The sequence below is a fragment of the Thermostichus sp. OS-CIW-33 genome, from assembly GCF_054059615.1.
Genome location: NZ_JBSSCH010000001.1, coordinates 54,506 through 110,562, shown reverse-complemented (window position 1 = coordinate 110,562; position 56,057 = coordinate 54,506). Strand labels below are relative to the sequence as shown.

52 protein-coding genes and 1 pseudogene (2 of these 53 running past the window's edge) are annotated in these 56,057 nt (G+C 58.6%); 29 read left to right on the top strand and 24 right to left on the bottom strand.

The annotated features are described in order from the left end of the window. Together ACVWZG_RS00550 and ispD are read left to right on the top strand one after the other, a co-directional pair. Window positions 1-1,276, top strand: the 3' portion of a protein-coding gene (locus ACVWZG_RS00550) for an ammonium transporter (RefSeq protein WP_240527655.1). Its footprint begins 95 nt before the window's first position; the window shows 1,276 of its 1,371 coding nt (coding positions 96-1,371); its start codon lies beyond the left edge, outside the window; its stop codon occupies window positions 1,274-1,276. A gap of 40 nt (window positions 1,277-1,316) precedes the next feature. Next, entirely contained in the window at window positions 1,317-2,024 is a 708-nt protein-coding gene (gene ispD / locus ACVWZG_RS00545) for a 2-C-methyl-D-erythritol 4-phosphate cytidylyltransferase (protein ID WP_414381026.1), read from the top strand. 40 nt (window positions 2,025-2,064) lie between these two features. Here the strand turns inward: ispD and ACVWZG_RS00540 are convergent, their stop codons facing one another. Further along, window positions 2,065-2,424: a DUF559 domain-containing protein gene (locus ACVWZG_RS00540; RefSeq protein WP_148202775.1), complete on the bottom strand. Its 360-nt coding sequence runs from the start codon at window positions 2,422-2,424 to the stop codon at window positions 2,065-2,067. Between the two features lie 450 nt (window positions 2,425-2,874). On the opposite strand from ACVWZG_RS00540, the gene cobM reads away from it, so the two are divergent. The 5 genes from cobM to sufU all read left to right on the top strand — a co-directional run bounded on the left by cobM (window position 2,875) and on the right by sufU (window position 8,636). Next, the gene (gene cobM / locus ACVWZG_RS00535) at window positions 2,875-3,675 is read left to right on the top strand and encodes a precorrin-4 C(11)-methyltransferase (RefSeq protein WP_011434250.1); all 801 of its coding nucleotides are present in this window, start codon (window positions 2,875-2,877) and stop codon (window positions 3,673-3,675) included. Between the two features lie 188 nt (window positions 3,676-3,863). Next, window positions 3,864-5,945, top strand: coding sequence for a tetratricopeptide repeat protein (locus tag ACVWZG_RS00530; RefSeq protein ID WP_457404827.1), 2,082 nt, complete (start codon window positions 3,864-3,866; stop codon window positions 5,943-5,945). Window positions 5,946-5,983: 38 nt separating this feature from the next. Further along, on the top strand, window positions 5,984-6,811 hold the full coding sequence (locus ACVWZG_RS00525) for a sulfurtransferase (RefSeq protein WP_457404825.1): 828 nt from the start codon (window positions 5,984-5,986) through the stop codon (window positions 6,809-6,811). Further along, window positions 6,808-7,986 (top strand): NAD(P)/FAD-dependent oxidoreductase, encoded by a 1,179-nt coding sequence (locus ACVWZG_RS00520; RefSeq protein WP_457404822.1) that lies wholly within the window; start codon window positions 6,808-6,810, stop codon window positions 7,984-7,986. Before ACVWZG_RS00525 ends, ACVWZG_RS00520 begins: the two co-directional genes overlap by 4 nt. A 167-nt stretch (window positions 7,987-8,153) precedes the next feature. Further along, a complete protein-coding gene (gene sufU / locus ACVWZG_RS00515; RefSeq protein ID WP_011434254.1) occupies window positions 8,154-8,636 on the top strand; it encodes a Fe-S cluster assembly sulfur transfer protein SufU in 483 nt (160 codons plus the stop codon). Between the two features lie 115 nt (window positions 8,637-8,751). Here the strand turns inward: sufU and ACVWZG_RS00510 are convergent, their stop codons facing one another. Next, the gene (locus ACVWZG_RS00510; RefSeq protein WP_457404820.1) at window positions 8,752-9,831 is read right to left on the bottom strand and encodes a VOC family protein; all 1,080 of its coding nucleotides are present in this window, start codon (window positions 9,829-9,831) and stop codon (window positions 8,752-8,754) included. Between the two features lie 413 nt (window positions 9,832-10,244). Between ACVWZG_RS00510 and pflB the strand changes: the two genes are divergently transcribed. From pflB to cysW, 10 genes are all read left to right on the top strand, one after another. Next, the gene (gene pflB, locus ACVWZG_RS00505; protein WP_414350064.1) at window positions 10,245-12,551 is read left to right on the top strand and encodes a formate C-acetyltransferase; all 2,307 of its coding nucleotides are present in this window, start codon (window positions 10,245-10,247) and stop codon (window positions 12,549-12,551) included. Window positions 12,552-12,632: 81 nt separating this feature from the next. After that, entirely contained in the window at window positions 12,633-13,043 is a 411-nt protein-coding gene (locus ACVWZG_RS00500) for a pentapeptide repeat-containing protein (RefSeq protein WP_457404818.1), read from the top strand. Between the two features lie 225 nt (window positions 13,044-13,268). Further along, window positions 13,269-14,018 (top strand): pyruvate formate-lyase-activating protein, encoded by a 750-nt coding sequence (gene pflA, locus ACVWZG_RS00495; RefSeq protein WP_457404816.1) that lies wholly within the window; start codon window positions 13,269-13,271, stop codon window positions 14,016-14,018. 191 nt (window positions 14,019-14,209) lie between these two features. Continuing rightward, on the top strand, window positions 14,210-14,620 hold the full coding sequence (locus ACVWZG_RS00490) for an OsmC family protein (RefSeq protein WP_457404815.1): 411 nt from the start codon (window positions 14,210-14,212) through the stop codon (window positions 14,618-14,620). Between the two features lie 92 nt (window positions 14,621-14,712). Then, complete coding sequence (gene adhE / locus ACVWZG_RS00485; protein WP_457404812.1) at window positions 14,713-17,349, top strand: bifunctional acetaldehyde-CoA/alcohol dehydrogenase; 2,637 nt, start codon at window positions 14,713-14,715, stop codon at window positions 17,347-17,349. A gap of 10 nt (window positions 17,350-17,359) precedes the next feature. Further along, entirely contained in the window at window positions 17,360-20,146 is a 2,787-nt protein-coding gene (locus tag ACVWZG_RS00480; protein ID WP_457404810.1) for a bifunctional acetate--CoA ligase family protein/GNAT family N-acetyltransferase, read from the top strand. A gap of 186 nt (window positions 20,147-20,332) precedes the next feature. After that, entirely contained in the window at window positions 20,333-21,337 is a 1,005-nt protein-coding gene (locus ACVWZG_RS00475) for a sulfate ABC transporter substrate-binding protein (protein ID WP_457385683.1), read from the top strand. 174 nt (window positions 21,338-21,511) lie between these two features. Next, on the top strand, window positions 21,512-22,555 hold the full coding sequence (locus ACVWZG_RS00470; RefSeq protein WP_457398029.1) for a sulfate/molybdate ABC transporter ATP-binding protein: 1,044 nt from the start codon (window positions 21,512-21,514) through the stop codon (window positions 22,553-22,555). A 6-nt stretch (window positions 22,556-22,561) separates the two neighbouring features. Then, complete coding sequence (cysT, locus tag ACVWZG_RS00465; RefSeq protein ID WP_011431904.1) at window positions 22,562-23,374, top strand: sulfate ABC transporter permease subunit CysT; 813 nt, start codon at window positions 22,562-22,564, stop codon at window positions 23,372-23,374. Continuing rightward, window positions 23,364-24,197 carry a sulfate ABC transporter permease subunit CysW gene (gene cysW, locus ACVWZG_RS00460; protein ID WP_414350068.1) on the top strand — a complete coding sequence of 278 codons (834 nt, stop codon included), beginning with the start codon at window positions 23,364-23,366 and terminating at the stop codon, window positions 24,195-24,197. Before cysT ends, cysW begins: the two co-directional genes overlap by 11 nt. Before the next feature lie 16 nt (window positions 24,198-24,213). Here the strand turns inward: cysW and msrA are convergent, their stop codons facing one another. Next, window positions 24,214-24,882: a peptide-methionine (S)-S-oxide reductase MsrA gene (gene msrA, locus ACVWZG_RS00455; RefSeq protein ID WP_414343958.1), complete on the bottom strand. Its 669-nt coding sequence runs from the start codon at window positions 24,880-24,882 to the stop codon at window positions 24,214-24,216. 81 nt (window positions 24,883-24,963) lie between these two features. Then, window positions 24,964-25,896: an ABC transporter permease gene (locus ACVWZG_RS00450; RefSeq protein WP_414419678.1), complete on the bottom strand. Its 933-nt coding sequence runs from the start codon at window positions 25,894-25,896 to the stop codon at window positions 24,964-24,966. Window positions 25,897-26,339: 443 nt separating this feature from the next. On the opposite strand from ACVWZG_RS00450, the gene ACVWZG_RS00445 reads away from it, so the two are divergent. From ACVWZG_RS00445 to ACVWZG_RS00435, 3 genes are all read left to right on the top strand, one after another. Next, window positions 26,340-26,894: a sigma-70 family RNA polymerase sigma factor gene (locus tag ACVWZG_RS00445; protein WP_457404807.1), complete on the top strand. Its 555-nt coding sequence runs from the start codon at window positions 26,340-26,342 to the stop codon at window positions 26,892-26,894. Next, window positions 26,891-27,241 (top strand): hypothetical protein, encoded by a 351-nt coding sequence (locus ACVWZG_RS00440; protein ID WP_414343942.1) that lies wholly within the window; start codon window positions 26,891-26,893, stop codon window positions 27,239-27,241. The genes ACVWZG_RS00445 and ACVWZG_RS00440 overlap by 4 nt, the downstream gene beginning before the upstream one ends. Window positions 27,242-27,350: 109 nt before the next feature. Beyond that, on the top strand, window positions 27,351-27,773 hold the full coding sequence (locus ACVWZG_RS00435; RefSeq protein WP_414343944.1) for a Spy/CpxP family protein refolding chaperone: 423 nt from the start codon (window positions 27,351-27,353) through the stop codon (window positions 27,771-27,773). A 157-nt stretch (window positions 27,774-27,930) separates the two neighbouring features. On the opposite strand, the gene xth is transcribed toward ACVWZG_RS00435, so the two are convergent. The 3 genes from xth to sfsA all read right to left on the bottom strand — a co-directional run bounded on the left by xth (window position 27,931) and on the right by sfsA (window position 30,806). Then, entirely contained in the window at window positions 27,931-28,716 is a 786-nt protein-coding gene (gene xth / locus ACVWZG_RS00430; RefSeq protein ID WP_414408236.1) for an exodeoxyribonuclease III, read from the bottom strand. A gap of 12 nt (window positions 28,717-28,728) precedes the next feature. Continuing rightward, window positions 28,729-29,988 carry a GTP cyclohydrolase II gene (locus tag ACVWZG_RS00425; RefSeq protein WP_414398917.1) on the bottom strand — a complete coding sequence of 420 codons (1,260 nt, stop codon included), beginning with the start codon at window positions 29,986-29,988 and terminating at the stop codon, window positions 28,729-28,731. 98 nt (window positions 29,989-30,086) lie between these two features. Beyond that, window positions 30,087-30,806, bottom strand: coding sequence for a DNA/RNA nuclease SfsA (gene sfsA / locus ACVWZG_RS00420; protein ID WP_457404983.1), 720 nt, complete (start codon window positions 30,804-30,806; stop codon window positions 30,087-30,089). Window positions 30,807-31,110: 304 nt separating this feature from the next. Here sfsA and ACVWZG_RS00415 point away from each other — a divergent pair, with 304 nt between their 5' ends. Then, window positions 31,111-31,713 carry a LabA-like NYN domain-containing protein gene (locus tag ACVWZG_RS00415; RefSeq protein WP_011431895.1) on the top strand — a complete coding sequence of 201 codons (603 nt, stop codon included), beginning with the start codon at window positions 31,111-31,113 and terminating at the stop codon, window positions 31,711-31,713. Window positions 31,714-31,772: 59 nt separating this feature from the next. Here the strand turns inward: ACVWZG_RS00415 and cbiE are convergent, their stop codons facing one another. Genes cbiE through ACVWZG_RS00400 form a run of 3 tightly spaced genes read right to left on the bottom strand, consistent with a single transcriptional unit; the run spans window position 31,773 to window position 34,499 of the window. Then, window positions 31,773-33,032, bottom strand: a complete 1,260-nt coding sequence (gene cbiE / locus ACVWZG_RS00410; protein ID WP_457415148.1) for a precorrin-6y C5,15-methyltransferase (decarboxylating) subunit CbiE — start codon at window positions 33,030-33,032, stop codon at window positions 31,773-31,775. Further along, window positions 33,033-33,812 (bottom strand): hypothetical protein, encoded by a 780-nt coding sequence (locus ACVWZG_RS00405; protein WP_457415145.1) that lies wholly within the window; start codon window positions 33,810-33,812, stop codon window positions 33,033-33,035. A gap of 33 nt (window positions 33,813-33,845) precedes the next feature. Further along, window positions 33,846-34,499: a cobalt-precorrin-8X methylmutase gene (locus tag ACVWZG_RS00400; RefSeq protein WP_414329503.1), complete on the bottom strand. Its 654-nt coding sequence runs from the start codon at window positions 34,497-34,499 to the stop codon at window positions 33,846-33,848. A 101-nt stretch (window positions 34,500-34,600) separates the two neighbouring features. Between ACVWZG_RS00400 and ACVWZG_RS00395 the strand changes: the two genes are divergently transcribed. Next, window positions 34,601-35,719, top strand: coding sequence for an alpha/beta fold hydrolase (locus tag ACVWZG_RS00395; RefSeq protein ID WP_457404804.1), 1,119 nt, complete (start codon window positions 34,601-34,603; stop codon window positions 35,717-35,719). A gap of 125 nt (window positions 35,720-35,844) precedes the next feature. On the opposite strand, the gene ACVWZG_RS00390 is transcribed toward ACVWZG_RS00395, so the two are convergent. Beyond that, entirely contained in the window at window positions 35,845-36,492 is a 648-nt protein-coding gene (locus tag ACVWZG_RS00390; RefSeq protein WP_457393219.1) for a flavin prenyltransferase UbiX, read from the bottom strand. Window positions 36,493-36,658: 166 nt separating this feature from the next. Continuing rightward, a complete protein-coding gene (locus tag ACVWZG_RS00385; RefSeq protein WP_457404801.1) occupies window positions 36,659-37,198 on the bottom strand; it encodes a hypothetical protein in 540 nt (179 codons plus the stop codon). Between the two features lie 524 nt (window positions 37,199-37,722). Between ACVWZG_RS00385 and ACVWZG_RS00380 the strand changes: the two genes are divergently transcribed. From ACVWZG_RS00380 to ACVWZG_RS00370, 3 genes are all read left to right on the top strand, one after another. Next, a complete protein-coding gene (locus ACVWZG_RS00380; RefSeq protein WP_041436092.1) occupies window positions 37,723-37,965 on the top strand; it encodes a DUF751 family protein in 243 nt (80 codons plus the stop codon). A 278-nt stretch (window positions 37,966-38,243) separates the two neighbouring features. Beyond that, window positions 38,244-39,779, top strand: coding sequence for a site-2 protease family protein (locus ACVWZG_RS00375; protein WP_457404800.1), 1,536 nt, complete (start codon window positions 38,244-38,246; stop codon window positions 39,777-39,779). Window positions 39,780-39,823: 44 nt separating this feature from the next. After that, window positions 39,824-41,674 (top strand): aspartate kinase, encoded by a 1,851-nt coding sequence (locus tag ACVWZG_RS00370; protein ID WP_457393222.1) that lies wholly within the window; start codon window positions 39,824-39,826, stop codon window positions 41,672-41,674. Between the two features lie 6 nt (window positions 41,675-41,680). On the opposite strand, the gene psbA is transcribed toward ACVWZG_RS00370, so the two are convergent. Both psbA and carB read right to left on the bottom strand, forming a co-directional pair. After that, window positions 41,681-42,736 carry a photosystem II q(b) protein gene (psbA, locus tag ACVWZG_RS00365; RefSeq protein WP_414341568.1) on the bottom strand — a complete coding sequence of 352 codons (1,056 nt, stop codon included), beginning with the start codon at window positions 42,734-42,736 and terminating at the stop codon, window positions 41,681-41,683. Window positions 42,737-43,077: 341 nt separating this feature from the next. Then, the gene (carB, locus tag ACVWZG_RS00360) at window positions 43,078-46,293 is read right to left on the bottom strand and encodes a carbamoyl-phosphate synthase large subunit (protein WP_457404797.1); all 3,216 of its coding nucleotides are present in this window, start codon (window positions 46,291-46,293) and stop codon (window positions 43,078-43,080) included. Window positions 46,294-46,572: 279 nt separating this feature from the next. On the opposite strand from carB, the gene ACVWZG_RS00355 reads away from it, so the two are divergent. Next, window positions 46,573-46,806, top strand: a complete 234-nt coding sequence (locus ACVWZG_RS00355) for a FitA-like ribbon-helix-helix domain-containing protein (RefSeq protein ID WP_071818136.1) — start codon at window positions 46,573-46,575, stop codon at window positions 46,804-46,806. Then, on the top strand, window positions 46,790-47,215 hold the full coding sequence (locus ACVWZG_RS00350) for a PIN domain-containing protein (RefSeq protein ID WP_457393231.1): 426 nt from the start codon (window positions 46,790-46,792) through the stop codon (window positions 47,213-47,215). Before ACVWZG_RS00355 ends, ACVWZG_RS00350 begins: the two co-directional genes overlap by 17 nt. Here ACVWZG_RS00350 and ACVWZG_RS00345 read toward each other — a convergent pair. From ACVWZG_RS00345 to ACVWZG_RS00315, 7 genes are read right to left on the bottom strand one after another with little or no spacing between them, the layout of a single operon-like run. Continuing rightward, the gene (locus ACVWZG_RS00345) at window positions 47,210-47,890 is read right to left on the bottom strand and encodes a Na(+)/H(+) antiporter subunit B (RefSeq protein ID WP_457404796.1); all 681 of its coding nucleotides are present in this window, start codon (window positions 47,888-47,890) and stop codon (window positions 47,210-47,212) included. The genes ACVWZG_RS00350 and ACVWZG_RS00345 overlap by 6 nt on opposite strands. Next, window positions 47,887-48,408, bottom strand: coding sequence for a DUF4040 domain-containing protein (locus ACVWZG_RS00340; protein WP_457404795.1), 522 nt, complete (start codon window positions 48,406-48,408; stop codon window positions 47,887-47,889). The genes ACVWZG_RS00345 and ACVWZG_RS00340 overlap by 4 nt, the downstream gene beginning before the upstream one ends. 9 nt (window positions 48,409-48,417) lie before the next feature. Next, on the bottom strand, window positions 48,418-48,699 hold the full coding sequence (locus tag ACVWZG_RS00335; RefSeq protein WP_011431879.1) for a monovalent cation/H(+) antiporter subunit G: 282 nt from the start codon (window positions 48,697-48,699) through the stop codon (window positions 48,418-48,420). A gap of 19 nt (window positions 48,700-48,718) precedes the next feature. Next, the gene (locus ACVWZG_RS00330; protein WP_457404793.1) at window positions 48,719-48,970 is read right to left on the bottom strand and encodes a hypothetical protein; all 252 of its coding nucleotides are present in this window, start codon (window positions 48,968-48,970) and stop codon (window positions 48,719-48,721) included. Then, window positions 48,967-49,371 (bottom strand): Na+/H+ antiporter subunit E, encoded by a 405-nt coding sequence (locus ACVWZG_RS00325; RefSeq protein ID WP_041436089.1) that lies wholly within the window; start codon window positions 49,369-49,371, stop codon window positions 48,967-48,969. The genes ACVWZG_RS00330 and ACVWZG_RS00325 overlap by 4 nt, the downstream gene beginning before the upstream one ends. Continuing rightward, complete coding sequence (locus tag ACVWZG_RS00320) at window positions 49,355-50,827, bottom strand: cation:proton antiporter (protein WP_457404791.1); 1,473 nt, start codon at window positions 50,825-50,827, stop codon at window positions 49,355-49,357. Before ACVWZG_RS00320 ends, ACVWZG_RS00325 begins: the two co-directional genes overlap by 17 nt. After that, the gene (locus ACVWZG_RS00315; RefSeq protein WP_457404789.1) at window positions 50,820-51,182 is read right to left on the bottom strand and encodes a cation:proton antiporter subunit C; all 363 of its coding nucleotides are present in this window, start codon (window positions 51,180-51,182) and stop codon (window positions 50,820-50,822) included. The genes ACVWZG_RS00320 and ACVWZG_RS00315 overlap by 8 nt, the downstream gene beginning before the upstream one ends. A 332-nt stretch (window positions 51,183-51,514) precedes the next feature. Between ACVWZG_RS00315 and ACVWZG_RS00310 the strand changes: the two genes are divergently transcribed. After that, a complete protein-coding gene (locus ACVWZG_RS00310; RefSeq protein WP_414412772.1) occupies window positions 51,515-52,774 on the top strand; it encodes a molybdopterin molybdotransferase MoeA in 1,260 nt (419 codons plus the stop codon). Window positions 52,775-52,842: 68 nt separating this feature from the next. On the opposite strand, the pseudogene ACVWZG_RS00305 reads toward ACVWZG_RS00310, so the two are convergent. The 3 genes and pseudogenes from ACVWZG_RS00305 to ACVWZG_RS00295 form a co-directional block, all read right to left on the bottom strand. Continuing rightward, a pseudogene (locus ACVWZG_RS00305) lies at window positions 52,843-53,747 on the bottom strand (IS630 transposase-related protein). Between the two features lie 166 nt (window positions 53,748-53,913). Continuing rightward, entirely contained in the window at window positions 53,914-55,377 is a 1,464-nt protein-coding gene (locus ACVWZG_RS00300; RefSeq protein ID WP_457404787.1) for a cryptochrome/photolyase family protein, read from the bottom strand. Window positions 55,378-55,504: 127 nt separating this feature from the next. Further along, a complete protein-coding gene (locus ACVWZG_RS00295) occupies window positions 55,505-55,720 on the bottom strand; it encodes a hypothetical protein (protein ID WP_414341860.1) in 216 nt (71 codons plus the stop codon). A gap of 191 nt (window positions 55,721-55,911) precedes the next feature. Here ACVWZG_RS00295 and rbfA point away from each other — a divergent pair, with 191 nt between their 5' ends. Continuing rightward, window positions 55,912-56,057 carry the beginning of a 30S ribosome-binding factor RbfA gene (gene rbfA / locus ACVWZG_RS00290; protein WP_414382476.1) on the top strand. 289 nt of this gene lie beyond the right edge of the window, so the window shows 146 of its 435 coding nt (coding positions 1-146); the start codon lies at window positions 55,912-55,914; its stop codon lies beyond the right edge, outside the window.

Here is a 56,057-nt window from a genome sequence, read left to right as displayed (position 1 = left end):
AACTCAGCAATACCATGCCGACATCGTCTGGACAACGGTGGCCGGGGCGCTGGTGTTTTTCATGCAGGCGGGCTTTGCCATGGTGGAGGCGGGCTTCACGCGGGCTAAAAATGCTACCAACATTGTCCTGAAGAACCTGATGGACTTCTGCTTCGGGGCCTGCGCTTTTTGGTTTTTGGGGTTTGGGCTGATGTTCGGATCCCATGTGGCCGGTTTTTTGGGCACCAACTGGTTTTTTTTCAACTGGCAACAGGGAGCTGAAGCCGGCAGTCAAAACGATGCTTGGCCTTTCACGTTCTTCTGTTTCCAACTGGTGTTTGCCGCCACCGCTGCCACCATTGTCTCCGGGGCAATGGCGGAACGCACCCGCTTTTTGGCTTATTTGATTTACTCCATCGTCATCTCTGGGGCGATCTACCCGATTTCCGGGGGCTGGGCCTGGAATGGCCTGTTTGCCGACTACAACGGTGGTACAGCCGGCTGGCTGGAAAACCTGGGCTACATTGACTTTGCCGGGTCGGGGGTGGTGCACTTGGTGGGTGGGGCTGCAGCTTTTGCGGGAACTTTGGTGTTGGGGCCGCGCTTGGGCAAGTATGGTCCCAATGGGGAGCCGCGGGCTATTCCCGGGCATAGCTTACCCTTGGGCATGTTGGGGGCGTTGATCCTGTGGCTGGGCTGGATTGGCTTTAATGCCGGCTCTACAACGGCAGCGATTCCTGATATTGGCTGGATTGCTTTCAATACCTATTTGGCCGGGGCGGCAGGAGCCATCGGCGCTCTCTGTACTTCCTGGGCCATTTTTACCAAGCCGGACATGACGTTTGCAGCCAATGGGACACTGGCGGGGCTGGTGGGCATTACTGCTCCTTGCAACACTGTTCATCCTTTGGGGGCAATCCTTATCGGCTCGGTGGCCGGGGTGTTGGTGGTGTTGTCGGTGCTGTTTATCGAGGGCACCTTGAAGGTGGATGACCCGGTGGGGGCGGTGTCGGTACATGGGGTGTGCGGCGCTTGGGGGGTCATTGCTGCAGGGATCCCGTGGTTTGCCCATGCGGAAGCGGGGGTGACTTGGGCGGTGTTGCCGGTACAGATTCTGGGGGTTATTGCCCTGGGAGGATGGTCTTTTATCTGTTGTCTGGCTTTGTTTTTGATTTTGAAGGGCACCATCGGTCTGCGCGTCTCGGCAGAAGAAGAGTTGGCCGGCTTGGATATTGGCGAGCACGGCAACATTGCCTACCCTGACTTTGTCACTGCTTCGGGAGAGTTGGAAGGTTGAGCAGTACACTGGGATCCGGTTGGATGCACTTTTGGATCCCATGCACCTTCTGATCCCGGCGGCTGGCAGCGGCAAGCGAATGGGAGCTGCGGTCAATAAGCTGTTGCTGCCGCTCTTGGGTCAGCCGATTTTGGCTTGGACGTTGCAGGCTGCGGATCGAGCCAGCTCCATCGAGTGGATCGGCATTCTCTCCCAACCCGGCGATTGGCCAGCCATCGAGCAGATCCTGGCGGCAATGGATCTGTCCACGCCGGTGCAGCTTTTACAAGGGGGGGCGACGCGGCAGGAGTCGGTTTACAGGGGGGTTGAGTATCTCTATAACCTGGGAACAGTAGAGCGGGTGTTGATCCACGATGGGGCCCGCTGCCTAGCTACCCCTAAGTTGTTCGATCGCTGTAGTGCTGCTTTGCAGCAGGTGGATGGTCTCATCGCGGGGATCCCTGTCAAGGACACGATTAAAGTCGCTGAGGCAGGCCCAAAAGGGATCCAAATTCAGTCAACCCCAGAACGCAGCCGGCTGTGGGCAGCGCAAACGCCGCAGGGGTTTCGCCTGTCGATGCTATGGCAAGCCCATCGGGAGGCTCTGGCCCAGGGTTGGCAGGTAACCGATGATGCAGCCCTATTCGAGAAGCTGGGTTGGCCAGTCTACATCGTCGAAGGGGAGGAATCCAATCTGAAGCTAACCACCCCCCTGGATGTGTTGCTGGCCGCACAAATCCTGCAGCAGCGTCTCGGACCAGCGCGTTAGCTCAATTCAATCCCGGTAGGGCCAGTCTCAACCTTGGGAATTAAAAGTAGGAAGGAGGAAATCTAGGTTCACTAAGAGCACTTTGATCACCCCATCTCTTGTGGTCCGTTGGAAATGAAAATGATAAGTCTGGCTGTTTAGAATCTAATGCACCCAAGACACCTGAAACCAAGCAAAAGATGAGATTAATGCACTTTTCACTTTCTTCATAAACTTGCCGTTCTGAGAACCGAACTACAACCCAGCCTCTATCCGCTAGATAAGCATCACGCTTACTTTGCTTAGGATCATTCACAGTATGGGCTGGCCTACACAGATTACCTTCAAGAAACCATGGCTCATCAATTTCAATGTCAATGAGTAAAACGAGTGATCTTTTTCCATCTCTAGATACCTGCATTGCGATATCAGGGGTATAGCACCGGACACTAGACTGCTCTATGCACCAGCACCAGTTGCCCATGCCGATTGCAGCTTGCCCATCAAAGGCTGGGGTAGCTCGGGTAGATTTGGCCTAACAGGGCGTTCCGGCATTCGAGGTAGTTCAGGTTCCGTTGGGCGCTCCGGCATCTGTGGCGGCTCCGGCTCCAGCGGACGGGCAGGCATCTGTGGCGGCTCAGGCTCCGGCGGGCAAGGTGGGAGATCTGGCCCCCTCAGGAGGAGAGCAATCGGCTGGGGTAAAACAACGTAGGGATAATAGTCTTTCCGAACGTACCTTAAGATGGGATGCGAGTGCCTGTCGTGATCTTGCATGCTTGAGCCTCCAGATAAGTTCCCTTGGAATCCAGTTTGAAAAGACTTTGGAAAAGGGATCTTCAAAGAGGCCCTTGAAGGGGTAGGAAGCAAGCAAATGCGCGAACCGACGTCGTGGCCTGTCTACATTGTCGGGGCTGGCCCCGGGGATCCGGAGCTGATTACCCTGCGGGGGCAAAGACTGCTGGCGGAAGCCGATGTAGTGTTCTACACAGGTTCTTTGGTGCCAGAGGGAGTGTTGGCCCATTGTCGCCCTGGGGTTGAGGCCATTGACACCCGCTCCTTCACGCTGGAAACGCTGCTGCCGCAAATTGTGGAACGGGTCAAGGCGGGGCGGCGGGTGGTGCGGCTGCAGGATGGGGATCCCTGCCTTTACGGCGCTCTGCACGAGCTGCTGATCCGGCTGGCGGAGGCAGGGATCCCTTTTGAGATCGTGCCGGGAGTAAGCGCCTTTCAATTGGCAGCCGCCCGTTTGCAGGTGGAGTTGACCATACCCAAGTTGGTACAGACGATTATCCTCACCCGCGCCAGCGGTCGCACCCAGGTACCGGAAGCAGAAGCCCTGGCCAGTCTGGCAGCCCACCGCGCCTCTTTGTGTCTATATCTGAGCGCCCGCCACGTAGAACAAGCGCAGGCAGATCTGCTGGCTCACTACCCCGCCGATACCCCGGTTGCCGTTTGTTATCGCTTGGGTTGGCCGGACGAACAGATCTGGCTGGGATCCCTGGCCGAGATGGCCGCCCTCACCCGGCAAGCCGGCTTAGAACGCACAGTGCTCTATCTCGTCAGCCCTGCCTTGAAAGGCTTGTCAAGCTCCAGATCTGCCCGCTCGCGGCTCTACAGCCCTGACCACACCCACCTCTTCCGTCCCAGAATGGGCCGGCAGCCCCGTTTGTAACAGGCTCTTTCAGTATATTGACGGACTCCGGCAGATTGAGCACAATGAGGCAGCAAGATGAGGTCAGAGGCCTTGACTTCTGGCGAGGGGGTACTCGTTTTTGCCGAGAGAAGTGGATCCCTCTTGGATTGGAGTTGTTACAAGACCATTTTTTCACTCTCTAACTTAACTTTGCGAACTCTAACTTTATGGCTGGCTCATCTGCTGCTCGCAGCGTGGAAACCCTGATCAAGGCTCTGCAGAAGGCCCTGGCCCCCCTGCCAACCCGTTCGGCCCTGAAGCAAGATGTCCTTTACCTCATGGTGGATCTCCCACGGCAGGGGATGTTTAGCCGCTCTATGGTGTTGCATCGAGTTGCCAGCCAATTGGGGGGCTTGCCTGTGCAGGGAGTTAGCCAACTGGTGGTGTACGGTCGGCTTCAGGGGGAAACACAGCCGCAGTGGAAAAAAGTCTTCTACTTGTCCTCTGGGGAAAGCAGTGCCGATGCCACGCAGATTGTATTACCGGGCACCAAGATTTCTGAGATCAAGGTGCTGGAGGCCCAAAAACCTGTTGTGGATCCCGACCACAACTCCGATTTTCGCAAAGTTAAAACTCTGGGGGCACCGGTTCCCAAAATTCAGAAAGAGCGCTGGCCAGAAGCGGCTCCAAGCCAGGCCTCGGTTGGCCATGCCCCTTCCCAAGACGGGATCCCGACCCCTCTGCCTACAACTGCTCGCCCCAGTTCTCCTATCGACGTTCTGGCCAACTTTCCGACACTTGATCAATGGTTGCACAGGCCTGCTCTAAGGCCCTTCTTGGGGGGAGCTCTGGCTTTGTCTCTCCTGCTGGGGGCTGGGTTGGTGGTGCGCTCTTTTGGGCAAGCCGATGTTCCTGCCCGAGCCAGATCGCTGGGGCTGGGGATCCCGCTGTTGATCTTGGCTGCAGGGGGGGGCTGGCTGGGTTGGCAAGGCCGGCGTGCCATCAACACCTTTGAGCGGGAGGGATCCCAGGATCCCTTTACAGAAGGGCTGTCCTTTTTACAGGCCAATCCAATTCCTGAGGCGGTGGAGCGGTTTCGGGAGGCCGTGCGGCAACAGCCGAATCATGTCGAGGCCCACGTTGAGCTGGCCCATCTGTTGGCGAAAACCAACCGACTGCAGGAGGCATTGAGCCACTACCAACAGGCCAAACGCCTGAACCCGAACTTGAGCGGCATCAACACCCACCTGGTGGAAACCCTGAAGGCCCTGGCGCGGCAGTGGTTGGCCCAGCATCAGCCGGATGAAGTCTTGATCCATTTGCCCGAAGCGCTGCCCCTCACCCAGGGATCCGCTCAAGCCGAGATCTTCAGCCTGCTCGGCCAAGCCTGGGCAGAGAAGGGCAACTGGGCAGAAGCGTTGGCCCAGCAACAAAAGGCCCTGGGGCTGGATCCCCACTTCAGCGAGGCTCATCTCTGCATTGCTCAAATTCGCCTCAAGCTGGGGCAATGGGACGAGGCCATCGATTCCTGTTGGGCTGCTTTGGAGTTGAATGATCGCCTGGGCCTGGGCCACGCCGTGATGGGACAAGCGCTGATGCGCAAAGGACAGCTAAAAGCGGCAATCGCAGCCTTCCGAACTGCTCTCAACCTGGATCTCGCTCCTGAGTTGGCAGCCGGTGTGCGGGTGGATCTGGGTTTGGCAATGGTGCATGCAGGTCATCTGGCTCAAGCCAGCCAAGAGTTCAGCCAGGTGGTCTTCAATGGTCAGTTCAAAAGACAGCAGGCTCGCGCCTACTACGGTTTGGGTCTGGTGTTGGCAGGCCAAGAGCAATACAGCGAAGCCATCAAGAACTACCGGCGGGCTTTGGAGCTGGCCCCCGATCTGCACGCAGCGATGGCCGCCACTGGCCTAGCCTACTTGGGGCCCAAACAACGGGATGCCTCTGGGCGCAAGTTCATCCAGCCCCAACAGTTGCAGCAGGCTATGCAGCAGTTTGAACAGGCCCTCGAAGGAGATTCAGAGTTGCCGGAAGCTCACTTTGGCCTGGGCGAAGTGGCGCGCATCAAGGGGGATCTAACCTCGGCGGAGGCCAGCTATCGACGGGCCATTCGCAGCAATGGCAGCTATGGAGCACCTCACTATCGTCTGGGATCCATCCTTGCCCGCCAAGGCAAGCTGGAGCAGGCCATTGAACACTTTCGCTCGGCTTTGGAAATCGCTCCCAACTTCTCCGAAGCCAGAGTGAGCCTGCAACGGCTTCTCTCCAAACAGATGGAAGAGGCCCATACCGGCCTACTCGTCCCGTAAGGTGGGATAGGATCTTCCAGTTAAGGTTCTCTCAACCCATGACACCAACGCCAGGTTGGGTGGTCAGCCCTGCAACCGCCATCCAGCTCATCCAACAAGGGGCAACGCTTCTGGATGCACGCAGTGCGGAATTGCAAGCCGACGGGATCCTGAAGGGTTCAATTCCGGTGAACTGGACGGAGTTTACTCAACCAGAGGCTGCAAACAGCGGCAAGCTGTTGGCAGATGACGCCCTTCTCACCGAAAAGCTGCAAGGCATTGGCGTGTTTCGGGAGCGTCCGGTGGTGGTGGTGGCCGATCCGCTGCGGGGCTGGGGAGAAGATGGACGAATGGTTTGGATGTTGCGCAGCTTGGGTCATCCCCAGGCGGTTATGGTGGATGGGGGCTATCCGGCCCTGGTGAAGGAGGGAGTGCTGACCACAACCCGACAAAGCGCCGACGAACTGCAACGGGGCGACTTTGTAGTGCGGCGAACCGACCGGTGGAACATCGACCGGGACACTCTGCGGGCCAGCCTTGGCTCCAACCGTGTGGCGATCATCGACAGTCGCGAAGCCCAAGAATACGAGGGAGCCACCCCCTATGGTGAGGCGCGCGGTGGGCACATCCCCGGTGCTGTGCATCTCTACTACAAAGAGCTGATGGACATGGCGGGATTCCTGTTGCCGCCCGATGAAATTCACGCCCGCCTGCAAAAAGCCGGGATCTCTCCAGAAGCCGAGATCGTTGCCTACTGCACAGCCGGGGTTCGCGCCGCTTGGGTCACGGTGGTTTTAACCCACTTGGGCCGGCAAGCCAAAAGTTATTCCGGCTCCATCCTGGAATGGGCAGCCGGGGATCCCCAGCGGTTCCCGCTCCAGCCATGAGGGGATCCCTGCCCACTGTGATCTTGGCCGGATGTGGCTATGGAGCCATCGACGCCTTGCGGGCGCTCAAAGGGCAGGCACGGGTGATCGCCATCAACCCCTATCCCTACAGTGTTAATTCAGGCATGTCCACGCGGCTGCTGAGTGGTCGGTTTTCTCTGGAGCTGGTGCGGATCCCTTTGCTGGAGCATATTCAAGCCAACGGCGCCCAGTTTTTGCCGGGGCGAGTCACCCACATCCAACCCGAAGCCCGAACCCTGACCCTGGAGAGTGAAGCCGGGATGCAAACCCTTGCCTACGACTATCTGTTGGTGAATGTGGGCCGGGAGTTGCGCACCATTGATGGGATCCAACATGCCTTCACCATTCGACCGGCAGAACAATTGGTGGCCGCCCAAACCTGGATCCGGCAGTGCTGGCAACGGGCAGCCCAGGGGGATCCGACGCCGGGCCTGCTGACCTTTGTGGTAGCGGGAGGAGGCTGTACCGGCACAGAGCTGATGGGGGAACTCTACGATCTTTGCCGGGAAATGAGCGCAGAAACAGGGATCCCCTTAGCTCAAGCCCGGCTGATCCTGATCCATCGCCAGGCCCATCTGGTCGAGGGTTTCTCAGAACACTTCCGCCGTGCTGTGGAAAGAGAAATCCGCCGTCTGGGGGTGGAAATCTGGGCCGGATGTCAGGTGAAAGCCTTTGGGCCGGAGCAGGTGTGGCTCTCGGATGGCACCGAGTTGATGGCTCAGACTCGCCTGTGGGCAGGTGGCTTCCAGGCGCCGGCCTGGTTGAGCACCTGCGGCTTGCTGACAGGGCCGACGGGATCCCTGCTTGTGGATCAATACCTGCGGGTGCAAGGCTCAGAGCACATCTTGGCGGTGGGGGACTGCGCTGACTTTGTTTGGGGATCCCGCCTCTTGCCCAAGATCGGCGTGTACGCGGTGCGCCAGGGGCCGATTGCAGCCCAAAACCTGCTGCGGCTTATCCGCGGCCAACCTCTGATCCCCTACCGACCGCAGGCCACGGTTTTTGTTTGTGTAACGGTGGGGAACCGCGTTGCCGTTGCCGAGAAAGGCAGGCTGGTCTGGCGCGGCTATGCAGCCACGGTGCTGAAGAACTTTTTTGATTGGCTGTACATGCGCAAACTTAAGCCCCTGCGCTGGCAGGAGTTTTTCTACTGACTCAAGCTCTACCAAGAACGGGGTTAAGATCAAAACCAGATGGGCCAGGTCGGGCTCGCTTCCCAAATCCTGAATATCTGAGAACTATGGCTATTCCCGGCGGCAATGGGCTATGAGCGGATCGACTTTTGCCGACCGGCCAGAGCAGCGACCAACCAGGAGCAACAATGCCTCTAGATAACCTGCGCGGACTCTATCAGCAAGTCATTCTGGAGCGGTACAAAAAGCCCCACAACTTCGGCAGAGTGGATCCCGTCCACCGCCACCAACGTGGCCACAACCCCTCCTGTGGCGACACCATCGACCTCACCTTACAACTGGATCCCAGCCAGGAGCGGATTGTCGATATCAAATTCGAGGGGGCAGGCTGTGCCATTGCCCTGGCTTCTGCCGATCTCATGGCGGATGCGGTGCGGGGGCGCACCATCCCCGAAGCTCTGCAGTTGGTGGAGCGCTTCCAAGCCATGATGCGCGGTGGCGAAGAGTTCCCGCGGGAGCAACGGGCTTTGAACGCCATGAAAGGGGTAGCCCAATTTCCAGTGCGCATCAAATGCGCCAACCTGGCCTGGCATGCGCTCAAATACGCGCTGGAATCGCCCGAACCCCAGGCCAATGGGTCGGCCTTTGTGAGCAACGAAAACACCGACTGACCGCCTTCCGCATACCCGAATATCGGCTGGAAACTCAGGGGCAATCAATCGTGTTGATTAACTGGAGACATTCCCCTGGTGCTCCCACTGGATCCCCAGAGCGTTGACGAGGGTGTTAACAGGCCCGAGCCTTCTGCCGTTGTCGCTGTTGGCGTTCTAGAGCTTCAAACAGGGCTTGAAAATTGGCTTCGCCAAAGCCTGTGGCTCCACCCAACCGTTGGATGACCTCGAAAAAAAACGTGGGCCGACCAAACAGAGGCTGAGTGAAGGTTTGCAACAACAGGGGGGGGTGTGGGGAATTAGAAGCAGGCAAGGTGGCATCCAAAAGGAGCTGCTGCTCCACCAAGTCGTGCCAGGAGATGGCGGGGGGCAACCCACCAGAACGGAGTATTGCTCCAGAAGCCAGCTCCCTTGCCAGGTTTGTGTAGTACTCCGGTGGCACCTGCAGAAAGTTTACGCCTCCCTGTCGCAGCCGGCGCACACTGGCGAAGACATCTGAGCTGTGCAACGCCGCATGTTGCAGGCCAGGGCCATGATGGGCATCCAAAAACTCCTGGATCTGGGAAGCGGCACAGGTGGGCTCGTTGATGGCCAACTGGATCCCGGCTTCAGGATCTCCCACCACCACACTTTCTAGGCCAGAGGTGTTGGTGCGGATGCTGTAGCGATACAAAGGCCGCCAACCCAGCACCTGCCCATACCAATCCGCTGCCGCCTGCAGGGATCCCTGCTCCACGTTCAATACCAGGTGATCCCAGTGGGAAAACAGGTTCTCCTCAGCAGGGGCTGAATCGGGGATCCCTGAGCCGGGGAGCAAAGAATGCCGAAGTCCATAGGGGGTGCGCAGGCGCAGAGTGGGGCCGCCTTCCTCTTCTGCCGGGATCCACTCCACTTGGGCTCCTCGCCTCTGCAAAAGCTCTGCCAAGCCCAACAGCTCTTGCTCCTCCACCGCCAAGGCCACATCCACCACCCCAGGCGAATGTTGCTGCAAATAGCGATCCACCTCATCCCCGGCGTGAGCCGGCTGAGATAGGCGCAAGCGCAGGGATCCCTGACGCAGACAGAGGGTACTGCCGAGCTGTCCTTCCATTCGGAAGCCCCAAACTTGACAAAAGTGTTCCTGCCAACGGGGCAGATCCCAAAGATAGAAGTGCAGGTGATGGATCCCTTGGACGATTCGATTGGACTGGTTCATAGAGCAAGGCACTGCTAAGGTAAAGGCCGAGTATCCTGACGTTCTCACGGCAACAGACGACCTGGGCCGTCCTACCTCAGCATAGGCCCGCCATTTGCCGATGGAAAAGCGTAAAACAACGTTAAGAAGATATTAAAACAGCATTAAAAAATAGGATGAAAATAAGATTAAAAAATCACGCAACCGAAAATATCCTCAGAGCGCAAGGGACTAAAATTAAATCAGGCGAGGTGTATTTAGAACGCCTAAAAAAGAAACAGAAGAGTTGCTAAAAGCCCTTCGTAGGATCCCTATAAGCCTTGCAGAGATCTATTGGTTCTTTAGCTCTCTTTTAGAGCCTGCGTGGGGCAAAGGCCGGGGTGCTGCCTCGCCCTGTCGATAGATTATCAGGCGTAATAGCCGGGAGGATTGTTATGGTTGCCAGTGTGCAGCGTTCTGTAGCATCACCTACAGAATTGAAGGCGGAACCAAGGACGGGATCCAACGCAGACGGTCAAAAAGTTTTGAGCGATTTTGCGCCGGGATCCTGGCAGCGCTCCATCGACGTCAGAGACTTTATTCAGCGCAATTACACCCCCTACACCGGTGATGAAACCTTCTTAGCTGCAGCCACCGAGCGCACCCAGCGGCTGTGGGCCAAGGTCAAGGATTTGATGGCTCTGGAGCGAGAGCGAGGGATCCTAGATGCCGATACCGCTGTTCCCTCTACCATCACCAGCCACGCCCCTGGCTATATCGACCCAGAGCTGGAACAGATTGTGGGGCTGCAGACGGACAAACCTCTGAAGCGGGCCATCATGCCCTTTGGCGGCATCCGCGTGGTGGAGTCTTCCCTCAAAGCCTATGGCTACGAGTTGGATCCCCGCACCAAGGAAATTTTTACCCAGTACCGCAAAACCCACAACGACGGCGTTTTTGATGCTTACACCGAAGAGATGCGCCGCTGCCGCCGCTCCGGGATCATCACCGGCCTGCCCGATGCCTACGGTCGGGGTCGCATCATTGGGGACTACCGGCGGGTGGCCCTCTACGGGGTGGATCGGCTCATCGAAGACAAGCAGGCCCAAAAAGCCAGTCTAGACCTGGACACGATGGACGAAGAGACCATCCGCCTGCGGGAGGAGCTCTCCGAGCAGATTAAGGCCCTACAAGAGCTGAAAGAGATGGGATCCCGCTACGGGTTTGACCTGGGCCGTCCGGCAGCCAACGCCCGCGAAGCCATCCAATGGCTGTACCTGGCCTACCTGGCAGCCGTCAAGGAGCAAAACGGGGCGGCCATGTCCTTGGGGCGGGTGTCCACCTTCCTGGACATCTACATCGAGCGGGATCTGCAGGCCGGGATCCTCACCGAGGAAGAGGCCCAGGAGCTCATTGACCACTTTGTTATGAAGCTGCGCATGGTCAGGTTTTTGCGCACGCCCGAGTACAACGAGCTATTCAGCGGGGATCCCACCTGGGTTACCGAGTGCATCGGCGGCATGGGCCTGGATGGGCGGCCTTTGGTTACCAAAACCAGCTTCCGCATGCTGCATACCCTCTACAACCTTGGCCCAGCGCCCGAGCCCAACTTGACCGTGCTCTGGTCGGAGCGGCTGCCGGAAGCCTTCAAGCGCTACTGCGCCAAGGTCTCCATTGAAACCAGCTCCATCCAGTACGAAAACGACGACTTGATGCGCCCCTACTGGGGGGATGACTACGGCATCGCCTGCTGTGTGTCGGCCATGCGCATCGGCAAGCAGATGCAGTTTTTTGGAGCGCGGGTGAACTTGGCCAAGTGCCTGCTCTATGCCATCAACGGCGGTCGGGATGAGATCTCCGGCGAGCAGGTGGCTCCTGCTTTCGCCCCCATCACCGCCGATGTCCTGGACTACGACGAGGTGTGGCCGCGCATGGCGCAGATGATGGCCTGGCTGGCCAAAACCTACGTCAACACCATGAACATCATCCACTACATGCACGACAAGTACTGCTACGAGCGCCTGGAGATGGCCCTGCACGACCGGGACGTGCTGCGCACCATGGCCTTTGGGTTGGCCGGCCTGTCGGTAACAGCCGACTCCCTATCCGCCATCAAATACGCGCGGGTACGGGCCATCCGGGATGAGCGGGGCCTAGTGGTGGATTACGCGGTGGAGGGCGACTTCCCCAAATACGGCAACAACGACGACCGAGTTGACTCCATTGCGGTGCAACTGGTGCAGACCTTCATGGCCGAGCTGCGCAAGCACAAGACCTACCGCAATGCCATCCCCACCCAGTCCATCCTCACCATCACCTCCAACGTGGTCTACGGCAAGAAAACCGGCAACACCCCCGACGGGCGGCGAGCGGGCGAGCCCTTTGCCCCAGGGGCCAACCCCATGCACGGCCGGGACACCAAGGGGGCGGTGGCGTCGCTGGCTTCGGTGGCCAAGCTGCCCTACGACGACGCTCTGGATGGGATCTCCAACACCTTCTCGATTGTGCCGGCGGCCCTAGGTCGCACAGCGGAGGAGCGGGTTGCCAATCTAGTGGGGCTGCTGGATGGCTACATGCGGGATGGCGGTTTCCACCTCAACGTCAATGTTCTCAACCGCGAGACCCTGCTGCATGCCATGGAGCACCCGGAGCTCTACCCACAGCTCACCATCCGGGTTTCCGGCTATGCGGTGAACTTCATCAAGCTCACCCGCGAGCAGCAACTGGATGTCATTAACCGCACGTTCCATCAACACTGCTAAAAGACCAGCCTGGGGATCCCTGAAGTCCGCCCATACCGGGGTCGATGGAAGGGATCCCCCATCGATAACCGAGGAGGCCCGATGACGATGACTGTTTGTAGCGCTGCGGATCTGGTCAGCCAGTATGCCTCAGGACGGCGCGATTTTCGGGAGATCGATTTGCAGGGGGCTGAGCTGCAGGGGATCCATTTGGCTGGCGCCGATCTCAGCTATGCCGATTTCAGTGGGGCCAACTTGGCGGGGGCCAATTTGCGGGGGTGCGATCTCAGCTATGCCGACTTCAGCGGAGCTAACCTATCGGGAGCCGATCTGCGGGGATGTCTCCTCTTTGGCAGCAATTTCCGAGGGGCGCTCTTAGAAGGAGCCTTGTTGGATCACGCAGATTTCGATGCCTATACCCATTTCCCGAAGGATTTCGATCCCAAGGCCCACCGCCTGCACGGCATCACGGTGGATACCTCCGTGCCTAGCCCACACGACCCATCGGTCTGAGCTGGGTGGGATCCCCAAGCTGCCCTTTCGGCTTTTTATCCCCCTTTCTCCCTTCCAGCCAGGATAGCAGCGGTCTAGCTAAAAGACCCTAGGGATCTAAAAAAATCTAGTCCCAACCTAATCCAAAGAGAAATGGAAACTGTGTTCTATTTAACCTGAGTTAGCAATCTGGAAGAAAACCTCAAGATTGATTGATATTTTGCAAAAGTCATCCAGGATAAAAGTATGGATACCGTTATGAACCCCCTGACACCAATTGCCGGGCGCATTCACTCGGTGGAAACCTGTGGCACCGTCGATGGGCCAGGAATCCGCTTCGTGATTTTCACGCAGGGTTGTCCACTTCGCTGTTTGTATTGCCACAACCCCGACTGTCGGGATCCGCAGGCGGGACAGCTTGTTACAGTTGAGTCTTTAATTGCCGAGATCCAACGTTACAAGAATTACTTGCGAGGGGGGGGAGTTACGGCTACCGGGGGAGAGCCTTTGCTGCAACCTGACTTCGTGGCCGAGATCTTCCGTCGCTGTCATGAGTTGGGCTTGCACACGGCTTTGGATACTTCTGGCTATGGGCAACTGGAAGCAGCCAAGCCTGTGTTGGAGCATACAGATTTGGTGTTGCTGGATATCAAGTCTTATCTGCCGGAGCTGTATCGAAAGGTCACCGGTGTTTCGCTAGAACCCACTCTTAATCTGGCCCGCTATTTAGACCAGATCCACAAGCCCACCTGGATTCGTTTTGTACTTGTTCCGGGGCTGACAGATCCCGAAGAAAACATAAAGGGTTTGGCTCAGTTTGTGGCGACGCTTTCTAACGTTGAGCGGGTAGAAGTTTTGCCCTTTCACAAGATGGGGGAATACAAATGGCAGCAATTGGGATTGCCTTACACCCTTGCCAATGTCGATCCACCCACACCCGAACAGGTGAATCATGCCTTACAGATCTTTCGTGCCCATGGATTGGTGGCTGTTTGACCGTTCTGCAGTTTCAGCTTGGGTCACCATAGCCAGGTCATGCTCAGATCCGAAGGGATCCCCAGTTGATCTCAAAGACCTCTGAACCATCTCCAGACCAGCCCTGAGCTGACTGGAATCCAAGTTGATCCCCAGGCTAACTTTACGGACTCTATGTGAACTGAAGAATACCCCAAGAGGAGGGATCCCCAATGGAAGTTTGCGTCACCTACCGCGATGGTGTTCAGTTTCAAGCGGAAAGCCGAGGGCACCGCATTCTCAGCGACCAGCCTTTGGACAATCACGGTCGAGATCAGGGAATGACGCCGCCGGAATGGTTTCTGGCTTCTCTGGGCGCCTGTGTTGGTTTTTATGCCGTCAAATATCTGGAAGCTCGGCAGTTGGATCCCAGTGGAATAGAGGTGGTGGTCACGGCGGAGAAAGTTGAGCATCCGGCTCGCCTAGACAACATTCACATTCGTGTAAAAACTGGGATCCCTCTGGACGGAAGGCATCAAAAGGGGCTGGAAAAAGCAGTTGATGCCTGCATCATTCACAATACGCTCACCCATCCCCCCACCCTGACCACCGAAATCCAAGTTCCTGCTCCTGTTGGCGCCTAGATTGCCATTCGAGTTATTCGACTATTTCCAACTATCCGATTGTCAATTGTTCCTATCGTCTAAGTCTTGATGAGTTTTGGAGGGATCCACCGATGCCAGTAACCAATCTAGCCGAGCTGGAAACCTTGATCCAGCAGGTGAAGGCTGCCCAAGCTGAATATGCAACTTTCACCCAAGAACAGGTAGACCGGATTTTTCACAGAGCCGCTCTGGCTGCCAACAACGAACGGATCCCGCTGGCCAAGCTGGCGGTACAGGAAACCGGCATGGGTATTGTGGAGGACAAGGTGATCAAAAATCACTTTGCCTCGGAATACATTTACAACAAATACAAACACGAGAAAACCTGCGGGGTTATCGAGCGGGATGAGAGTTTTGGCTACGAGAGAATTGCTGAACCGGTGGGTCTTTTGGCAGGTATTGTGCCGGTAACCAACCCTACCTCGACGACAATTTTCAAGGCTCTGATCACCCTAAAAACCCGCAACGGCATTATCTTTTCTCCCCACCCGCGGGCTAAACAATGCACCATTGCCGCGGCCAAAGTGGTCAGAGAAGCTGCCGAGGCAGCGGGCGCTCCTGTGGGGTTGATCGGCTGGATCGACGAGCCCACCATCGAGCTGTCCCAGGCTTTGATGCAGCATCCTGAGGTGAAGCTGATCTTGGCTACCGGCGGGCCTGGCATGGTCAAAGCGGCCTATTCTTCGGGCCACCCGTCTTTGGGGGTGGGAGCGGGCAATACCCCGGCAGTGATCGATGCCAGTGCCGATATTCCCATGGCTGTCAGCTCGATTTTGTTGAGCAAGACCTTCGACAACGGCATGATCTGTGCCTCAGAACAGGCAGTGGTGGTGGTGGATGCCATCTACGAGCAGGTCAAGGCCGAGTTCGGCCATCGGGGGGCCTACATTTTGGATCCGGAACAAATCGAAGCCGTGCGCCGCATCCTTCTCAAAGACGGTCGCCTCAATCCGGCCATTGTGGGCCAGTCGGTGCAGACCATCGCTGCCCTGGCCGGGATCCAGGTTCCCGAAGGTGCCAAGCTGTTGATCGGGGAAGTGGAGAAGGTGGGGCCGGAGGAGCCCTTCTCCTACGAAAAATTGGCCCCTGTTCTGGCCCTCTACCGAGCCAAGGATTTTCACAGCGCCGTAGATGTTGCTGTCCAACTGGTCAATTTCGGCGGGCGGGGACACACCTCTGTTTTGTATACAGATCCCGCCAATCGGGACGATATTGCCTACTTTGAAAATGCCCTGCAAACCGGTCGAGTCTTGATCAACACTCCCTCTTCACAAGGGGCCATTGGGGATCTCTACAACTTCAAGCTAGATCCCTCTCTGACTTTGGGCTGTGGCACTTGGGGAGGCAATTCGATCTCCGAGAATGTGGGGCCGCGCCACCTGCTCAACATTAAAACGGTAACCCAACGTCGGGAAAACATGCTCTGGTTTCGGATCCCGCCCAAGATTTACTTCAAGCCCGGATGTCTGCCTATTGCTCTGCGGGAATTGGCCGGCAAAAAACGCGCCTTTTTGGTGACCGATAAGCCGCTCTTTGAGTTGGGCATATTGCATCCCATCACCCAGGTTTTGGATGAGATTCGCGTGAGCTGGGATGTGTACCACGATGTAGAGCCGGATCCCACCCTCAGCAACGTCAATCGCGGTCTGGAGCAGTTGCGCCAGTTTCAACCGGATGTGATTATTGCGGTCGGTGGGGGATCCCCGATGGATGCGGCCAAGGTGATGTGGCTGATGTACGAGCAGCCCCAGGTGGAGTTTGAAGGCTTGGCGATGCGCTTTATGGACATCCGCAAGCGGGTTTACGAGCTGCCGCCACTGGGGCAAAAAGCTCAGCTCATCTGCATCCCCACCACTTCCGGCACGGGATCCGAGGTGACGCCCTTTGCCGTAGTGACCGATGACCGGGTGGGGATCAAATACCCCCTGGCGGACTACGCCCTCACCCCCACCATGGCCATTGTGGATCCGGATCTCACCTTAAAGATGCCCAAGAAGCTAACGGCTTACGGCGGCATCGATGCCCTCACCCATGCTCTGGAAGCCTATGTGTCGGTGATGGCCAGCGACTTTACCGATGGGCTGGCATTACAAGCCATCAAGCTGCTCATGACCTACCTGCCGCGGGCCTACGAGAAGGGCGCCGAGGATCCCGAAGCGCGGGAAAAAGTCCACTACGCCGCCACCATTGCCGGCATGGCCTTTGCCAACGCCTTTTTGGGGGTGTGCCACTCCCTGGCCCACAAGCTGGGATCCACCTTCCATCTGCCCCACGGCCTGGCCAATGCCCTGATGATTACCCACGTCATCCGCTACAACGCCACCGACGCCCCCTTTAAGCAGGCCATTTTTCCCCAATACCGCTATCCCAACGCCAAGCACCGCTACGCTGAAATTGCCGATTACCTGCAGTTGGGCGGGGCGGAGTCCTCTGACGATGAAAAGGTCATGCGCCTCATCGAGGCCATCGAAGAACTCAAGCGGAAACTGGGGATCCCGGCCACCATTCGCGAGGCCCTGGGCGAGAAGGAGCGGGAGTTCTACGACCGTCTGGAGGCGATGGCGGAGCAAGCCTTTGACGACCAATGCACCGGCGCCAACCCCCGCTATCCCCTCATTCAAGACATGAAGGAGCTGTACGTTTTGGCCTATCGGGGCTGCCGGGTGGATTCTGCCCTCTACCACCAGCCGGAACCAGTGTTGGCCTAAGGAGTAGGGTATGTGGCAACGACTGGATCCCAGTGTGGATATCTGGAGGGCCCGATCCCATCCCCTGAATCCCATTTTTCTGCCCCGTTCGGTGGCGGTGGTGGGGGCCACGGAGCGGGAGGGCAGCGTGGGGCGGACGGTGTTGTGGAACCTCATTAGCCACCCCTTTGGCGGCACGGTTTACCCGGTCAATCCCAAGCGGCACCAGGTGTTGGGGATCCGGGCCTACGAGCGGCTGTCCGCTCTGCCGGAGCCGGTGGATCTGGCCATTATCGCCATTCCGGCAGCGGGGGTGCCCAAGGTGGTGCAGGAGTGCGTAGAAGCCGGGGTCAAGGGCGCCATTGTTCTTTCAGCAGGCTTCAAGGAAACGGGCCCTGCTGGCTGGGAGCTGGAGAAGCAAATTCAGCAGACTATCCAATCGCGTCAGCGGGACGGAGTCCTTGGGAAGCTGCGCTTGATTGGCCCCAACTGCCTGGGGATCCAAAACCCCCACACGGGCTTAAACGCCACCTTTGCTGCCCAGATGGCCCGGCCCGGCAATGTGGGCTTCATCAGCCAAAGTGGGGCCCTGTGCACCTCGATCCTGGACTGGAGCCTGCAGGAAAATGTGGGCTTCAGCGCCTTTATCTCTCTGGGATCGATGCTGGATGTGGGCTGGGGAGACTTAATCGACTACTTGGGCGAGGATCCCCATACCCACAGCATTGTCTTGTACATGGAATCCATCGGGGATGCCCGCTCTTTTTTGTCCGCGGCCCGAGAGGTGGCCCTGAGCAAGCCCATCATTGTCATCAAGGCGGGGCGCACCCAGGCGGCAGCCCAAGCAGCCGCTTCCCACACGGGCTCCCTCACCGGCAGCGACGCAGTGTTGGATGCGGCCTTCCGCCGTTGCGGCGTGCTGCGGGTGGATCACATTGAAGATCTCTTCGACCTGGCGGAAGTGCTGGCCAAACAGCCCCGTCCTCAGGGCCCTCACCTGACCATCCTCACCAATGCCGGCGGGCCAGGGGTGCTGGCCACCGATGCCCTCATCCGCGCCGGGGGATCCCTGGCCCAGCTCTCCCCCCAAACCCTGGAGCAGCTTAACCAGCTCTTGCCCCCCCACTGGAGCCACGGCAATCCCATTGATATTTTGGGGGACGCAGATCCGGAGCGCTTTGCCCAAGTTTTGGAAGTGGTGTTGCGGGATCCCGGCAGCCAGGGTTGCCTGGTCATCCTCACCCCCCAAGCCATGACGGATCCCACCCGCACGGCTGAGAAAGTGGTGGAGACCTGGCGGCGCAGTGGATCCCGGCAGCCTATCCTGGCCAGTTGGATGGGGGGAGCTGGCGTGGATGTCGGCGAGCAGATCCTCAACCAGGCCGGGATCCCTACCTACCGCTACCCGGATCAAGCGGCGCGGGTGTTTAGCCATCTGTGGCGATTTAGCTACAACCTCAAGGCCCTCTACGAGACCCCCACTCTGCCCCCTTCAACAGCGGTAGAGCGCGACAAGGTGCAGCAAACCTTTAGCCAAGCTCGGCGGGAAGGTCGAACGCTTCTAACCGAGGCGGAGTCCAAAGAGATCCTGGCCGCCTACGGGATCCCGGTGGTGCCGACGCGGGTGGCCGAGAGCCCCGAAGCAGCAGTGGAAGCTGCCGAGGCCATGGGTTACCCAGTGGTGGTGAAGCTCTACTCCCACACCCTCACCCACAAAACCGATGTGGGCGGCGTGCAGCTCAACCTGCCCGATGCTGAGGCGGTGCGCCGGGCTTTCGGGCAAATCCTCCGCAACGTCAGCGAGAAAGCGGGGCCGGAGCACTTCCAGGGGGTCACGGTGCAGCCGATGGTGGACACGGATGGCTATGAGCTGATCCTGGGGAGCAGCCAGGATCCCCAGTTTGGGCCGGTGTTGCTGTTTGGCAGTGGCGGACAACTGGTGGAGGTGTTTCAGGATCGCTCCATTGGCCTTCCCCCCCTCAACACCACCTTGGCGCGGCGCCTGATGGAAAACACCCTCATCTACAAGGCCCTCAGGGGGGTACGCGGACGCCCAGCTGTCGATCTGGAGGCCCTGGAACAGCTCTTGGTGCGCTTTAGCCAACTGGTGGCCGAGCAGCGGGAGATTAAAGAGATCGACATCAATCCGCTGCTGGCTTCCAGCGAGGGCCTGCTGGCTTTGGATGCCCGCGTCATTTTGCGAACCGAGCAGGATCCCCAGGTGCCCTTGGCCATCCGCCCCTATCCCACCCAGTACATCTGGAGCTTCCGGGACGGCATCACCATTCGCCCCATTCGCCCTGAAGACGAGCCTTTGGTGATCGATTTTCACCGCCACGTCTCCGATTACAGCGTCTATCTGCGCTACTTCCACCCGATCAAATACAGCGCCCGCATCGCCCACGAGCGCCTTACCCGCATTTGCTTTAACGATTACGACCGCGAGATTGCCTTAGTAGCAGAAAAACAGGAGCCAGAGGCCAATCGCGTCAGCGGGACGAAGTCCTTAATCCTCGGCATCAGCCGCCTCTCCAGAAAACATGGCTTTCCCCAAGAAGCAGAGTTTGCCATGCTGGTGGCGGATCCCTATCAACGGCAAGGGATTGGCACAGAGCTGTTGACCCGCCTCATCCAGGTGGCCCGCTGCGAAGGGATCCAGCGCCTCACCGGCGAGGTTCTTGGCGAAAACGAGGCCATGCGCCGCCTGTGTCAGCGGCTGGGGTTTCAGTTGCGCCCTTCTCCAGAGGATCCTGGCATTCTCAAGGCCACGCTGGATCTCGCTGTCGATGCGGCGATCCCCACCCCCTGTCCTGCCTAGGGATCCTTAAATAAAAACGGTTTGCCGACCGGCTTACCGTAGAATAGGAACAAGGGCCTGCTCCTTCCGCCTACAGCAAGCGGAGCCCCTCTGTCGGAGAGAGGCTGGGGGCGAGGGCGGCCCGAGGTTTTGAGGACGGCTATGGAGGTTACAAAGACAGGCGGGATCCAGAGGCTGCCGGTGAGCATGGGGCGGTGGCTGGGGATGGGATCCCTAATTTTTGGCCTTCTTCTTGGCCTCAGTGGTTGTGTCAGCGGTATGGGCTCAGGGGGATCCAGAGAGGAAGTAGCGATTCTCCTGGCCTCCTTTGCGGTAACTCGAGACGCTTACCGGAAAATCGTTCCTGCCTTTGAGGCCCACTGGCTGGCTAAAACGGGGCAACGGGTGCGGGTGGAAAGCAGCTACGGCGGCTCGGCAACGCAATCGCGGGCAGTTATTGACGGGCTGGATGCCGATGTGGTGGCCTTGGCCCTGGCTTTGGATGTGGAGCGCCTCGTGGCTGCGGGTCTCATCCAGCCGGGATGGGAAGCCCGTACCCCCAACCAAGGGATCGTTACCCGTTCGGTGGCAGTAATTGTAACGCGGGAGGGCAACCCCCAGGGGATCCGCTCTTGGCAAGATCTGGCTCGGCCCGGCTTGCAGGTGGTTACCGCCAACCCCAAGACCTCAGGGGGCGCCCGCTGGAACTTTTTAGCCCTCTGGAGCGCTGTCCCTGAACCCCAGGCTCTGGCCTTCACCACCCAGGTCTACAAGAATGTCCGCATTTTGCCGCGGGACTCACGAGAGGCCACCGATGTTTTTTTCCAAAAAGGGCAAGGGGATGCCCTGCTCACCTACGAACATGAGGTGATCTTGGCCAGCCTGCGCGGCCAATCCCTGTTCTATGTGGTGCCGGATCCCAACATTTCCATCGACAACCCCGTAGCCGTGGTGGATGCCAATGTGGATCGCAAAGGCACCCGTGCCGTGGCCGAAGCCTTTGTGGACTACCTATTCACCCCAGAAGCGCAGCGGGCTTTTGCCGAGGTGGGCTTTCGCCCGGTGGAGCCGACGGTGGCCCAAGAGTTTGCCTGGCGGTACCCTCCTGTTGAGAAGCGGGTTACCGTCGCCGACCTGGGAGGCTGGGAGGTTGTCCAAAGCCGCTTTTTTGCCGATGGGGCCTTGTTTGACCGCATCCAAGCTCAGTTGTAGGGAGTCTCCCTTGTTTTGGATCCCCATTCAAGTTATCTTGGGAGCTGTATCAACGGTTTGTTGACAGGTTTACCGTAGATTAGCCGCGAGTTTAACTGCCCTCACCCTCTCCAGAAGACTCAGCCGGCAACCATCCAGCAACTTCTCAGGCAAACCACTAGCTAGGCAGAACCTATGGGTATCACCATCGAAGGGGTATCGAAGCGTTTTGGGCAGTTTCAGGCCCTTCACCCCACCGATCTCACCATTCCCACGGGATCCCTGGTTGCCCTCTTGGGGCCGTCGGGTTCTGGCAAATCCACCCTGCTGCGCCTGATTGCCGGCCTAGAAAAGCCGGATACGGGGCGGATTTCCCTCACCGGGCGGGATGCTACCCATGCCAGCGTCCAGGAGCGCAACATTGGTTTTGTTTTTCAGCACTACGCCCTGTTCAAGCACATGACGGTGCGGCAGAACATCGCCTTTGGCTTGGAGATCCGCAAGGCTTCACGGGCCGAGATCCGGGCGCGAGTGGATGAGCTGTTGGAGCTGGTGCAGCTATCGGGGTTCGGGGATCGCTACCCCTCTCAACTCTCTGGGGGGCAGCGGCAGCGGGTGGCCCTGGCCCGCGCTTTGGCGGTGGAGCCGCAGGTGTTGTTGTTGGATGAGCCCTTTGGGGCCCTGGATGCCAAAGTCCGCAAAGAGCTGCGCAAGTGGTTGCGGCGCCTGCACGATGAGGTGCATGTGACAACGGTATTTGTAACCCATGATCAAGAGGAAGCCATGGAGGTGGCGGATCAGATCGTGGTGATGAACCAGGGGCGGATCGAACAGGTGGGATCCCCGGCAGAAATCTATGACCATCCAGCTACACCCTTTGTGATGAGCTTTGTCGGCCCGGTCAACGAGCTTTCTCCCCGCTCCCAACTCTTTTGCCAGCTTCCCGAGGTGCAGGCCGGCCCGCATCAGCTTTTTTTGCGCCCCCACGATGTGCAGATTGAGGTCAACCCCGGCAGCAGTGGTGTTTCTGCCCGCGTTAAGGAGATCATCCACCTGGGTCGGGAGATTCAGGCAGAGCTGGTTCTGAGCGACGGCGGATCCCTGTGGGCCCATCTCAGCCGCGAGCAATATGCCAACCAACCCCTGCAGGTGGGGCAGCAGGTCTATGTGCGCCCCAAGGTGGTGAAAGCCTTTCCCGTCAAAAAAACCGAGATGACCGCAATGCCGGTGGGAGCTTGAGAAACGTTGCTGCAAGCTTTGTCTCAACTGTCTTGGCCGTGGCGGCTGACCCTGGGCTATCTCTTCTTGATGTTGATTCTGCCGCTGGCTGCCTTGATTGCCAAGTCCAGCAGCGTGGGCTGGGCGGAGTTTTGGCGGATCGCGACCGATCCCGTGGCCCTCTCCGCCTATGAAGTTACTTTTGTAACCGCGTTGCTGGCGGCTCTGATCAACGGCGTGATGGGCACCCTGACTGCCTGGGTGCTGGTGCGCTACGCCTTCCCCGGCAAAAAGCTTCTCGAGGGGTTGATCGATCTGCCGTTTGCTTTGCCCACCGCCGTGGCCGGCCTCACCCTGGCAACGGTTTACAGCAGCAACGGCTGGATTGGATCCCTTCTGGCCCCCTTGGGGATCCGCATCTCCTTTACCCGCTTGGGGGTGGGGGTGGCGATGCTGTTTATTTCTTTTCCCTTTGTGGTGCGGACGGTGCAGCCGGTGTTGCAGGAGCTGGAGAAAGATGTGGAAGAGGCAGCCTGGAGTTTGGGGGCTTCCCGCTTTCAGACCTTCCGGCGCGTGGTGCTGCCCCAGATCCTGCCGGCGGTGCTCACCGGGGTAGCCCTAGGGTTTTCCCGCGCCGTGGGGGAATACGGCTCTGTGGTGATCATCGCTTCCAGCATTCCCTTTCGGGACTTGATTGCGGCGGTGCTGGTGATTCAGCGGCTGGAACAACACGACTATGCTGGGGCAACCGTGATCGGAACGGTGATGTTGGGGATCTCTTTCCTGTCGCTGGTGGTAATTAACCTTCTGCAAGCCTGGGGAAGTCGCCATGAAACCTGACGAGGTAGCAGGTGTCAAACCGAAGCCCTCAACATGGCTGTCGGGCCTGTTGATCGGGATCGTCGGGCTTTACATCGCGCTGCTGCTCGGGATCCCGGTGGTGAACATCTTCTATCAGGCGTTTCGAGAAGGGATCCCAGCCTTTCTCCATCGCCTGACGGAGCGGGAGTTGCTCAGTGCCCTGCGGTTGACGGTGCTGACGGCGCTGGTCGTTGTGCCCCTCAATACCTTTTTCGGCCTCTGTGCCGCCTTGGCCATTGCCCACCGGCGTTTTCCGGGGCGGGCCCTGCTCCTGAGCCTGATCGACTTGCCCTTTTCCATTTCCCCGGTGGTGGCCGGCCTAATGCTGGTGCTCATCTTCGGGCGTCAGGGTTGGCTGGGATCCTGGAACTTGCGGGTTATCTTTGCATTTCCGGGCATTGTGTTGGCAACGGCTTTCATCACCCTTCCTTTTGTGGCGCGGGAAGTGTTGCCGGTGTTGGAGGAGGCAGGCACCGACCAGGAAGAAGCCGCCAAAACGCTGGGGGCGACCCCCTGGCAGATCTTCTGGAGAATCACCCTGCCCAACATCCGCTGGGGCCTTCTGTACGGCGTCATCTTGACCAATGCCCGCGCCATGGGGGAGTTCGGCGCTGTGGCTGTGGTTTCCGGCAACATCATTGGCCGCACCCAGACCTTGCCCCTGTTCGTGGAAGATGCCTACCGCAGTTATGCCACCGGCTCAGCCTATGCGGCGGCGGTGGTGCTCTCCTTGCTGGCGGTGGTAACCCTAGTGGCTAGGGAGTTCCTTGAGCGGGGATCCCATTCCCGCCGGATCTTTTGATCCGTCAGGGTGTGGATCAGACGGGCTCGGTGAGGATCTCCGGCAGACAAACCTTAGTGCCCCCCAGGCCGCAGTAGCCGCGCGGATTCTTGGCCAGATATTGCTGGTGGTAGTCTTCGGCGTAGTAAAACTCAGGCGCGTCTAAGATCTCGGTGGTGATCTGGCCGTAGCCGTGGGCGGTCAGGGCCTGCTGATAGAGATCGCGGGTTTTTTCCGCCAGCTCCCGCTGCGCCGGAGAATACACATAGATGCCGGAGCGGTATTGGGTGCCCACATCATTGCCTTGGCGCATCCCCTGGGTAGGGTCGTGATTTTCCCAAAACACCTTCAGCAGTTGGGCATAGCTGACCTGAGCTGGGTCGTAAACCACCCGCACCACCTCGTTGTGGCCAGTCAGGCCAGTACAGACCTCTTCATAGGTGGGGTTGGGGGTAAACCCGCCAGCGTAGCCCACCGCTGTGCTGAACACCCCTGGCACCTGCCAAAACTTGCGCTCTGCCCCCCAGAAGCAGCCCATGCCGAACATGGCCAGCTCCATGCCCTCGGGAAAAGGCGGCTGCAGCGGATTGCCGTTGACAAAATGCCGATTCACGATCACCATCGGCTCGGCCCGGCCCGGCAAGGCTTCTTCCGGTTTGGGCAGGGACAGTTTCTTGCCAAGTTTGCCAAAGCCAAAGAGCACCATAGGGACAGCCCGATACATTCGTCAACAGTTACCAGCCTAGCTCAGTTGGCTCCTCATGTGTTGGAAAAATCCTTGATCGGGTCAGCTCACCGATTCAAAAGCCCCCAGCCGCTTGGCCACTAGCAGATAGACGATCATGATCCCCATCGGCACAACCGTGAAGGCTGCCGCCAAGGGAATGTTGCCAGAGGTGCCCTGAAAGGCGAGAACTGCCTGCCCGATGAAATAGCTGGAATTGCCCAGAGAATAAGGCACCACAAAATCTCCCAATGTTAAGGAAAAGGTGAAGACCGACCCGGCCAGGATCCCTGGCAAGGCGAGGGGAAGAGTAACATGGCGGAACGTTTGCCAACCCTGAGCTCCCAAATCTGCAGAAGCCTCAATTAAGCTATCAGGCACTCGCTCCAAAGCCGCCTGGATCGGCAGAATCATATAGGGCAGCCAAACATAGAGAAACACCAAGAAAATACCCAAGTTGGATACAGCCAGCGATGGCCCACCGATCCCGGGCAACTGCAAAATCTTTTCCACCCAGCCCTGTAGGCCCACATGGGTGAGTAGATAGGTAAGGATCCCTTCTTTGGCCAGGATCAACTTCCAGGCATAAACCCGAATCAAATAACTAGACCAAAGCGGTAGGAGCACCAACAAGTACAAAAAGTCCTTCCAGCGAGGAGAGGCCAGTCTGACCATGGTATAAGCCAGAGGAAAAGCCAACACAATTGCAGCTAGGGTCACTGCCAAAGCCATAGTCAAGCTGCGGACAAAGATATCCACGCTGGCAGGAGTGAGCAGCTCCCGATAGGTGGCCAAAGTCAACTTTCTCAGGATCAGGCCGGTAAAGGGATCCAGATGATAAAAACTTTGCAGCAGCAGCGCCAGCAGCGGCCCCAAGTAAAAGACCAGCAACCAAATGAGAGGTGGCCCCAACAGAATGGCAAGGATGAGCGTCGGGTGATGATAGAGGAATCCAAACAGATCGGGTTTATCGGTTATCTGAGTTGTTTTGGCCATGGCCAGGCAGGCATGAAGATCAGCTTTTCATTCCCTCTTTTTGGTGTTATTGGAATTGTAGGTCGACGAGCCAATAGAATTCAACAGAATTGGGATTGAGAAAGTGCGAACAGGCAAGAGGGATTGGCTTGTCTACACCTGCCGGCGGGTATCCTTTGAGGGAAAACGGCAATCAGAAGATGCCGGTATGGTCATTTCGACTCAAACTAGGACACTGCACCCACACCTAAAACATTGGTCGCGTCGTCGCGTCAGCGCTGCGGAGCAATAATGCATGGGGCCATAAGGCTTTTCTCGTATAGCCCAGGTGTCTCACTCTAGCCTAAACGACCATATCTTGCTTGGCGGGAAGTGGAGGGCCATCGTAGACAGGGATCCTTTGAACCTTTTGGGGGCATTGGGAGTCAGACAAAGCAAGGTTGAGAACAAGGGAGCGTCCTCTCGTGCAGGCGGCAAAGGATACATCCGATTGGGAGCTGATCCAGCGCTGCCTCAACGGCGACAGCCAGAGCTTTCGCCAACTCTACCGCAAATACCAGCAGTCGGTACGGAATATCCTTTATCCCTTGTGTGGAGCCGATCTTTTGGATGACCTGGTACAGGAAGTGTTTATTCGTGCCTGGAAAGGGTTGCCTCGGTTTCGCGGCTCGGCCCAGTTTTCCACTTGGCTGTATCGCATCTGCTGGAATATGGCCTCAGATCAGCGACGGCGCTGCGCCCGGCAACACTCCCAAACCCAAAACCTGGCCCTCGGATCGGATATCGCTCACCCTGGCCCCGACCTGATGCACTTGCACTACCAACAGGCTCTACAGCAAAGCATGGCTCAGCTTAGCCCTGAACACAGAATGGTTCTGATTCTACACGACCTAGAAGATCTGCCCCAGAAAGAAATCGCCGAGATTTTAGGGATCCCGGTGGGAACGGTGAAGTCCCGGCTGTTTCACGCCCGTGCCACCATCCGTCAACACCTACTTCAGGAGGGCATTACCCCATGAGTGAGCACCCCAACCCCCTAGCAGACGAGCGGCTGCGCCACTTTTTGCGTCAATATCGCCCCCTCCCTCCCCCTGCGGCCTCTGGGCTGGAGGAGCAGATCCTTCAAGTTGTGGCGACTCATCCACTTCATGGCCGGCTCAAGCACCCTTGGCGTTGGGTTGGCATCTCCCTTTTGGCGGGCGCTTTGCTGGGCTGGATTGGCTATCAGCGCTGGCAGGTACAGGTGGTGGCCCAGGAGACCGAAGCCCTAGAAAGTTTTTTGGTGAGCACTTGGGGAAGCTTGCTGAGCCCAGAGGGAACAGAAACCGAAACTTGGTGGATAGAACGCGATCCAGAGGGATCCTAAATCCATCAGCCTCACGAATATCCCCCTTCATTGACCATTACACCGCTGAGACTTCTGAGACCTTGGTCAGATTCTTGGTCAGATTCTTAGAAAAAGCCTGCAAAGAACCATGAGAAATGCTTGGATTTGGATCCCCATTTTGCCACTCTACCTGGGATCCCTGGGTGAACCGGTGATGGGCCAACCCCGCCCCCTGCGAATGATGGATTTGCGCCGCCCCTTTGCTCGCAATTTGCGGGAGCTGAACCTCTCCGACGAGCAGTTGCGGCAATTGCAGCAGATCCGCCACCGCAAACAGGAAGAGTTGTTGGAGCGCATTTTGGAGTTGAGGGCAGCCCGCGGTCGATTGCGGGAGTTGCTGGTCGGCGATGCCCCTGAGTCAGAAGTGGCAGCTCAATTTCAGCGGGTACAACAGCTAAGCCAAGAAGTAAATGCCAAACGTTTTGAGGCAGTTCTGGAAATGCGACAGGTCCTCAGCTCAGAACAGCGGCAACACCTGCTGAAAATTCTCGAAGAGGCCGCTCCATTTTAATTGGATGGCTGGTTGGTGTGAGCTGTTATGGTCATTTAAACAGGAATGAAACATTTCCGCCTGGCTCCCCTCTTCCTCTGAGAGAAGGGGTGAAGGCAGTGGCAGGGAGCGTTTGGGGAGTGTCTCAACCTAGCTTGAAATGACTATAACAAGGCGCTTAAATATCCAGGGCAACAATGACAGGGGCATGATCGCTGGGTTTTTCGGCCCGCCGTGGCTCAACATCGATCCAGCAAGCGGTGGCTTTCTCCTGTAGCTCACGAGACAGATAATGATGATCAATGCGCCAGCCGCGATTCCTTTGAAACCCCCCCGAGCGATAGTCCCACCAGCTAAAATGGCCGGGATCTGGGGTGAACCTGCGAAACGCATCTTCAAACCCTAAAGCCAGGATCTCCCGCAGGGCTTGTCGCTCCGGTTCGGAAGCCATGATTTCTCCCGCTTTTTGGGGATCATAAATATCCCGATCTTCCAGGGCAATGTTAAAGTCCCCGCAGAGCAGGATGGGATCCCCTTGGCTCAGGGCAACGGCGAGGTAATCCTTCAGCGTGGCTAGCCAGCGCAATTTATAGGCGTATTTTTCCGATCCCACCTCAGAACCGTTGGGCACATAAAGGTTGAGAATACGGATCCCGCGGTAGATGGCGCTCATCAGCCGCTTTTGCTCGTCCAAATCTGCCGCCGAAGGCAGCAGCGCACCAAACCCCCGTTCTACTTTTTCCGGGGGATCCCGGCTGATCAGAGCCACACCGTTGTAGGACTTTTGCCCGTAGACCTCCACATGAAAGCCCCGCTCCTGAAAGGCCGCCCGGGGAAAGTCTTCATCCACCACCTTAGTCTCCTGCAGGCAGAGCACATCCAGGGATCCCTGGCTGTCCAGCCAAGCCAAAACCTGAGGCAGCCGGGTGCGAATGGAGTTGACATTCCAGGTAGCCACTTGCATGAGGGATCCCGCTCACTCCACCAAGGCTCTTCCTCGGATTTGGGCCAGCCGCTCCGCATCCAGCACCTCCCCCTCAGTGTAGTAGCCGGCAGCTTTTTTGGCCTCGATCTCCACACGGGCATCCGCCGGGATCAGCTCTTCTGGGATGGGCACCCGCTGCAGAACCTCAATGCCGGAGTTGGTGATGGCTCGATACTTGAGGTCGCTCATGGAAATCAGGCGATCGATTCGGGTTATGCCCAGCCAATGGAGCACATCCGGCATCAACTCCTGAAAGCGGATGTCTTGCACCCCTGCCACACACTCGGTACGGGTGAAGTAGGCATCGGCCCGATCCCCTCCTTCCTGGCGCTTGCGGGCGTTGTAGACCAAAAACTTGGTCACCTCTCCCAAGGCGCGGCCTTCTTTGCGCAGGTACACAATCACCCCAGCTCCACCGGCCTGGGCCGTCTTAACGCATTCCTCAATGCCATGCACCAGGTAGGGGCGGCAGGTGCAAATATCCGAGCCAAACACATCGGAACCATTGCATTCGTCGTGAACCCGCACCGCCAGGGGCAAAGCCGGGTCGGTGATGGCGGCCACTTGCCCGATGATGTACACCGTCTGGCCACCGATGGGCGGCAAAAACACCGATAGGTCTGGGCGAGTCACCAATTCTGGAAACATGCCTCCCGTCTGCTCGAAGAGGGTGCGGCGCAGCAGGCTTTCGCTCACCTGCAATCGTTTGGCGATCCCCGGCAGGTACCAGACCGGCTCGATTGCGGCTTTGGTGACCACCAGGCTGCCATTGTCTTTGAGGATCCGGCCATCCACCCGTAACCGCCCTTTGTTGACCGCCTCCTGCAGTTCTGGCATGTGGATGTGGGCCTGAGTAATGGCAATAGTAGGGCGAATATCGTAGCCCTGGGCATAGAGGGGAGCAAAGACTTCCCCCACAACTGCTCCCCAGGGATCCAAGGACACAATCCGGTCTGGATCTCCCCAGCTTGGGTGAGGGCCAATCGACACCACCGGGGCAGTATGGGTTAAATCGGCGCGGTGATCCGCCTGCAAAGAGCCACTGGCCACAGCCAATGCCCGATAGACAGCGTAGGCTCCCGCATGGGTGCCGATGACATTGCGATGGGCAAGATTGGTCAGGCTACCCACCACCGGCCCCCGCTGCAGTGGATCCAAGGATCCCCAGCGAATCGGCTGGGCTTGCGTCCCATAAGGGGAGGGATGGGAAGTCAGGACAATGTGATGAGGACGGGAGGAAGGTTCGCTCATGGTCCTCAAATGCCTGGAAAATGGAAGAATCTGGAGAAAACAGAATTATAGGCGATCCCCAGCCGTTTCCAGAGAGCCTGACCCTTCTTTTGGGGTGCCTAGACAACGATTTTGGCCAAACCCAAGGGTCGGATCCCTGCCGGCGAAACCTCGACCCGATAGGGCAACATCTCTACCCCGACCTGCAGGGCCTCACAAAACAGACGGGCATAGCGGGGATCCCGTTCTTCGCCGGGGGCAAACTCGGTGCAATCGGCGCGATTGATCCAGTACATCAGCAGGGCCCGCTGACCCTGTTGGCGGATCTGGATCAGATCTTCCAAGTGTTTTTGGCCGCGGGTGGTCACCGTATCGGGAAACAGCGCGCGGGATCCCACAGCCCAGGTGGTATTCTTCACCTCCAAATAGGCCGAGCCAGAGTCTCCTGTCAGCAGAAAGTCGATTTTGCTCCTGCCGCAGGTCACCTCCCGTTGCCGGCGAGAAAACCCTGCCAACTGGGGAAACCACCCTCGCTCCAGCCCCCATTCCACCAGGCGATTGGGCAAGCTGGTGTTGATCCCCACCCATACTCCATCCACCTGGATCATCTCCCAGGTGTAGGCCAGTTTCCGTTTCGGCTCTGGGTGATGGGAGAGGTACACAGGTGCCCCCACCTGACAGACCCCACTCATCGGCCCTGTGTTGGGGCAATGGGCGATGATCTGTTGCCCGTTTTCCAGCTCCACATCGGCCAAAAACCGCTTGTAGCGGCTGCGCAGCACCCCTCTGTGCAAGGGGCTCGAAAAGCGGTAAGGCACCGGCCCATCCCCGCACTCCATCCCCAAAGCCTCTCCTTGTCGTAGGTATTTTTCTTTAGGATTTTGGAAATCTTCTCCGGGGATCGTCTCTCCTGCGCTAGGGTAAATCATGTGTCCCAGGGCTTGGGGCACCCTCTTACAGCTCTTTCCGACTTCATGGGAATTCTGCAGATCACTCTGCGAAGCAGTAAGATCCCTATCGCACAAGAGATGCGTCTGCATTATCTGTAGTCGGTGCTGCCGGAAAGAGCTGTATTGGCGATTAAACCCATTTAACACCTCGTTTTTTCTGCCCTTTTGTCAAAACTTGGAGAAGAAAACCCGAATGCTGCGTCTTGATCCTGATCCCAGTTTTCAGCCTGGGGATTCCTTGCAGGACAACCGTGGGCGTGTGGCCATATTCATCGACGGGTCTAATCTGTTCTACGCCGCTCTGCAACTGGGCATTGAGATCGACTACACCCGTCTGCTGAAGACTCTGAGTGGTCGGTCGCCCCTTTTGCGCTCTTTTTTCTACACCGGCGTCGATCGCAACAACGAAAAGCAGCAGGGGTTTTTGCTCTGGATGCGCCGCAATGGCTACCGCGTGGTTACCAAAGAGCTAACCCAGTTGCCCGATGGATCCAAGAGAGCCAACCTGGATGTGGAAATTGCCGTGGATATGCTGTCGCTGGTGCGCTGGTATGAGACGGCTGTGCTGGTGAGCGGCGATGGAGACTTGGCCTATGCGGTCAATGCCGTTAGCTACCAAGGGGCACGAGTGGAGGTGGTCAGCTTGCGTTCCATGACCAGCGATCAACTGATCAACTTGGCGGATCGCTACATCGACCTGGAATCCATCAAAGACCAAATCAAGAAGACCAACCGTCCCTCCTCCGCCTACCTGTACCGACCGGGGTTCACCGCCGATGAGGAGGACGAGGGGTGACTTCATCCCTCACCCCTAGCTCCTCTCCCCAAAAGAGAGGGGCGATCAGTTCAGTAAGTTCACTGTGATTCCGAGTTTGAAGGGATCCCTTGCAGCAGGTAAACCGGGTTCAGGGGGGCAAAGCGGGTGCCCTCGGCCAGGACGGCAGAGCGGGAGATCTGAACGTGATCTACTCGAACTTGCCAGCCCCGAGAACGCAGCCATTGCAGGGCTTCACTGCAGGTTTCTAGGGTAGCGAAGTTGGCCACTAAGATCCCTCCAGGCCGCAGGCGGGCTCCCACCACCGGCAGCAGGTCGCGGATCCCTTTGCCGCCGCCGCCCAGCACCACCCGATCTGGGTCGGGCAAGTTGGCCAACACTTGGGGGGCTGCCCCCGGGATCACCTGCAGGTTCTCTGGGCCAAAGCGTTGCCGGTTGCGCCGAATCAGACAGATGCCCATGGCGTTGCGCTCGACAGCATAGACCTGGAGCCGAGAAGAGAGGCGGGCTATTTCGATGGCCACCGAGCCGGTGCCGGCACCGATATCCCACACCACGCCCTCTTGGGGGAGCTGCAGGGATCCTAAGGTGAGCAGGCGGATGGGCTGCTTGGTGATCAAGCCGGGCTGGTCGGGAAAGGTGTAGAACTGGTCGTCCGGGATCCCGACCAAAGGCCAGCGATGGGGATCTGGCTCCGGCTCTACTCGTCGCAGCACCACAACGTTGGGGCTGGGGAAAACGGCGTCTTCCCCTTCTTGGAGGGGCACGACCTGTTCTTGAGGGGATCCCAGTTGACTACAGACCCAGGCTTGGTAACGCACCGGCAGCCGCAGGTCGGCAATGAACTGGGCCAAGACGGTCGGTGTATGCTCCGGATCGGTGAGCACCACTATCACAGGGGATCCCTGCTTGAGAACGGCTTCCAACCGCTCCACTCCCCGCCCGTGCAGGCTGAGGATGGTCGCCTCCTGCCAGGGGATCTGCAGGCGGTTCAGGGCCAGCTGCACCGAGCTCACCTGCGGATAGAAGGCCAACCGCTCCGCTGGGAAATACTCCGTCAACAGCCGCCCGATCCCGAAAAAAAGCGGATCCCCGCTGGCCAACAAAACTAGGGATCCCTGAGCCATCTCCTGCTGCAAAAGCGGGATCCAACTTTCCACCGGCCCGGTGAGCGGGATCTTGCGGGCCGGATGATCGGTAAAGTGCCGGAGCAGATGAGGGGCTCCTGCCAAAACCCTGGCTTGGGAAAGGGGGGGGATCCCCCAGGAAGCCACAGAGCCATCCCCCGCTACCCCTACGACCGCAAGCTGAGGTGACCGCCCAGGTGCTGCCGTAGCCATTTAACGTTCGACAGGTGGGTGGTATTGGCGCATGTGATTGAGAAAATCCAGTCGCAGCTCCGCCACTTCCCGTTGCATTTCCCGCATCTCCCGAATAAAGCTGAGTTGAGCCTCGATCAGGCGGCCATCGCGCTCCCGAAATTGCTCCATCATCATGGCTTGCGCTTCCCTCAGTTCGGCAAACCCAGCCTGCATATCTCGGCGGCACTCCTGTATGGCCACCTCCAGCTCGTCTCCCCGCTCTTCGTTCTGTCGAATCCGCTCCTGGTTCTGTTGGATCAACGCCCTGATCTCCTGGATTTCGGTCTGGAGTTGGGCTTCCATAGCCTGCCGCTCGGCCCGCATTTCGGCCATCTGGGCCTCAAAGCGCTCGGCAGACCGCTGCTGCTCAGCCCGGATCTCGGAGATTTGGGCTGCAAAGGCCTGCCGCATCTCAACCATCTGAGCCTCAAAGCGCTCGGCAGACCGCTGCTGCTCAGCCCGGATCTCGGAGATTTGGGCTGCAAAGGCCTGCCGCATCTCAACCATCTGAGCCTCAAAGCGCTCAGCCGACCGCTGCTGCTCAGCCCGCATTTCGGCCATCTGAGCCTCAAAGCGCTCGGCAGATCGTTGCTGTTCAGCCCGGATCTCGGAGATTTGGGCTGCAAAGGCCTGCCGCATCTCAACCATCTGAGCCTCAAAGCGCTCAGCCGACCGCTGCTGCTCGGCCCGCATTTCTTGGATTTGTTCTTGTTGTTGCTGAAGGTTGCGAATCAGCCACTCCTCTTGTTCTGGGGTCATGGGAAAGGTCTGAAGATATCCCTTCAATTCTAGTCAGTTGGGGATGGGATCCCGTTGAGCTGCCAAGAGAAGGGCATTGACAATGGCAGCAGCAACTGGGGATCCGCCTTTGCGGCCCTCCACCCGAATCTGGGGAACATCCGTTTGCGCCAACGCCTGCTTGGCCTCTTCCACCGCCACAAATCCCACCGGCACTCCGATCACCAAAGCCGGCTTGACCCGCTGTGCCCGAATCTCCTCCACCAAAGCCAGCAACGCGGTGGGGGCATTGCCAACGACAAACAGGGCTTCTGGATAGCGGCGTGCCAAGTTCACCATCCCATTGGCGGCGCGGGTTTGACCGGGCCAACGGGGCTCCTCCACCCAGTCCAAAGCACAGTAGAGGGGGATCCCTTGGGCTTTCAGACCTGACTGGATCCCAGCTGCCACCATCCTGACATCGACAATGACAGGCTGCTTTTGCCGTAGGGCTGCCAGGGCGTGTTCAACGGCGTTGGGGCCGAAGAAAAAGCGATCCCGCAGCTCAAAGTCGGCAGTGGCATGAATGGCACGGCGCACCACCTCATAAGGGATCCCTTGCCAGGGGTGGGGGCCGATCTCCTGATCGATCTGGCGAAAGCTGGCAGCGGTAATCGGGTCTATCCCGAAGGCTTCATCCATTGGGTCTGGGGTTATGGACACAGTCATGCTGGCATGTCCTGGAAGATATAGAAGAACCGGTGGCAAAGTACGTCCTATTAAATGATGAGCCGAGGAAACCACTAAGATTGGTCTAGCCTAAATTGGAGATGAGCCTATTGTTGTCACCCACTCCTCCCTTGCACAGACTCAACTCCCATCCTTCCCCTTCTGCTCGGGTCAGCGCCAATTCCGTCGGCAATCCCGGTTTCTCCTCTGTTGATGCGCCCCCCCCTTCCCCAACGGGTAGCGACAGGGATCCCTTGTCGGCTTTGCCTCGCTACGGCTACTCCCAAACCTGGCATTGGCGGGGCTGGCCCATCCATTTCACCTACACCCCCAGTCGTGCCCAAACCCCTGCCGGTGTCGTCAACTTGACGGCAGCTCCGGCCCTTTTAATCCATGGATTTGGGGCTTCGGTGGGCCATTGGCGCCACAACATTCTCCCTCTGGGATCCCAGCGCTCCGTCTATGCCCTCGACCTGCTGGGATTTGGCAAGAGTGCCAAGCCGGAGATTGCCTACAGCGTTGATCTGTGGGTGGAGCAGGTACACGAGTTTTGGCAAACTCACATTCAGCAGCCCAGCATCCTGGTGGGCCATTCCATCGGGGGCTTGGTGGGAGTCATTGCCGCCGCCCGCTATCCCCAGATGGTGAAGGGCCTGTGCTTGATTAGCTGCGCCGATGGGCCCCATCCGGAAGAATTGCCCTCTCCCTGGGATGCTCTGGTGCGAGCCCTCTGCGAAGGGATTCTGTCGTTGCTGGGGTGCCCCCTCACTTATCCCCACCTCTTCAACTGGCTGCGACAAACCGAGGTGCTACGAGCTTGGATCAAGAATGTCTACAAGCGGGATGAGCAGGTGGATGACGAGCTGGTGCAGATCTTCCAGAGACCGGCCTTTGAGCCGGGGGCAGCCCACGTGTTTTTGGACGGTCTGAGGGCCATTCTCTGCCGCCGCTTCGACAGCCCCAAACGCCTGCTGCCCACCCTAAAAATGCCTATCTTGCTACTTTGGGGCCGAGAAGATCCGGCAGTGCCCAGTTTTTTGGCAGACCAATTTAAGCGCTGGCAACCTGCCCTCACCTTGGTGAAGCTGCCGGGAGTAGGCCACTGCGCCCACGACGAGCTGCCTCACTGGGTCAACACCCTCATCGGGGAATGGGCGGCCAGTCTGGAGACCTGCCCTGACTTGCCCACCCCCCTTCAGCGGGATCCCCGAGTCGGCTAGCTCAGCAAGTGATCTGAGCTATTCCCGGCAAGGTGCCACAAGTGAGGGCTATCGGCACAGGGCCCCCCCAGCTTGGAACACCCCCAAGCCAAATCCCAGCCTGCCGCCGGGAAAAGGGATCCCGCTCAGAGATCAGGGGGCAGCTTGAGGATCTGATGCTGGCGCATCCCCTGCCAGCGGCGAATGAGATCGCCATCAATACCGAACTGATCCAACGCCTTCACCACCACAAAATCCACCAAATCTAGGATGGTACGCGGCTGGTGGTACCAAGCTGGAATGGCCGGAACAATGCGCGCCCCCGCTTCTGCCAGAGTGGTCAAGTTGCGCAGGTGGATCAGGCTAAAGGGGGTTTCCCGCGGCACCACCACCAAGCGTCGTCCCTCCTTGAGCTGCACATCAGCAGCCCGCTCCAGCAGATCCGAGCTCAAGCCGGCAGCCAACTTGGCAACTGTACCCATGCTGCACGGGATCACCAACATCCCCTGCGTGCGATAGGAGCCACTGGCAATGGTTGCCCCCACATCCTGCCAGCGATGACAAACTAGGGATCCACCGCTGCTCTCGGCTTGCTGTCGCCAAAAGTGGGCCTGCTTGCGGGGGTCTGTCGGCAGCAGCACCCCTTGTTCTCCCTGCCACACCTGATAGGCCGCTTTGGAGGCCACCACTTCGACGCGGTAGCCCAGGCTGAGCAGAACATGCAGAGCGCGCACAGCATAGAGCATCCCTGAAGCGCCTGATACGCCAAGGATGATGGGCAGAGAGGATGTCAAGGGCCGCTGGGGAACGTCTTCTGCTCAAGTCTAGCGAGGGGAGCCGTCCCTCGCCTGCTCAGGAGATCCCTAACCCACCGCTCCAAAAGACTTGCACAACGCGGGATAAAAATGCTCCTGGCACAGGTTGAAGGCAGCGCTCAAGCCCCAGTCTGACTCTTCTCTGTTAGGTCTGCAGATTTTGCCGCCCGTTGCGGATCACCCGCAAGGACTCCACCAACCGCAACTCCAAGTCTTGCAACACCTGATCCACGTAACGGTGGGCCTCCCGCTGCAGGCGCTCCGATTCCTGCAGTGTCTGTCGCCGCACCTCCTCACTCTGTTGATAGGCTTGTTGCAATAACTGCTCCGCCTGAGCTTGGGCCTGTCGCAGAATCGCCGATTCGTTGAGGAGCTGCTCAGCCCTACGTTGGGCCGCGGCCACAATTTCTTGGGCGTAGCGATTGGCCTCTGCCAAGATCCGATCCCGCTGGCGCAGCAGTTCCTCCGCTTCCTCCAGGGCTGTCGGCAGGTTCAGGCGGATAAAGTCTAACTGCTCCAGAATCTTTTCCTCTTCAATAAGGGTGCGAGACCAAAACAGGCGAGGGCTACTGAGAATGGCTGCCTCCAATTGATCCAGGGCCTCCTGGACGCGCATCAGAGCCAGGGTCTGATCCCCAAAGGGTACGCCGGCACGATTGGAAGGATCAGAGGGCAATTCTCGCATCAGTCTATGAAGAGGGGAGGCTGCACTGAGCAAAAGAGCAGATCAGGCAGGATAACGCCTACCATATCAGGTTCTCGGTTTCCTGAATCTGCGCAGTCTCCCCTTCGCTCCAACCACTCTTCGTGAAGTAGATGTTCTTTTTGATATGAGGGGACGATGGACTTTCTCCCTCGCGGAGGCTGTGAGCCAAGCGGCAGAGAGGCTGCTTACCGGTCGGTTGGTGCCACAGCGGCTGGGGAGCCGAGGTTGCTCGGCTGCCAAAAGAGCGCCAATGGAGGAGATTTATAGTCATTTTGAATAGGAATAAAACATTTCCGTTGCCTTGCTCTCCAACCCCCCTCTCCCAGAGAGATGAGCTGGGGGGTCGCGGCAGCGGCGCGGAGCGTTTGGGGAGTGTCTCAATCTAGTTTGAGATGACTACACTTTTTGAGTTGCCGCCAGTTCCCTGAAGATGGCCAGCCTCCAGATGGTTGACAGCTACCTATGGCACACTGAGAAAAAAGGAGTTGGAGCCCCAGCCTCTTATGCCACAACCGCAGCCCCCCAGAAGACTGGAAGACCAGTTTGTGGAGAATGTCTCCCGTTATCCCACTTACTTTATTACCGTTTTGCTGGGGGGGATCTGGGCTGGCCTCCAGCCTTTTGTCGGCCTGTATCGCAAAAGTCCAACAGCGGCGGCTATGGTTACGCTGGGATCCCTTTTGTTGCTTCTATTTGTTTATTTCACCCTGCGAGGCATGACAGGGAATACCTTTTGGCCAGAATAGATACTGGGTTGAGGTTGGGGCCCATGGGCGAAGCTGTGCAGTGGACGCCGGCAGCATAAGCACGCCTCAAGGGGATCCCTCTTTTTCGCCCCACTGCTGACAAGAAGTAAAGTGCTCCGCACCGCTCGCGCGAATGAAAAGTTTGCCCCGGAATGGTGGCGGTCTATGGGCAGGCCAAGCCTCAATTGGCTCTTCAGGGATCCCGGCTGCAAGCTGTAGCGAGGGGATTGGATTTGCCGCTAGCTTGGTAGAGGTGTTCTCCTCCGTTTTTTGAACTCATGGCAGATTGGATCCTGTTGGCGCTGGTGGGTTCTGCAACCTACCTGCTGCTGCAAAAAAGTGTGGCCCGCCTTTCGAAGGTGCCGTGGCGGATCCTGTGGCTGGTGATGATGCTGCCCCCTTTGGTTTGGGTGCTGGGGCGTCAGGTGTTTCAGTACGAATTGCCTCCCTTGCTGATGTTGCTGCTGTTTCTCACCTCCTACTTTACCAGCATGACCTTGGTGAGACGAGGGGGTATTCGACCCTCAACCGGAGGCCGTCGGCCAGAGGTGGAAAACTCCTCTCCAGAAGCGGATCCCTCGCCGGCTGGGGAACCTGAGCCGGAGGAAGAGGAGGAAGACGGCGCCGCAGATCCGGTCTCGCTGGCTCTTGCCCACACCCCCATCTCCGAAGTGCCGCGGGAGAAGCTGAGCCATTGCTTCCCCTGGAACGTCTTTTATTTGCAAAACGTGGAGTACCGCCCCCAGGCGATCATCTGCCGGGGCAACTTGCGGGCGGATCCCAGTGAAGCCTATGAGCGGGTGCAGCAAAACGTGGAAACCACTTTCGGCAAACGCTTTTTGGTGGTGCTGCAGGAGGGGTTTGCCGGTAAGCCCTTTTTTGCCCTGGTGCCCAACCCGGCGGCGCGGCGCTCCCTGGCGGACAGTCGAGAGTTGCCGCTGCTGGCTTTGGGGCTGTTGCTATTCACCTTCTGGACGACCCTCAGTGCTGGGGCCCACGCGGCTGGGGTTAGCCCTGACCGGCTGCTGCATTTGCCCTCTCTGATGAAAGGATTGCCCTATGCGGTCGGGATCCTTGCCATTTTGGGATCCCATGAGTGGACTCGTTACTGGGTGGCCCGCCGCCACCACATCAAAACCTCGCTGCCCTATTTCATCCCGGTGCCTTTTGTCCTGGGGACTTTTGGGGCGTTTATCCAGTTGAAAGAGCCGGTGCCCAACCGCAAGGTGTTGTTTGATATCGCCGCCGCTGGGCCGCTGGCAGGGAGTCTTGTTGCTTTGGGCATGCTGTTGCTGGGGCTGTTGTTTTCAGCGCCTGCAGATCCTCCCGCGGTGCCGGAGGGGCAGCCGACCCCGATTAGTTTTCATCGCATTGACCCGCGCCTATCGGTGCTGCTGGCAATTCTGGCCCGCATGGTGCTGGGGGATCAGTTGCAGCCGGGGCAGGTGATCGAGCTGCACCCGCTGGCCTTTGCCGGCTGGCTGGGCTTGGTGGTGATTGCCTTTAACCTCATGCCGGTGGGCCAACTGGATGGAGGGCACATTGTCCACGCAGTGTATGGACAGCGGATGGGAGCGAATGTGGGCCGGGTAGCCCGCTGGTTGGTGTTGCTGCTGGCTTTGACGGTGCAGCCTTGGCTGTTGCTCTGGGCGCTGCTGCTGTTTGTGATTTCCAGTGCTGACGAGCCGGCCCTCAACGATGTGACGGAACTGGACGAGGCCCGGGATCTGCTGGGGCTGGGGATGCTAACGCTGCTGGTGCTGATCCTGCTGCCGGTACCGCCGTTTTTGCAAAATGGACTGGGCTTGGCCTAGATCCGGGGTAGGATCCAAACCGCCCCTGACCTCGTTCTTCTCTCATGGAACGCAGCTTAATTGTTCAAAAGTACGGCGGTACCTCTGTCGGCTCTGTGGAGCGTATCCAGGCCGTGGCTCAACGGGTGGCCCACACGGTGGAGCGGGGACATCGGGTGGTGGTGGTGGTCTCGGCGATGGGGGATGAAACCGATCGCCTTGTGGGCTTGGGGGAGCAGATCTTGCAGGGATCCCCGACCACACCGGCCCAGTTGCGGGAATGGGATATGCTCCTTTCCACCGGTGAGCAGGTGAGCATTGCCCTGGTGGCCTTGGCGCTGCAACGCTTGGGGTGTCCTGCCCTTTCCCTGACGGCAGCCCAGGTGGGCATTGTCACCACTCGGGATCACAGCCGGGCCCGCATTTTGCACATCCACACCGACCGCCTGTGGCAGCACCTGGAGCGGGAAGAGGTGGTGGTGGTGGCCGGGTTTCAGGGCATCACCAGCCTGGCGGAGCTGGAGATCACCACCCTGGGTCGGGGGGGATCCGACACCACGGCGGTGGCCTTGGCAGTGGCCTTGGGAGCAGAGCTGTGTGAGATCTACACCGATGTGCCGGGGATCTTCACCACGGATCCGCGTAAGGTGCCTGAGGCCAGGCTGTTGCCGGAGATCACCAGTGATGAAATGTTGGAGCTGGCCAGCTTGGGGGCCCAGGTGCTGCATCCCCGCTCGGTGGAAATTGCCCGCAACTACGGTGTGAAGCTGCGGGTGCGCTCCAGCTTGGAGCCGTTGCAGGCGGGATGCGAGGGCACTCTCATTCTTTCTCCTCCCCCCCGTCCTCGTGCTGCCGACAGCAGTATCGAGCTGGGCCTGGCGGTGGATACGGTGGAGCTGGATCGGGATCAGGCCAAGTTGGTGTTGGTGGGGGTGCCGGATCGCCCTGGCATTGCCGCCCAGCTCTTTCAGGGGATCGCGGCGGCAGGGGTGAATGTGGATTTGATTTTGCAGTCGCTCCAGTTCACAGCCGCTCACGCCAGCGGGACGGACTCCTTGCCGCAGGGATCCGTGCCCCAGCCCACCAATGACATTGCCTTTACGGTCAGTCGGTCGCAGGTGACCGAGGCTGCAGCCGTTGCCCGGCGGATTGGCCAAGAGCTGCAGTGTGCAGCGGTGATTGTGGATGAGGCGGTGGCCAAAGTCAGCATTGCCGGGGTGGGGATGATGGGCCGACCTGGGATCGCGGCGCAAATGTTCCAGGTGCTGGCCGAGGCCGGGATCAATTTGCAGATGATCTCCATGTCCGAGATCAAGGTGAGCTGTGTGGTGGCTGCGGAGCGGGCCGGTGATGCCGCCTTGGCTCTGGGAGAGTCGTTCCAGGTGATCCCCCACTTGCATCGGGCAAAGATGCCGGCTGCCCCTCAAGACAGCCACCCGGTACGCGGTGTTGCCTTGGATTTGAAGCAATCGCGGCTGGGCCTTCGCAAAGTGCCGGATCGTCCGGGAACTGCCGCCCATTTGTTCGGGCGCTTGGCGGCTGCCGGGATCATCGTGGACACCATCATCCAAAGCCAGCGGGGCTACCACAACGGGATCCCCAGTACCGACATTGCCTTTACCGTGCCTCAGGATCAAGCGATGGCTGCTGAGGCAGTCTGCCGGCAGGTGGCCGAAGAGCTCCAGGCGGCAGGAGTTGACGCGGATCACGACATTGCCAAGGTCAGCATTGTCGGCGCCGAGATGGAAACCTACCCTGGCGTGGCTGCTCGCCTGTTTGCAGCCCTAGCCGAAGCCGGAATCAACATCGAGATGATCGCCACCTCGGAGATCAAGGTGAGCTGTGTAGTGCGCCGGGATCGAGGGATCCCGGCCTTGCAAGCTATTCACCGCGCTTTCCGGCTGGACTGCCCCTAGCCTGCCTTAGGGTTGAGCCGCCAGCAGCAGGGGGAAATGGTGGGCGTTGGGGGCGTGCATCACCTGGATCCCCAGATTGGCGCGGTTGAGGAGATCGGCGTAGGTGGGAATGAACCGGCCCTGGCTGTCCAGGATGGACTGGTTGAAGTTCAAGCCGTTCAAGTTAAAGGCCATTATGCCGATACCTATTGCCGCCGCCCAAATCCCCACTGTGGGCAGGGCCGCCATCCAGAAGTGGACGGAACGGCTGTTTCTCAGGCCCAGGCCGGGGAACCCCAGCCGCCCCAAGAACGCGTAGTGCCCGGCCAGGAAGTTGTAGGTGACTTCCTCCTGCCCGAAGCGGTAGCCGGCATTTTGTGACTCTTCTTCCGAGGTCTCGCGGATTAGGCTGGAGATCACTAGGGAGCCGTGCAGGGAGGCCAGCAGAGCGCCGCCAAAGACGCCGGCCACCCCCAGCCAGCTAGCAGGGTGCATGAGGATATTGTGCTCCGCCTGGAAAGCCAGCATGAAGTAGAAGGTGCCGGCGATCCCCAGGGGCAAGCCTTCCGAGAAACTGCCCTGGCCGATGGGGTAAACCAAGAGCACCGCCGTAGCCGCCGCCGCCGGAGCGGAAAACGCCACCGCAATCCAGGGACGCATGCCCAAGCGATAGCTCAGCTCCCATTGCCGGCCCAGATAGCACCACACCCCAATCAAAAAATGGAGCACGATCAGTTGGTAGGGGCCGCCGTTGTAGAGCCATTCATCCAAAGAAGCGGCTTCCCAAATGGGATAAAAGTGCAGGCCAATGGCCGCTGAGGTGGGCACCACCGCCGCCGAGATGAGATTGTTCCCCCCTATCAAAGAGCCGATCACCGGCTCGCGGATCCCATCCACATCCACCGGCGGAGCAGCAACAAAAGCGATCACAAAACAAAAGGCAGCCGCCAACAGCGTCGGGATCATCAATACGCCAAACCAGCCGATGTACAGCCGGTTTTCGGTGCTGGTTATCCATTGACAAAAGCCATTCCAACTCCAGAGCTGCCGTGCAGCCGAGGAGCGGCGAATTACCGTACTCATAGGCCAACTCCTAAAGAGACAAAACCATTCTTTGCTTTGTCGGCTTCCTTGAACGGGGCAAAACTCTTCCCGCGCCGACCGCCAAAAGCGTCTCCTTCTTTCAGGCTAGACAGTTTTAGGGACGCCGACAGGGATCCCTAACTTTCGCAACGGGACTGTGAAAAAAATGGATTTGTCGATACAAATCAGCACCGATATGTTGCAATTTGGAGGTCTTTGAGAGCTTCCCGGCGAAGGTCGGTCACTGGCAGTTGATGGCAGCCAAGCTTGAGCAGACGTTTCTTAAGGATAGGTTTAGGAAAGAGGTGCCGTCCGGGACCTGCTTTTTTTCCTCCAGAATCCTAGACAGAGAAAAAATCCTGCAAGCACTTCACCTGCAGGGATCCCGACTGCAAAGCACGGATGGCAGCCGCGGTGGCTTTGGCCCCTGCCAAGGTGGTCACCAGAGGGATCTTGTAAGCCAGGGCAGTGCGGCGGATCTTTTGGCCATCTTGCTGCGCCTCGACACCGGAAGGAGTGTTGATAATGAGCTGAATCTGATGGTTTTTGATGGCGTCGATGACGTGGGGCCGCCCCTCGTGCAGCTTGAGGACTTTGTCCACCGGGATCCCGTGCTCGGCCAAAACCTTTTGGGTTCCTTCGGTGGCCAACAGGCGAAAGCCCAGCCCCACAAACTCGCGGGCTACCGGGATGACCGCCTGTTTATCCCGGTCGCTGACGCTGATGAACACCGTCCCCTGGAGAGGCAGATTCTGCCCCGCCGCCAGTTGGGCTTTGGCGTAAGCGCGGCCAAAGTCCGTGTCAATGCCCATCACCTCACCGGTGGAGCGCATCTCCGGCCCCAGCAGCGTGTCGGTGCCGGGAAACTTGTGGAAGGGCAAAACCGCTTCTTTGACGGCAATGTGGGAGGGGATCACCTCCTGGGTAAAGCCCAGCTCTTCCAGAGTTTTGCCGCTCATCACCTGAGCGGCGTAGTCCGCCAGCGGATGGCCGATAGCCTTGCTGACAAAGGGGACGGTGCGGGAGGCGCGCGGATTGGCCTCCAGGATATAGACTTGACCTTTTTGGACGGCGTATTGCACGTTGATCAGGCCCACCACCTTCAGAGCTTGGGCCAACTTCACCGTCCACTCGCGGATCACCCGCAGCACCTCGGGGCTGAGGGTGCGGCTGGGCAATACACAGGCCGAATCGCCCGAGTGGATCCCGGCCTGCTCGATGTGCTCCAGAATGCCGCCGATGGTAACAGCGCCGGTGCGGTCGGCAATGGCATCCACATCCACCTCCACCGCCTCTTCCAGGAACTGATCCACCAGCACCGGACGATCCGGATCCACCGCCACCGCCAGTTGCATGTAGCGCTGCAGGTCTTGGTCGGAATAGACGATCTCCATGGCTCGTCCCCCCAAGACGTAGCTGGGCCGCACCACCACCGGATAGCCGATGCGGCGGGCAATTTCCAAGCTTTCTTCCACGCTGCGGGCAATGCCGTTGGCCGGTTGGCGAATATCCAACTCCCGCAAGATGCGCTCGAAGCGCCCCCGATCCTCAGCAATGTCGATGGAGTCGGGGGAAGTTCCCCAGATGGGAGCCTGGGCTGCTGCCAGCCCCTGCGCCAGCTTGAGGGGAGTTTGACCGCCAAATTGCACGATCAGGCCGACCGGCTGCTCAGCATCCACCAAGTTCATCACCTCTTCATGGGTGAGCGGCTCAAAATAGAGGCGATCGGCGGTGTCGTAGTCGGTGGAAACGGTTTCCGGGTTGGAGTTGACCATGATCGCTTCGTAACCCAGGCGGCTGAGGGCAAAGGCAGCATGACAACAGCAGTAGTCGAATTCGATCCCCTGGCCGATGCGGTTGGGGCCACCTCCCAAGATCATCACCTTCTCTTTGCGGGCCGGGAAAATCTCCGACTCGCTCTCGTAGGTAGAGTACTGGTAGGGGGTAGCAGCCTCAAATTCGGCGGCGCAGGTATCTACAGTTTTGTAGGTGGGGATCACCCCCAGGCTTTTGCGGCAGGCCCGCACCTGATGTTCCGTGGATCCGGTTAGGTGGGCAATTTGTCGGTCGCTGAAGCCCATTTGCTTGAGGTGTCTCAAGTCGTCAGCGCTCAGGGATCCCAGCTCCCGCCCCTTGAGGGCCTGCTCCACCTCCACCAACTCCTGTAGCTTGTCGATAAACCAGGGATCGATGTGGGTGAGTTGGGCAATCTCCTGGGCAGAAAAGCCCATGAGCAGAGCGGTGCGGATGGTGAGCAGGCGGAAGGGGTTGGGGGTGCGCAGGTTGGCCCGCACTTCCTCCGGCTTGGGGAAAACCTCCGGCCTATCGCTGCCAAAACCGGGACGGTCGATTTCCAAAGAGCGCAGGGCCTTCTGGATGGATTCTTGAAAAGTGCGGCCAATGGCCATCGCCTCCCCCACCGATTTCATCTGGGTGGTGAGAACCGGCTCTGCGCCGGGGAATTTTTCAAAAGCAAAGCGAGGGATCTTGGTGACCACATAGTCGATGGTGGGCTCGAAGCTGGCCGGAGTTTTGCGGGTGATGTCGTTGGGGATCTCCGGCAGCGTGTAGCCCACTGCCAATTTGGCGGCAATTTTGGCGATGGGAAAGCCGGTGGCCTTGCTGGCCAAAGCAGAAGAGCGGGAGACCCGCGGGTTCATCTCGATCACCCGCACCTCGCCGTTGGCAGGGTTGACGGCAAATTGCACGTTGGATCCCCCCGTTTCCACCCCAATTTCCCGCATGATGGCGATGGCGTAGTCCCGCAGCCGCTGGTATTCTTTGTCGGTGAGGGTTTGGGCTGGGGCCACGGTGATGGAGTCGCCGGTGTGCACCCCCATTGGGTCGATGTTTTCTATGGAGCAGATGATCACCACGTTATCCGCCAGATCCCGCATCACCTCCAGCTCAAACTCCTTCCAGCCGATGACCGATTCTTCCACCAAGATTTGGGAAACGGGGCTGGCCTCCAAGCCGGCAGCGCAGATCTCTTCAAACTCCTCCTGGTTGTAAGCCACCCCACCACCGGTGCCCCCCAGGGTATAGGCCGGGCGGATGATGAGGGGATAGCCGATCTCCTGGGCAATCTGCTTGGCTTCTTCCAGGGTGTGGGCCAGGCCAGAGCGGGGCACGGCCAAGCCAATCCGCTGCATGGCTTGCTTGAAGAGATCCCGGTCTTCGGCTTTTTCAATGGCCTCCCGCTTGGCCCCAATCAACTCCACCCCGTACTGCTCCAGGATCCCTTGCTGGGCCAGTTGCACCGCCACGTTGAGGGCCGTCTGGCCGCCCATGGTGGGCAGCAAAGCATCAGGGCGCTCCCGCTCGATAATTTTGGCCACAAAGTCCACCGTCACCGGCTCGATGTAGGTGCGCTCCGCCATACTGGGATCCGTCATGATGGTGGCGGGGTTAGAGTTGACCAAAACGACCTCATAGCCCTCTTCCCGCAGGGCTTTGCAGGCTTGGGTGCCCGAGTAGTCGAATTCGCAGGCTTGGCCAATGACGATCGGCCCCGCTCCAATGAGCAAGATTTTGTGGATATCGGTGCGGCGCGGCATAGGGATCCCACCAGGTGGCAGAGTCAGCCTTCTATTGTAGAGGTCACCTGCAGGTCAAGTTGCTCATCGGGATCCCTCTTTTTTGAGTGTTGCGCTTTCAAAGGCTATGCACAGCAGGCAGAGCTTGGATCCCTGGCAGGCAGGAGTTCTCTGGGGCAACCCGCAAAAGGGCAGCTTCTTCATCAGTATCAATAGACGGGAAAACTTGAACTTTAGATGATATCAATGCTATCGTCGCAGCAAAGCCGCCCAGGGATCTGCCGATCGAGGAAACGCTCTATGGCCACGTTAATTGTTCGCAATGTTGACGAAGCCATTGTCAAAGCTCTCAAACAAAGGGCTAGTCGTCACGGCGTTAGTGCAGAGGCCGAACACCGCAAAATCCTAGAGCAAGTCTTACTCCAGCCTGCGAAACAGTCCTTTGCCGAAGTGCTCAGATCGATACCTAACGTTGGCAACGATTCAGACTTTGAGCGGGTGCAAGATAACACTGCCCATGACGTATTTGCTTGACACTAACGTCATCAGTGAGCTGCGCAAACACAGTCAAGCCAACTCCGGGGTTCAAGAATTTCTTCAAACTGCCATTGAGCAAGAGGCCCGCATCTACATCAGCGTGATCACGCTGGGCGAACTCCGCCGAGGCGTTGAACTCATGCGCCATCGCGGCGATCATCTGCAAGCCAACCTTCTGGAGAGGTGGCTGCAAACGGTTGTCGATGACTATGCCGATCACATTCTTGATTTCACAATTACCGAAGCCCAGGTATGGGGAAGCCTGTGCGTACCTCACTCTCAAAATGCGATTGACAAACAACTGGCTGCTACAGCCTTGGTTTACGGACTGACCTTGGTTACCCGTAATGTCCGTGATTTTGCCAGGACAGGGGTGCCTCTCATCAACCCATTTAGACCCTCATAACAAGCCGCGGTAGCGAATAAAGATCAAAACTGCCGCCCAGGATCCCAGCGCCACCTTGATGGCTACCAAAATGTTAAGAATCGGGATCCAACCGCCGCTAAACAGATCCCCCAACTCCCCTCTAGGCAATTCCCAGCCGGCCAGAGCCATCACAGCCACCCCGATAAACGCCACCACCGACAGCTTCTCCCACATCGCAGCCCGCCACCGTTTGTAGATGGCCTCCATCCAGGCGGAAGAGGCGGTGATCGCCACCAAGCCAATGGCCGTCCCCCCCGCCACCCCGGCAGCAAAGCCTCCGCCCGGCGTCAGGTGCCCTCGAATGGCCAGCTCCACCGCGATCAAAGCCGAAATGGTGGCTCCCACTCGCGCCAACACAATCGAGGGAATATCGGTAAATTGAGCTACATTGGCTGTCGGCTGCTCATCCGCCAGCAGATATTGGGCGCCCAAAATTGCCGTGGAAAACACCACCACTTCAAAGAGTGTATCGTAAAGACGGTTGCGCAGAATGAGACCCGTCACCGCGTTGGGCACACCGCTTTCGCTGGCCAGAATCTCCACCGCCTCGACTAAGGCCACGCCCGCTGTGGGATTGGGGGACACGGATCCCACCTCGCCCACAATGAGCTGTAGGGCTGCCAGCAACACCGCTATCCCATACACCCACTTCATGTTGCCATCACCTCAGTGGCCAGAGCTTGCTGCGCCAAAATGGCCTGCAGGCGGGGTACGCGTGTAACCAGGCGATACTCTGCTGCTTCTCCGGCGGGCTCAAGGGCAATGGTGTGTACCTCTCGGCTGCGAAGAGCAGCCACCAACGCCTCCGAACTCCCATAGGCGGCCAACTCCAAGCGCATGTGGTACCGCTGTAGCCCTTGGCGCATCTGCTGTAACAGCTGCCGTGCTGCTGAGGTACTGGCCTCCAGCACAGGGCTGCCTTCAAGAACGCCCAGGCGCATACTCAGCGAAGAGCGCACCGCAATGGCGTAGAGGGTAATAGAAAGCATGGTGCCCACCAGCGCCTCGGTCAGAGCCACATCCGCCGCCCCAAACAGCGCATAGATCAGGACGGCAATCGTCCCCAGGATCCCTCGCATTACCAAGGCGTGGTAGGGATTGGTCTGAGTCACCACCAAGCTTGCCGTCAGGGGCAGGAGTAACGCCATCACCAGCAACAGGGTCTCTTCCATCCTGCCCTCCTATAGGGACTTGCGCTGCGAGCAAAACGCCAGCACATAGCCCAGAATGGTATTCCAAATAGCCAGGGAGATCAGTGCCAACACCAACAGGGGCCATTCCCGTGGGATCCGCAACAGCAGCCCCAGCATGATGCTCATAGAGCCCAGGGTGTCCGACACCGAAAGGCCGTGCAGCTTAAATAAAATCGAGCGATCCCCAAGGAGCGGCGCCGTTCCCCACAACCAAAACAGCACACCAATCCCAAACAACAGATAGCTCAGACCTTCCACCCAGACTTCCATACCTACCCCCAGGGCCTTTCTAAAGCATTTCCAGCCGTTTCAGTACATGAGCCAAGAGCATTAAGGCCGCATTGCCCACCGACAAAATCAAAACCCCCACAATCCCGATCATCCAATCATCCCGCACCACCGACACCACCAAAATCAGGATGGCCGTCTTTGTGGCCAAGCTGGCAAAGGCGAGCATCGTCTGCCAAATATCTTCCTTCAGCCAAGCGGCACACAGGGGCAAGCACAGCGTTAGGGTCAGGAGAAACAGCAGTAGGTTCACACGTCCTCCCGCGGCTTGAGCACATGGACTTCATAAGTGCCTTGGGCATTGCAATTGAGCACGATGGTTTTGGGCGTGAAGGTAATTAAAAAGATATCCAGAAACACCAGCCCTGCTGAACGGTTGGGCAGGGTTTGTTTGTATACAACTTCCTCAACAGTGTGGGGCTTGAGGATCATCTCGAAGGCTTCCCAGTAGGCTCTTGGGATGGCGAGAAGAATTTCCTGGAGCACTCGCCCCCAATCCCGCCATTGCACCGGTGCGGAAGCCTGGCGCGGCAGCAGCAACGTTGCCGCCACCCCGATGGCCACATTGTCCCAGCTCAGATTGCCCGTCAGCAGAAACCAAATCAAGAGGCGCAGGCCGATCTCCAATAGACCCAACTCAGGGTAGCGTCCCATAGTTCCCCACAGCTAACAGAGCCCAAACCAGCACCAACACTATGCTCAAGCCGCCCACCACTGCTTCCAGCCCTTCGTTCACCGACCCTCCCTTCAAAGGGATCCGCTCCCAAAACCAGCCTAGGGGGATCCCAACGCCCAAACTGAGGAGCGCCTTGAGAAGATTGTCAGCGCCATAGGCCGCCGGTAGCCAGCCCCAGAGCAAGCCCCCACCCCAAAGCACCAGTGCCACTTTATCTTGCCAAGGAGTTGCAGAGGTGGTTGCCCCCTTCATTGGAGAAACAGGTGCCCGCAGCACTCGCACGCCTAAACAAGTGGTGCCGACGGTAACCCCCACCAGCAGCCACTCGTGCCAGGGATCCAGAGCAGACAAGCTGAGGGCCTTGGCCGCATACCCCAAACTGCCGGGTACCCCTGCCAGGGAAGCCGTCCCCAAGAGCAGCATCGGCCAACGCCAGGGATGGGTCACGCTTGTTCCAACAAACAGCAAGGGCTTTGCCAACCCATGGGCAAGACCGTACAAACCTGCCCATTGAGGGGCAGCAATCACAAATCCCATCTGCGATACCGAGCTCCAGGCGAGAAGGTGCTGGGGCGTGCTCCCCATCAAGGCCAGTAGGATCCCGAAAACGGCTGAACCAGCGCTCAAGTAGGGCAACCCCTGGGCCAAGACCGGCGAAGCCTCGCTGCAGCGCACCAAAGCCATGGCTCCTGCTTTGGTCGTAAAACCGCTGAGCACCGCCGCAACAACGGGATCCGCGGTAACGTAGGTGAGGGGCAGCCACAGGCCGGCAACGAAGATCGCCCCCTTGGCCAAAAGACCCACAGCAATCAGCGCCAAGGCCGTGGGGTCGGCCATAGCCAAACTGCTCATCGCCAGGGATCCCGTGCGCACATAGACCAGGATTGCGCCCATCAGGTAGAAGAGCATGGCCACATTGCTCATGAAAAGGTAGCGCAGCCCCACCCAGAGCTGGCGATCGCGGTGCGGAGCATTTTCTTCCACTGTGGGTTGGCCCTCAGCCCGCCGCCCGTAGGTCAGCAGCAAAAACACGCCGATGCTGAGCACCTCCAGGGAAACGTAGACGCTGATCAGGTCGGCACTGATGACGACAGCATTGGCGCTACCGTGGACGATCAGCAACTGCATGGCCAGAAAGCGGCTGCCCGCAAAGCGTCTATCCAAATACAGCGCCACCCCCAGCGTGACCAGGCCGTGGGCCAAGAGCATCGCTGCTCCATTGGCATCGATCCGCAGCGTCACCCCGAAGTGATCCAAAAGCTGTAGCTCCAGGGGCGCAGCGGTTGTGCCGGGCAAGCCCCCCTGCTGCACCGCATAGGCCACCGTCAGCGCGGCCATCCCCACCAGGCTGGGACGGGTTAGGGCCGGCATCAAGTAGGTTGTGAAGGCCAGCAGAAAGGGCAATGCCACCCACACCAGCGTCAGCTCAGTCATCGGTAGAAGTGCTCTGCGCCCCTGACGCGACTGCCTGTTCGATGCTCTCGACTTCGAGGGTGGGATGATTGCGCGAGAGCTTCATCACCCCCACCAACATCAAGGCTTGTACCGATAGGCCAATGACGATGGCCGTGAGGATGATCCCCTGAGGCACCGGGTCGGCATAGTCCAGCTCGCGCCAGGGTTTGTAGATGGGGGTGAACACACCGCTCCGGGCTGCCCAGATCACGAAGAAGGCGATGACCCCGGTGCTCATAACATCCATAGATAGGATCTTCAATAATAGGTTGCGCTTGACCACGACTCCCCAGAAGCCAAGGAAGATCGTGAGGATGACGGCGGCACTTAACATGGACACCTCGCTTGCTGCGCTCGAGCTATCTGGTCGCTCAGTCGTTCTAAGGCTACGCCCGCTACGTGACCAGTATCCAGCTTCCGCAGTCACAGCAGCCAGATAGCCTATGGCCGGTTGCAACGCTGCCGGGATCCCCATCTCCCCAGCAAGACCGGGATCCCGAATTCGAAAGAGCTGCAGCTCCCAATGGGCAACTTGCTGCGACTTCTTGCCAGCTCTGGGGCTTGGTGGGATCCTGGTCATACACCTCTCATGCCAAGGTCGGAATTCATGGCTGCTGTTCGCAGTTTAAGTTGTAATTTAATGGCCTTGGCGGAACCGACTTCTGGATGCTGAAGAAAGGTGTTGGAGAAGGGGGTTTAAAAGCCGTGATGCTGCCGGTGGCGGAAGCAGAAGCCCTGATTTTGCAGGCGGCTCAGCCGCTGGGCCCAGAGTGGGTGGAGCTGGGATCCGCCCAAGGCCGCGTTCTCAGCCAAACTGTGTATAGCCCCCAGGATTTTCCGGCCCATCCCACCTCCAGTATGGATGGCTATGCCGTGCGCCATGAAGATGTGCAAGCGGGGATCCCTTGTGAGCTGCAGGTGATTGAGACTCTCCCCGCCGGAAAGGCACCCACCCGAGAGCTCCAGCCTGGACAAGCGGTGCGTCTCTACACCGGCTCCCTCTTGCCCAGCGGTGCGGACACCGTGGTGATGCAGGAATACACGCAGCAACCTTCGCCAGGAACCGTTCGCCTCTTGCAGCGTCCGCAACGGGGCCAATTTGTCCGGCCCCAAGGAGACTTTGCCCGCCAGGGGGATCCCCTCCTGCCGGCAGGGCAGGCTTTGGGCGGAGCGGAGCTAGCCGTTTTGGCCGCCATCCGACAGGCGATGGTGCCGGTGTTTCGTCAGCCCCGGGTAGCCCTGTTCTCGACAGGGGATGAGCTAGTGCCCATCCAGCAGGTGCCGGGGCCGGGGCAGGTCGTGGATTCCAACCAGTACGGCTTAGCGGCTCTGGTCAAGGCAGCGGGTGGGATCCCGATCCAGTTGGGCATCGTGCCGGATCGGCTCCAGGTGTTGCGGCAGGTCGTCCAGCAGGCCCTGGCCTCCGCCGATGGGGTGATCTCTTCCGGAGGGGTATCGGTGGGGGATTTTGACCTGGTGGAAAAGGTGCTGGAGGAGTTGGGAGGCGAGATTTTCATCCGCAGCGTGGCCATCAAGCCGGGCAAACCCCTGACGGTGGCTCGTTTTCCCAATCCCCACGGCCCCCCCAAGCTCTACTTTGGCCTGCCGGGCAACCCTGCCTCTGCCCTGGTGACCTTCTGGCGCTTTTTGCACCCGGCCCTGCGAAAAATGGGCGGATCCCTGCCCCCCTACTGGCAGATCCTCTCCGCCTTCAGCCCGGTGGATCTGCATGCCGACGGTCAGCGGGAACACTATCTCTGGGGACGGCTGCAGGTCAGGCCTGAGGGGATCCAATTTCAGCCCGCCGCCAACCTCAATTCCGGCAATCTCATCAGTCTGGCCGGCTGTAATGCCTTGGCTGTGCTGCCAGTAGGGACAACCCAGATCCCTGCTGGTTCGCCCGTTCAGGTGCTGCAACTGCCCTGAAGATCCCTAGCCCTCCTCTCGCTGCTGCTGGAATAGCCGCCATAGTCAATCCAAATAACAATGAGACGCTAGCCAGTACAACAGTTCCGTCTGCAACAGCGGATCGCAGGCCTTATCACTTCATCCACAGAAGTTCCTCTATCAGCATGCATCCTTGCCCTCTTGAGAGCACTAAAGTCACCCTCAATCTCATTCAAGTCTGGCAAGGGCCTCAGCAAAAAACCACCTCCTGCCCTGCCGCTTTCATCAAATCCTTTATCCTTCCCTTCCGTTCGCCGAGCAGGCCCTAGGCCTTTGAATCGGCCCATTGCCCAGAGTCAATACAGATGTCCTCTCCAAACTCGGCATTTAGTGTCCCTCAAATTCTTCCGCATTCGAGCTACTTGAAAAAGCGTCGGGGCTATCAAACCCCCTCTCTCCTTCCTCCTACCGGCTACTCAGCTCTCTCTCTTCCCATAAACTTTCTCCCCTCTCTTTGGCCAAGCATAAAACAGGTGCGTATCTCCCCAAACCCTGTCTCGTCATTCTCTCATCATTCGCGTCAGCGGTGCAGAGCCCATTGTAAGCTAAACTCTCACTTCCATACTTCTGAACCAACTCCCTCAAGACCCTAGAGTCGTTGATTCTCTCTTGGATTCTCTCTTGCCAATCCCGCTCTCGGTGCCTTAACTCTTTTTTTTCGCGTTGTTTTCATCTTCCTAAGAGCATAGTAAATAGCGCTGGGATGGACGCCAAACCTCTGGGCTCTATCCTTCAGTCGAGCTTCTGGGTACTGTTCTACGTCTTGCTGCAGAGCGACCAAGTCTATCTTTCGCTTCCGAGTCTTGACTTTTGTCGGCCTCAGGTCTTCTCGGTTCAGCCAGCGATAAACCGTTGCACGACTGACTTTGTACATCTGTGCAGCTGCAGTGGGGCTGCCCCCTTCCTGGACATACCCTACGACTCTCTCTCTCAGGTCTAAGCTGTAGGTCATGAAGCTTCCTCCTGAGGTCTACCCCCACGTCATCTTGCCTTTAACACCGTCTCATTGTCAACTGAATTGACTACAACTACACAGACCTGCTTTGTGGTCATTTCAAATGGCACCTGTCTTGCCTTTTGTCTGCCGTCGTCGAGAGAGGGGGCAGCGGCACAGAGGACTAGGAAGGAGGGGGGAGACCGTCTCGAACAGACCTAGAGTAGGCCTGCTGCACCGCCTGGTAGCGCCGTTTGAACGCCTGCTGCTGCACCTTGTGATCCACAATGGGATCCGGATAGCCACAACTTCGCCGTTCCCGCAAAGCCCAGGCTCCCTTGGGGTCATCTCCCACCCACAGCAGAGCAGGCGTATCCAGCCGTGCCAGCTCCGGCAGATAGCGACGGATGTACTCTCCTTCCGGGTCATAGCGGGCTGCTTGCGTGGCCGGGTTGAAGATGCGCAGGGGCTTGGGATCCGTGCCCACACCGGCGCTCCACTGCCAACCGCCGTTATTGGCCGCCAGATCCCCATCCACTAGCTTTTGCATAAAGTAGCGTTCCCCCCAGCGCCAATCGATAAGCAGATCCTTGGTCAGGAAGCTGGCCACAATCATGCGGCAGCGGTTGTGCATCCAGCCAGTTTCGTTCAGTTGGCGCATGGCCGCATCCACGATGGGGTAGCCCGTCTGACCGGTGCACCAGGCCTGAAACCAGTCCTGCCGATTGTCCCACTCCAGGGCGTCGAAGGCTCGTCGATAGGCTCCGGTTTCCACGTGGGGCCAGTGGGCCAAGACATGCTTGTAAAACTCTCGCCAGCACAGCTCCTGCCGCCAAGTTTGCAAGCTGCTTTCGGCCTCTTGGCTGCGCACCTCGGCTTCCACCTCCCGCGTGGCTTGCCACACCTGGCGAATGCCGATCGTTCCCCAGCACAAGTGGGGGCTCAGTAGAGAAGTGCCCGGCTCAGCCGGGAAGTTGCGGGCTCGCTCGTAGTCCAAAATGCGCAAACCCTGACAAAAGTCTTCCAAAAGGGCCTGAGCTGCTGCTTCCCCCGCTGCCGGGATCCGCTGGTCGCAGACAAAGCCCAAATCTGCCAAAGTCGGTAGAGGCTGCGCTTTTAGTCCCGATACCGGCTGCAGACCCTCGGGGGTTGGGTAGGGATCCCGCTTGGGCAAGCTCGCCCACCTGCGCCAGAAGGGAGTGAAGACCGAATAGGGCTCCCCCGCCTGGGTCAACACCTCCCCCGGCCCGTGCAGCAGCATGTCTTGGTAGGAGAAGGACTGGATCCCGGCTGCGGCCAAACTGGCCTGCACTCGACTCTCTTGCTGTAGGGCGAACGGCTCCCCATCGGCATTCCAAAACACGGCCCTGGCTCCCAGGTCTGTGGCCAAGCACCGCAACTCCACCGAGGGATCCCCCAGCCGCCAGATCAGCGGGATCCCCATCTGGGCGTAGCGCTCTTGGAGCTCTTGCAGAGCCTGAAGCAAAAAGGCCACCCTAGCTGGGGCCATGTCCGACCGTCTCAGCATCTGCGGGTCGAAAATGAAGACAGGCACCACCTGAGAGCTGCGCTGGGCTGCCTCATGAAGAGCTGTGTTGTCCCCTAACCGCAGATCGCGACGATGCCAAAGCAAAACGGGGGAAGTCATAGGCTGCCAAGCAATGGGATCCCATCTTGGCTGGTTTCCACCGCCTCTTTCAACTCACCCCCCCCAAGGCCGGGATCCTGGGCAGCCAGAAGCTACACTGCGTTGTAAAGAACCTTGAAGAACCCTATCAAAGCTCTAGACTGTCGAACACCCGACTGGGACAATAGCGGCAGCGCTCATCCGGCTTTTGCTGGCCATCGCTGTATCCCATCGCGTAAGCTGTATCCCCCAACATCACCACCAGCTGAGTCAGCTTCAGCGAGAGCAACGGGTCAAGCGGCTCCGTCACATTCAGCATAAACTGCTCAATGGAGCGCCGCAGCGCCTCTGGCGTCTTGATCATCACGTCTCCATCCATCCATCGATGGCTTTAGGTATACATACTCAAGGCAAGATGGACATGGACTCAGGATAAAGGTGGAAGGAAGAGATGCTCGTAGCATTGGCTACTGTTCTTGGGATCGAGCCGGCAAGGGCTGAGCTCCACACCAGCCAGAGCAGGCTTGCGGATGATGTTAGCCTAGGTATCCAAAAATGGCGACAGCGCGACGGGTGGCACGGGTAGCAGAGCTGATCAAACGAGAGGTCAGCCAAATCCTGCTCTCGGAGATCAAAGATGACCGGGTTGGGGCAGGGATGGTCAGCATTGTGGATGTCGAGGTTTCCAATGACCTGCAAAA

Bases quoted from the DNA above. Each gene is read 5' to 3' on its own strand.
- ispD (WP_414381026.1), top strand. From the start codon at position 1,317: ATGCACCTTCTGATCCCGGCGGCTGGCAGCGGCAAGCGAATGGGAGCT.
- ACVWZG_RS00540 (WP_148202775.1), bottom strand. From the start codon at position 2,424: ATGCAGGTATCTAGAGATGGAAAAAGATCACTCGTTTTACTCATTGAC.
- cobM (WP_011434250.1), top strand. From the start codon at position 2,875: ATGCGCGAACCGACGTCGTGGCCTGTCTACATTGTCGGGGCTGGCCCC.
- ACVWZG_RS00530 (WP_457404827.1), top strand. From the start codon at position 3,864: ATGGCTGGCTCATCTGCTGCTCGCAGCGTGGAAACCCTGATCAAGGCT.
- ACVWZG_RS00525 (WP_457404825.1), top strand. From the start codon at position 5,984: ATGACACCAACGCCAGGTTGGGTGGTCAGCCCTGCAACCGCCATCCAG.
- ACVWZG_RS00520 (WP_457404822.1), top strand. From the start codon at position 6,808: ATGAGGGGATCCCTGCCCACTGTGATCTTGGCCGGATGTGGCTATGGA.
- sufU (WP_011434254.1), top strand. From the start codon at position 8,154: ATGCCTCTAGATAACCTGCGCGGACTCTATCAGCAAGTCATTCTGGAG.
- ACVWZG_RS00510 (WP_457404820.1), bottom strand. From the start codon at position 9,831: ATGAACCAGTCCAATCGAATCGTCCAAGGGATCCATCACCTGCACTTC.
- pflB (WP_414350064.1), top strand. From the start codon at position 10,245: ATGGTTGCCAGTGTGCAGCGTTCTGTAGCATCACCTACAGAATTGAAG.
- ACVWZG_RS00500 (WP_457404818.1), top strand. From the start codon at position 12,633: ATGACGATGACTGTTTGTAGCGCTGCGGATCTGGTCAGCCAGTATGCC.
- pflA (WP_457404816.1), top strand. From the start codon at position 13,269: ATGGATACCGTTATGAACCCCCTGACACCAATTGCCGGGCGCATTCAC.
- ACVWZG_RS00490 (WP_457404815.1), top strand. From the start codon at position 14,210: ATGGAAGTTTGCGTCACCTACCGCGATGGTGTTCAGTTTCAAGCGGAA.
- adhE (WP_457404812.1), top strand. From the start codon at position 14,713: ATGCCAGTAACCAATCTAGCCGAGCTGGAAACCTTGATCCAGCAGGTG.
- ACVWZG_RS00480 (WP_457404810.1), top strand. From the start codon at position 17,360: ATGTGGCAACGACTGGATCCCAGTGTGGATATCTGGAGGGCCCGATCC.
- ACVWZG_RS00475 (WP_457385683.1), top strand. From the start codon at position 20,333: ATGGGGCGGTGGCTGGGGATGGGATCCCTAATTTTTGGCCTTCTTCTT.
- ACVWZG_RS00470 (WP_457398029.1), top strand. From the start codon at position 21,512: ATGGGTATCACCATCGAAGGGGTATCGAAGCGTTTTGGGCAGTTTCAG.
- cysW (WP_414350068.1), top strand. From the start codon at position 23,364: ATGAAACCTGACGAGGTAGCAGGTGTCAAACCGAAGCCCTCAACATGG.
- msrA (WP_414343958.1), bottom strand. From the start codon at position 24,882: ATGGTGCTCTTTGGCTTTGGCAAACTTGGCAAGAAACTGTCCCTGCCC.
- ACVWZG_RS00450 (WP_414419678.1), bottom strand. From the start codon at position 25,896: ATGGCCAAAACAACTCAGATAACCGATAAACCCGATCTGTTTGGATTC.
- ACVWZG_RS00440 (WP_414343942.1), top strand. From the start codon at position 26,891: ATGAGTGAGCACCCCAACCCCCTAGCAGACGAGCGGCTGCGCCACTTT.
- ACVWZG_RS00435 (WP_414343944.1), top strand. From the start codon at position 27,351: ATGAGAAATGCTTGGATTTGGATCCCCATTTTGCCACTCTACCTGGGA.
- xth (WP_414408236.1), bottom strand. From the start codon at position 28,716: ATGCAAGTGGCTACCTGGAATGTCAACTCCATTCGCACCCGGCTGCCT.
- ACVWZG_RS00425 (WP_414398917.1), bottom strand. From the start codon at position 29,988: ATGAGCGAACCTTCCTCCCGTCCTCATCACATTGTCCTGACTTCCCAT.
- sfsA (WP_457404983.1), bottom strand. From the start codon at position 30,806: ATGGAGTGCGGGGATGGGCCGGTGCCTTACCGCTTTTCGAGCCCCTTG.
- ACVWZG_RS00415 (WP_011431895.1), top strand. From the start codon at position 31,111: ATGCTGCGTCTTGATCCTGATCCCAGTTTTCAGCCTGGGGATTCCTTG.
- cbiE (WP_457415148.1), bottom strand. From the start codon at position 33,032: ATGGCTACGGCAGCACCTGGGCGGTCACCTCAGCTTGCGGTCGTAGGG.
- ACVWZG_RS00405 (WP_457415145.1), bottom strand. From the start codon at position 33,812: ATGACCCCAGAACAAGAGGAGTGGCTGATTCGCAACCTTCAGCAACAA.
- ACVWZG_RS00400 (WP_414329503.1), bottom strand. From the start codon at position 34,499: ATGACTGTGTCCATAACCCCAGACCCAATGGATGAAGCCTTCGGGATA.
- ACVWZG_RS00395 (WP_457404804.1), top strand. From the start codon at position 34,601: ATGAGCCTATTGTTGTCACCCACTCCTCCCTTGCACAGACTCAACTCC.
- ACVWZG_RS00385 (WP_457404801.1), bottom strand. From the start codon at position 37,198: ATGCGAGAATTGCCCTCTGATCCTTCCAATCGTGCCGGCGTACCCTTT.
- ACVWZG_RS00380 (WP_041436092.1), top strand. From the start codon at position 37,723: ATGCCACAACCGCAGCCCCCCAGAAGACTGGAAGACCAGTTTGTGGAG.
- ACVWZG_RS00375 (WP_457404800.1), top strand. From the start codon at position 38,244: ATGGCAGATTGGATCCTGTTGGCGCTGGTGGGTTCTGCAACCTACCTG.
- ACVWZG_RS00370 (WP_457393222.1), top strand. From the start codon at position 39,824: ATGGAACGCAGCTTAATTGTTCAAAAGTACGGCGGTACCTCTGTCGGC.
- psbA (WP_414341568.1), bottom strand. From the start codon at position 42,736: ATGAGTACGGTAATTCGCCGCTCCTCGGCTGCACGGCAGCTCTGGAGT.
- carB (WP_457404797.1), bottom strand. From the start codon at position 46,293: ATGCCGCGCCGCACCGATATCCACAAAATCTTGCTCATTGGAGCGGGG.
- ACVWZG_RS00355 (WP_071818136.1), top strand. From the start codon at position 46,573: ATGGCCACGTTAATTGTTCGCAATGTTGACGAAGCCATTGTCAAAGCT.
- ACVWZG_RS00350 (WP_457393231.1), top strand. From the start codon at position 46,790: ATGACGTATTTGCTTGACACTAACGTCATCAGTGAGCTGCGCAAACAC.
- ACVWZG_RS00345 (WP_457404796.1), bottom strand. From the start codon at position 47,890: ATGAAGTGGGTGTATGGGATAGCGGTGTTGCTGGCAGCCCTACAGCTC.
- ACVWZG_RS00340 (WP_457404795.1), bottom strand. From the start codon at position 48,408: ATGGAAGAGACCCTGTTGCTGGTGATGGCGTTACTCCTGCCCCTGACG.
- ACVWZG_RS00335 (WP_011431879.1), bottom strand. From the start codon at position 48,699: ATGGAAGTCTGGGTGGAAGGTCTGAGCTATCTGTTGTTTGGGATTGGT.
- ACVWZG_RS00325 (WP_041436089.1), bottom strand. From the start codon at position 49,371: ATGGGACGCTACCCTGAGTTGGGTCTATTGGAGATCGGCCTGCGCCTC.
- ACVWZG_RS00320 (WP_457404791.1), bottom strand. From the start codon at position 50,827: ATGACTGAGCTGACGCTGGTGTGGGTGGCATTGCCCTTTCTGCTGGCC.
- ACVWZG_RS00315 (WP_457404789.1), bottom strand. From the start codon at position 51,182: ATGTTAAGTGCCGCCGTCATCCTCACGATCTTCCTTGGCTTCTGGGGA.
- ACVWZG_RS00310 (WP_414412772.1), top strand. From the start codon at position 51,515: ATGCTGAAGAAAGGTGTTGGAGAAGGGGGTTTAAAAGCCGTGATGCTG.
- ACVWZG_RS00300 (WP_457404787.1), bottom strand. From the start codon at position 55,377: ATGACTTCCCCCGTTTTGCTTTGGCATCGTCGCGATCTGCGGTTAGGG.
- ACVWZG_RS00295 (WP_414341860.1), bottom strand. From the start codon at position 55,720: ATGATCAAGACGCCAGAGGCGCTGCGGCGCTCCATTGAGCAGTTTATG.